The organism is Nocardia implantans (genome assembly GCF_035544775.1).
Lineage (GTDB): Bacteria > Actinomycetota > Actinomycetes > Mycobacteriales > Mycobacteriaceae > Nocardia > Nocardia implantans.
In genome coordinates, this window is sequence record NZ_JAYKYQ010000007.1 from 285,882 (window position 1) to 342,132 (window position 56,251).

At 68.7% G+C, this 56,251-nt stretch carries 55 protein-coding genes and 1 pseudogene (2 of these 56 only partly in view); 24 read left to right on the forward strand and 32 right to left on the reverse strand.

Annotation, left to right across the window (positions count from 1 at the left end; genetic code table 11):
• The 3 genes in view from U3653_RS18820 to U3653_RS18830 are tightly spaced (at most 5 nt apart) and all read right to left on the reverse strand, a layout consistent with a single transcriptional unit that may run on beyond the window.
• Window positions 1-351 carry the 5' portion of a helix-turn-helix domain-containing protein gene (locus U3653_RS18820; protein ID WP_323124272.1) on the reverse strand. The gene continues 477 nt to the left of window position 1, outside the view, so only the first 351 of its 828 coding nucleotides appear in the window; the start codon lies at window positions 349-351; its stop codon lies off the left edge, out of view.
• A 5-nt stretch (window positions 352-356) separates the two neighbouring features.
• A complete protein-coding gene (locus U3653_RS18825; RefSeq protein WP_195081169.1) occupies window positions 357-905 on the reverse strand; it encodes a DUF6879 family protein in 549 nt (182 codons plus the stop codon).
• On the reverse strand, window positions 905-1,138 hold the full coding sequence (locus U3653_RS18830) for a hypothetical protein (protein WP_051020738.1): 234 nt from the start codon (window positions 1,136-1,138) through the stop codon (window positions 905-907). The genes U3653_RS18825 and U3653_RS18830 overlap by 1 nt, the downstream gene beginning before the upstream one ends.
• A 251-nt stretch (window positions 1,139-1,389) precedes the next feature.
• Between U3653_RS18830 and U3653_RS18835 the strand changes: the two genes are divergently transcribed.
• Window positions 1,390-1,632 carry a MarR family transcriptional regulator gene (locus tag U3653_RS18835; protein ID WP_159929549.1) on the forward strand — a complete coding sequence of 81 codons (243 nt, stop codon included), beginning with the start codon at window positions 1,390-1,392 and terminating at the stop codon, window positions 1,630-1,632.
• Window positions 1,633-1,656: 24 nt separating this feature from the next.
• On the opposite strand, the gene U3653_RS18840 is transcribed toward U3653_RS18835, so the two are convergent.
• On the reverse strand, window positions 1,657-2,487 hold the full coding sequence (locus U3653_RS18840; RefSeq protein ID WP_195081167.1) for an alpha/beta fold hydrolase: 831 nt from the start codon (window positions 2,485-2,487) through the stop codon (window positions 1,657-1,659).
• 140 nt (window positions 2,488-2,627) lie between these two features.
• Between U3653_RS18840 and U3653_RS18845 the strand changes: the two genes are divergently transcribed.
• Both U3653_RS18845 and U3653_RS18850 read left to right on the forward strand, forming a co-directional pair.
• On the forward strand, window positions 2,628-3,215 hold the full coding sequence (locus U3653_RS18845) for a TetR/AcrR family transcriptional regulator (RefSeq protein WP_323124273.1): 588 nt from the start codon (window positions 2,628-2,630) through the stop codon (window positions 3,213-3,215).
• On the forward strand, window positions 3,212-4,048 hold the full coding sequence (locus U3653_RS18850) for an alpha/beta fold hydrolase (protein WP_195081166.1): 837 nt from the start codon (window positions 3,212-3,214) through the stop codon (window positions 4,046-4,048). The genes U3653_RS18845 and U3653_RS18850 overlap by 4 nt, the downstream gene beginning before the upstream one ends.
• A gap of 275 nt (window positions 4,049-4,323) precedes the next feature.
• Here U3653_RS18850 and U3653_RS18855 read toward each other — a convergent pair whose 3' ends face one another.
• The 4 genes from U3653_RS18855 to U3653_RS18870 all read right to left on the reverse strand — a co-directional run bounded on the left by U3653_RS18855 (window position 4,324) and on the right by U3653_RS18870 (window position 8,051).
• Window positions 4,324-5,754, reverse strand: coding sequence for a S8 family peptidase (locus tag U3653_RS18855; RefSeq protein ID WP_195081165.1), 1,431 nt, complete (start codon window positions 5,752-5,754; stop codon window positions 4,324-4,326).
• A gap of 54 nt (window positions 5,755-5,808) precedes the next feature.
• On the reverse strand, window positions 5,809-6,405 hold the full coding sequence (locus U3653_RS18860; RefSeq protein WP_195081164.1) for an HdeD family acid-resistance protein: 597 nt from the start codon (window positions 6,403-6,405) through the stop codon (window positions 5,809-5,811).
• Between the two features lie 93 nt (window positions 6,406-6,498).
• On the reverse strand, window positions 6,499-7,140 hold the full coding sequence (locus U3653_RS18865; RefSeq protein WP_195081418.1) for a maltokinase N-terminal cap-like domain-containing protein: 642 nt from the start codon (window positions 7,138-7,140) through the stop codon (window positions 6,499-6,501).
• Window positions 7,098-8,051, reverse strand: a complete 954-nt coding sequence (locus U3653_RS18870) for a coiled-coil domain-containing protein (RefSeq protein WP_195081163.1) — start codon at window positions 8,049-8,051, stop codon at window positions 7,098-7,100. Before U3653_RS18870 ends, U3653_RS18865 begins: the two co-directional genes overlap by 43 nt.
• A gap of 1,004 nt (window positions 8,052-9,055) precedes the next feature.
• On the opposite strand from U3653_RS18870, the gene U3653_RS18875 reads away from it, so the two are divergent.
• Window positions 9,056-10,261, forward strand: coding sequence for a site-specific integrase (locus U3653_RS18875; protein ID WP_195081162.1), 1,206 nt, complete (start codon window positions 9,056-9,058; stop codon window positions 10,259-10,261).
• 523 nt (window positions 10,262-10,784) lie between these two features.
• Entirely contained in the window at window positions 10,785-12,233 is a 1,449-nt protein-coding gene (locus tag U3653_RS18880; protein WP_195081161.1) for an amidase, read from the forward strand.
• Between the two features lie 54 nt (window positions 12,234-12,287).
• Here U3653_RS18880 and U3653_RS18885 read toward each other — a convergent pair whose 3' ends face one another.
• Window positions 12,288-12,671 (reverse strand): GFA family protein, encoded by a 384-nt coding sequence (locus U3653_RS18885; RefSeq protein WP_195081160.1) that lies wholly within the window; start codon window positions 12,669-12,671, stop codon window positions 12,288-12,290.
• Window positions 12,672-12,913: 242 nt separating this feature from the next.
• On the opposite strand from U3653_RS18885, the gene U3653_RS18890 reads away from it, so the two are divergent.
• The 3 genes from U3653_RS18890 to ligD all read left to right on the forward strand — a co-directional run bounded on the left by U3653_RS18890 (window position 12,914) and on the right by ligD (window position 15,155).
• A complete protein-coding gene (locus U3653_RS18890; protein WP_195081159.1) occupies window positions 12,914-13,390 on the forward strand; it encodes a DUF1772 domain-containing protein in 477 nt (158 codons plus the stop codon).
• Between the two features lie 167 nt (window positions 13,391-13,557).
• Window positions 13,558-13,956 carry a PPOX class F420-dependent oxidoreductase gene (locus U3653_RS18895; RefSeq protein ID WP_195081158.1) on the forward strand — a complete coding sequence of 133 codons (399 nt, stop codon included), beginning with the start codon at window positions 13,558-13,560 and terminating at the stop codon, window positions 13,954-13,956.
• Window positions 13,957-14,213: 257 nt separating this feature from the next.
• Window positions 14,214-15,155 (forward strand): non-homologous end-joining DNA ligase, encoded by a 942-nt coding sequence (ligD, locus tag U3653_RS18900; protein WP_195081417.1) that lies wholly within the window; start codon window positions 14,214-14,216, stop codon window positions 15,153-15,155.
• A gap of 91 nt (window positions 15,156-15,246) precedes the next feature.
• Here ligD and U3653_RS18905 read toward each other — a convergent pair whose 3' ends face one another.
• From U3653_RS18905 to U3653_RS18920, 5 genes are all read right to left on the reverse strand, one after another.
• Window positions 15,247-15,825 (reverse strand): histidine phosphatase family protein, encoded by a 579-nt coding sequence (locus U3653_RS18905; RefSeq protein WP_323124275.1) that lies wholly within the window; start codon window positions 15,823-15,825, stop codon window positions 15,247-15,249.
• A gap of 9 nt (window positions 15,826-15,834) precedes the next feature.
• Window positions 15,835-16,044 (reverse strand): formyltransferase family protein, encoded by a 210-nt coding sequence (locus U3653_RS33265; RefSeq protein WP_195081157.1) that lies wholly within the window; start codon window positions 16,042-16,044, stop codon window positions 15,835-15,837.
• Window positions 16,045-16,395: 351 nt separating this feature from the next.
• A complete protein-coding gene (locus tag U3653_RS18910; RefSeq protein ID WP_195081156.1) occupies window positions 16,396-18,102 on the reverse strand; it encodes a tetratricopeptide repeat protein in 1,707 nt (568 codons plus the stop codon).
• 31 nt (window positions 18,103-18,133) lie between these two features.
• Window positions 18,134-19,945, reverse strand: coding sequence for a hypothetical protein (locus U3653_RS18915; protein ID WP_195081155.1), 1,812 nt, complete (start codon window positions 19,943-19,945; stop codon window positions 18,134-18,136).
• Window positions 19,942-21,234, reverse strand: coding sequence for an ABC transporter substrate-binding protein (locus U3653_RS18920; RefSeq protein ID WP_323124276.1), 1,293 nt, complete (start codon window positions 21,232-21,234; stop codon window positions 19,942-19,944). Before U3653_RS18920 ends, U3653_RS18915 begins: the two co-directional genes overlap by 4 nt.
• A gap of 248 nt (window positions 21,235-21,482) precedes the next feature.
• On the opposite strand from U3653_RS18920, the pseudogene thrS reads away from it, so the two are divergent.
• The 3 genes and pseudogenes from thrS to U3653_RS18935 form a co-directional block, all read left to right on the forward strand.
• A pseudogene (thrS, locus tag U3653_RS18925) lies at window positions 21,483-22,706 on the forward strand (threonine--tRNA ligase); the annotation flags it as partial.
• Window positions 22,707-22,791: 85 nt separating this feature from the next.
• Window positions 22,792-24,132, forward strand: a complete 1,341-nt coding sequence (locus U3653_RS18930; protein WP_195081153.1) for a cytochrome P450 — start codon at window positions 22,792-22,794, stop codon at window positions 24,130-24,132.
• Between the two features lie 301 nt (window positions 24,133-24,433).
• Complete coding sequence (locus U3653_RS18935; protein ID WP_323124277.1) at window positions 24,434-25,051, forward strand: TetR/AcrR family transcriptional regulator; 618 nt, start codon at window positions 24,434-24,436, stop codon at window positions 25,049-25,051.
• Window positions 25,052-25,193: 142 nt separating this feature from the next.
• Here the strand turns inward: U3653_RS18935 and U3653_RS18940 are convergent, their stop codons facing one another.
• From U3653_RS18940 to U3653_RS18985, 10 genes are all read right to left on the reverse strand, one after another.
• A complete protein-coding gene (locus U3653_RS18940; RefSeq protein ID WP_195081152.1) occupies window positions 25,194-26,195 on the reverse strand; it encodes an ABC transporter substrate-binding protein in 1,002 nt (333 codons plus the stop codon).
• A gap of 16 nt (window positions 26,196-26,211) precedes the next feature.
• A complete protein-coding gene (locus U3653_RS18945; RefSeq protein ID WP_195081151.1) occupies window positions 26,212-26,553 on the reverse strand; it encodes a 4Fe-4S dicluster domain-containing protein in 342 nt (113 codons plus the stop codon).
• The gene (locus U3653_RS18950; protein ID WP_195081150.1) at window positions 26,553-28,142 is read right to left on the reverse strand and encodes an FAD-dependent oxidoreductase; all 1,590 of its coding nucleotides are present in this window, start codon (window positions 28,140-28,142) and stop codon (window positions 26,553-26,555) included. The genes U3653_RS18945 and U3653_RS18950 overlap by 1 nt, the downstream gene beginning before the upstream one ends.
• Complete coding sequence (locus U3653_RS18955) at window positions 28,139-28,867, reverse strand: ABC transporter ATP-binding protein (protein WP_195081149.1); 729 nt, start codon at window positions 28,865-28,867, stop codon at window positions 28,139-28,141. The genes U3653_RS18950 and U3653_RS18955 overlap by 4 nt, the downstream gene beginning before the upstream one ends.
• Window positions 28,868-29,710 carry an ABC transporter permease gene (locus tag U3653_RS18960; protein WP_195081148.1) on the reverse strand — a complete coding sequence of 281 codons (843 nt, stop codon included), beginning with the start codon at window positions 29,708-29,710 and terminating at the stop codon, window positions 28,868-28,870.
• Between the two features lie 156 nt (window positions 29,711-29,866).
• Window positions 29,867-30,070, reverse strand: coding sequence for a hypothetical protein (locus tag U3653_RS18965; protein WP_195081147.1), 204 nt, complete (start codon window positions 30,068-30,070; stop codon window positions 29,867-29,869).
• A gap of 167 nt (window positions 30,071-30,237) precedes the next feature.
• Window positions 30,238-31,125, reverse strand: coding sequence for a Sir2 family NAD-dependent protein deacetylase (locus U3653_RS18970; protein WP_195081146.1), 888 nt, complete (start codon window positions 31,123-31,125; stop codon window positions 30,238-30,240).
• Between the two features lie 59 nt (window positions 31,126-31,184).
• Window positions 31,185-31,844, reverse strand: coding sequence for a transcriptional repressor LexA (gene lexA / locus U3653_RS18975; RefSeq protein ID WP_195081145.1), 660 nt, complete (start codon window positions 31,842-31,844; stop codon window positions 31,185-31,187).
• A 93-nt stretch (window positions 31,845-31,937) separates the two neighbouring features.
• Entirely contained in the window at window positions 31,938-34,232 is a 2,295-nt protein-coding gene (locus U3653_RS18980; protein ID WP_195081144.1) for a molybdopterin guanine dinucleotide-containing S/N-oxide reductase, read from the reverse strand.
• Between the two features lie 54 nt (window positions 34,233-34,286).
• The gene (locus U3653_RS18985; RefSeq protein WP_195081143.1) at window positions 34,287-34,769 is read right to left on the reverse strand and encodes a nitroreductase family deazaflavin-dependent oxidoreductase; all 483 of its coding nucleotides are present in this window, start codon (window positions 34,767-34,769) and stop codon (window positions 34,287-34,289) included.
• 369 nt (window positions 34,770-35,138) lie between these two features.
• Here U3653_RS18985 and U3653_RS18990 point away from each other — a divergent pair, with 369 nt between their 5' ends.
• Both U3653_RS18990 and U3653_RS18995 read left to right on the forward strand, forming a co-directional pair.
• Window positions 35,139-36,458: a family 1 glycosylhydrolase gene (locus U3653_RS18990; protein ID WP_195081142.1), complete on the forward strand. Its 1,320-nt coding sequence runs from the start codon at window positions 35,139-35,141 to the stop codon at window positions 36,456-36,458.
• Between the two features lie 34 nt (window positions 36,459-36,492).
• A complete protein-coding gene (locus tag U3653_RS18995) occupies window positions 36,493-36,687 on the forward strand; it encodes a hypothetical protein (protein ID WP_195081141.1) in 195 nt (64 codons plus the stop codon).
• 5 nt (window positions 36,688-36,692) lie between these two features.
• Here U3653_RS18995 and U3653_RS19000 read toward each other — a convergent pair whose 3' ends face one another.
• Window positions 36,693-37,601, reverse strand: a complete 909-nt coding sequence (locus U3653_RS19000) for an NAD(P)H-dependent flavin oxidoreductase (protein WP_323124278.1) — start codon at window positions 37,599-37,601, stop codon at window positions 36,693-36,695.
• Window positions 37,602-37,720: 119 nt separating this feature from the next.
• Window positions 37,721-38,419 (reverse strand): TetR/AcrR family transcriptional regulator, encoded by a 699-nt coding sequence (locus U3653_RS19005; protein WP_195081139.1) that lies wholly within the window; start codon window positions 38,417-38,419, stop codon window positions 37,721-37,723.
• 187 nt (window positions 38,420-38,606) lie between these two features.
• Between U3653_RS19005 and U3653_RS19010 the strand changes: the two genes are divergently transcribed.
• The 3 genes from U3653_RS19010 (at window position 38,607) to U3653_RS19020 (ending at window position 42,644) form a co-directional block, all read left to right on the forward strand.
• A complete protein-coding gene (locus U3653_RS19010) occupies window positions 38,607-40,328 on the forward strand; it encodes a GMC oxidoreductase (protein WP_195081138.1) in 1,722 nt (573 codons plus the stop codon).
• A gap of 184 nt (window positions 40,329-40,512) precedes the next feature.
• Window positions 40,513-42,072 carry a serine hydrolase gene (locus U3653_RS19015; RefSeq protein WP_195081413.1) on the forward strand — a complete coding sequence of 520 codons (1,560 nt, stop codon included), beginning with the start codon at window positions 40,513-40,515 and terminating at the stop codon, window positions 42,070-42,072.
• Window positions 42,073-42,209: 137 nt separating this feature from the next.
• Entirely contained in the window at window positions 42,210-42,644 is a 435-nt protein-coding gene (locus U3653_RS19020; RefSeq protein ID WP_195081137.1) for a hypothetical protein, read from the forward strand.
• Window positions 42,645-42,756: 112 nt separating this feature from the next.
• Here U3653_RS19020 and U3653_RS19025 read toward each other — a convergent pair whose 3' ends face one another.
• From U3653_RS19025 to U3653_RS19040, 4 genes are all read right to left on the reverse strand, one after another.
• Window positions 42,757-43,140, reverse strand: a complete 384-nt coding sequence (locus U3653_RS19025; RefSeq protein WP_195081136.1) for a VOC family protein — start codon at window positions 43,138-43,140, stop codon at window positions 42,757-42,759.
• 298 nt (window positions 43,141-43,438) lie between these two features.
• Window positions 43,439-44,554, reverse strand: coding sequence for a DUF4231 domain-containing protein (locus U3653_RS19030; RefSeq protein WP_195081135.1), 1,116 nt, complete (start codon window positions 44,552-44,554; stop codon window positions 43,439-43,441).
• 88 nt (window positions 44,555-44,642) lie between these two features.
• Window positions 44,643-45,914: a cytochrome P450 family protein gene (locus U3653_RS19035; RefSeq protein ID WP_195081412.1), complete on the reverse strand. Its 1,272-nt coding sequence runs from the start codon at window positions 45,912-45,914 to the stop codon at window positions 44,643-44,645.
• Between the two features lie 356 nt (window positions 45,915-46,270).
• The gene (locus U3653_RS19040) at window positions 46,271-47,383 is read right to left on the reverse strand and encodes a hypothetical protein (RefSeq protein WP_195081134.1); all 1,113 of its coding nucleotides are present in this window, start codon (window positions 47,381-47,383) and stop codon (window positions 46,271-46,273) included.
• 914 nt (window positions 47,384-48,297) lie between these two features.
• On the opposite strand from U3653_RS19040, the gene U3653_RS19045 reads away from it, so the two are divergent.
• Both U3653_RS19045 and U3653_RS19050 read left to right on the forward strand, forming a co-directional pair.
• Complete coding sequence (locus tag U3653_RS19045) at window positions 48,298-49,059, forward strand: bestrophin-like domain (protein ID WP_195081133.1); 762 nt, start codon at window positions 48,298-48,300, stop codon at window positions 49,057-49,059.
• A gap of 98 nt (window positions 49,060-49,157) precedes the next feature.
• Window positions 49,158-50,048, forward strand: a complete 891-nt coding sequence (locus U3653_RS19050; RefSeq protein WP_195081132.1) for a hypothetical protein — start codon at window positions 49,158-49,160, stop codon at window positions 50,046-50,048.
• 163 nt (window positions 50,049-50,211) lie between these two features.
• Here U3653_RS19050 and U3653_RS19055 read toward each other — a convergent pair whose 3' ends face one another.
• A complete protein-coding gene (locus tag U3653_RS19055; protein WP_195081131.1) occupies window positions 50,212-50,973 on the reverse strand; it encodes a 3-hydroxyacyl-CoA dehydrogenase in 762 nt (253 codons plus the stop codon).
• 238 nt (window positions 50,974-51,211) lie between these two features.
• On the opposite strand from U3653_RS19055, the gene U3653_RS19060 reads away from it, so the two are divergent.
• Window positions 51,212-52,063, forward strand: coding sequence for a crotonase/enoyl-CoA hydratase family protein (locus U3653_RS19060; RefSeq protein ID WP_195081130.1), 852 nt, complete (start codon window positions 51,212-51,214; stop codon window positions 52,061-52,063).
• A 40-nt stretch (window positions 52,064-52,103) separates the two neighbouring features.
• Here U3653_RS19060 and U3653_RS19065 read toward each other — a convergent pair whose 3' ends face one another.
• Entirely contained in the window at window positions 52,104-52,766 is a 663-nt protein-coding gene (locus U3653_RS19065) for a cyclase family protein (protein WP_195081129.1), read from the reverse strand.
• 142 nt (window positions 52,767-52,908) lie between these two features.
• Here U3653_RS19065 and U3653_RS19070 point away from each other — a divergent pair, with 142 nt between their 5' ends.
• From U3653_RS19070 to U3653_RS19090, 5 genes are all read left to right on the forward strand, one after another.
• On the forward strand, window positions 52,909-53,115 hold the full coding sequence (locus U3653_RS19070) for a hypothetical protein (RefSeq protein ID WP_195081128.1): 207 nt from the start codon (window positions 52,909-52,911) through the stop codon (window positions 53,113-53,115).
• Window positions 53,116-53,568: 453 nt separating this feature from the next.
• Complete coding sequence (locus U3653_RS19075) at window positions 53,569-54,282, forward strand: ABC transporter permease (protein ID WP_195081411.1); 714 nt, start codon at window positions 53,569-53,571, stop codon at window positions 54,280-54,282.
• Window positions 54,282-55,166, forward strand: a complete 885-nt coding sequence (locus U3653_RS19080) for an ABC transporter permease (protein WP_195081127.1) — start codon at window positions 54,282-54,284, stop codon at window positions 55,164-55,166. The genes U3653_RS19075 and U3653_RS19080 overlap by 1 nt, the downstream gene beginning before the upstream one ends.
• Window positions 55,167-55,173: 7 nt before the next feature.
• Entirely contained in the window at window positions 55,174-56,199 is a 1,026-nt protein-coding gene (locus tag U3653_RS19085) for an MlaD family protein (RefSeq protein ID WP_195081126.1), read from the forward strand.
• A protein-coding gene (locus U3653_RS19090; protein ID WP_195081125.1) for an MlaD family protein crosses the window boundary here: on the forward strand, window positions 56,196-56,251 show its 5' portion. Its footprint extends 958 nt past the window's final position; 56 of the gene's 1,014 nt are visible here — the first part of the coding sequence; the start codon lies at window positions 56,196-56,198; the stop codon falls past the right edge of the window. The genes U3653_RS19085 and U3653_RS19090 overlap by 4 nt, the downstream gene beginning before the upstream one ends.

The following is a 56,251-nucleotide window of genomic DNA, read 5'->3' on the forward strand; positions in this document are numbered from 1 at the left end:
CCCCGGCAACGTATCCGGCGCGTACCAGCGGATCTGTGTGGTCTGCGCTTCCAAGTCGATCGACTGCCGCTGCCTGCGCGCGTGCCCGGAGGCGACGGTGCGCTGCCATTCCAGGTACATCGATTGCAGATTGCGTGCGTTGGCGACGAGATCGTCCAGCACGGCGATATTCCCGCACGCTTCGCACCAGGCGGCGAGATCGGCTTCCGAGGGCGTCTGCTTGCCGCCCTCGATCCGGGAGACCTTGCTCGAATGCCACCCGCACCTCGCGGCCAGCTCCAGGCCGGTGAGGTGGGCGGCGCGACGAAGTTCACGCAGGCGGGCGCCCAGCACCTCACGTGCGTCCGACACACCGTTCACTCGTGTACGTGCTCACTCTCGTAATATCGTTGGTGCTCGATTCCCATGGGCCACAGCCGTTCCCGCACACCCAGGTACCTGCTGACCAGCGCCGGATCGGTGGTGATCGACAGGCCGGTGAACGACCCGTTCTCGGCGAAGGTGTTGAAGGCCACGGTGTGGGTGTCGAACAGCCAGTGGTCGTCGTGCGGCAGATCGGCGGGGTCGACCAGATGCCGCGGCAGCCAGCGCACCGCCTCACCGGTGGCGATGTTGTCGTCGGTGGCCGACAACAGCCACCGGGTGTAGCCGGTGTGCGGGACCGTCACGACACGTAGTCGTTCGAGGGCGACTCCGCGGGCGGCCGACTCGACCATCAGGGCATCCCAGGATTTCCATGACTCGGGCTGTTCCTCTCGCTCGTACGCTACTCCGGCATCGAAGCGGCGCAATGCTTCCTGCTCGTCCTCCATGACGTAGTGATCTCGAACCTCCAGGTGAAAGGCGCGGAATCGAGCCGCCCGGAACAGCGGCTCGAAACAGCGATCGCCTGCGACGTGCAGCATCAGCGCACCACCACGGCGGTTTCGTGACAGTCGAGGGTCAATTGGGCGAGCAGTTCGGGGTCGGTGACCGGTTCACCGGCCACCAGCACCGAACCGCAGGTTCCGCTGGCCTCCACCCGTAGCCACATGCCCGGCTCCAGCCAGTCCAGCAGTTGGTGCGGTACGCGGACGGTGCCCGTGCGGTCGGTGGCATCGCCCTGCACCACGAGCACGCCGGTGTCGGTCGCATACACGGCGGGGCAAGCTCCATGGTCGGATCCGGATCCGAGAAGTCGCAGGTTCATAGCTGATCCTTTGCGAGAGCGGGCGGACGATGTCGTGCAATCGTCCCCACCGGACCCGATGCCGGTCAACGCACTTCGCAAAGTCGCGCAAAATGTGGGCGGCGGTATCGGTGTGGCTTCTACCGTCGATTCGGCAACTCGGGCCGCCGCGCCGATGTCGATCCCGGGCTGCGTTCTCCGCGAGGGAAAGGGCTGCGAACATGATGAGACGACCCAGGACTGCCGCCGATTTCGCGGTGCTGGGTGTGCTGGCGCCGGGTGGATTGCTCACCGTCGAGCAACTGGCGCAGCAGGCGCGATTGACCGCCTGGTCCGTGCGCAGCGCATTGCTGCGCCTGCAGTCGCGCGGTTTGATCATGGACTGCCAGCACCGCGGCCGCTGGGCCATCACGCCGCGCGGTCGTGGTGAGTGGGCGGCGAAGGGACGCAGATTCACGTTGTGAGCCGAGACCTCGGTGGTTCCCGGCTCAGGACACGCTGACGACCTCGCGTAGCCGGTCGGCGAAAGCGCCAGGGTCGTCGACGAATCCGGTATGTCCGCCCGGGAACAGCGCCGGTGCCGAACCGAGTGCCGCGGCGAGTGCGCGCGAGGTGCGATCGCAGAATTGTCCGGCGGATTCGGCGCCGATCCCGATGACGAGACGGGTGGGCGCGTGGCGCAGAGCGCGGAGGTCGGGCTCCCACGTGGTGGTGCCGCGGATCTCGTGGGCGAACCAGTAACGTTCACCAGCCAGTTGCCGCGGGTCGCGATCCGGACCGAACATCTGCTCGAGCACCGGCTCGGGCATCGCGATGTTCGCGGCGGCGAAGAATTTCCGCCAGGCGCCGGGTATGTCACCCCTGGCGTAGGTCGCGACGATGTCTTCGGTCGCGGCACGGTGGGCGTCCCGGTCGGCGATCAGTGCGTTGATCGGCGGTTCGTGCGCGATGACCGTGGTGACCAGCTCGGGACGAGACTGGGCCAAGGCGAGCGCGGTCACCGCGCCGCCGCTGGAACCGAGGACCACGGCGGGTCCGGCGTCGACGTGCGCGATCAGCCGGGCGAGGTCGTCGGCGCGCAGTTCCGGCGTCGAGTCCTGTTCGGCGTCGTCGAGCGTGGAGTTCTGATGCCCGCGCGGGTCGGTGGTCAGCACGGTGTGGTCGGCGGCGAGCAGATCGGCCAGTGGCGCGAACGCGGCGGCGTCCATCGGCGCGCCCACCAGCACGACCAGCGGTCCCGCGCCACGCAATTCGTAGTACAGGTGGGCGCCGGGAACGTCGAGGGTCCGCGCGCTGACCGCGGACGGCAGTGGGGTCATGAGTTCTCCTCGTGCAGTCGGTTCTCGTATCCGCAATGGAGACGATGCGCACGACCGGGATTCATCGCGAGCAGCCGCGATTGCGAAACCTAGGGTAGTTAGGATACTAACTAATGGTCCGAGTTTATGGAGGTGTGCGCATGATGGCCCGAGCGGGACTGACCGCGGAGCGGATCACGCGAGTCGCCGCCGATCTCGCCGACGAGATCGGATTGGAGCACGTCACCATGTCGGCGGTGGCCAAGAAGTTCGGCGTCCAGGACGCGAGCCTGTACTCGCACGTGAAGAATCTGCGCGACCTGCGGGCCCGGATATCCGTTCTGGCGGCCACGGAGAAGACCGAACTGATCGCGGCCGCCGTGGCCGGTCGCGCCGGACGCGACGCGCTCGCCGCCTACGCCCACGCCTGGCGGGACTACGCACTGCGCTACCCCGGCCGCTACGCCGCGACCCAGCTGCCGTTCGATCCGGAAGGGGCGCGCACCGCGACCGGCGCCCTGCGCGCCATCGATCTGACCTATGGCGTACTGCGCGCCTACGGTCTGGCCGAACCCGACCTTACCGACGCGGTCCGGTTGCTGCGCAGCACCTTTCACGGTTACAGCGTTCTGGAGGCGACCGGCGGCTTCGGGCACGCGCGCTCCACCGCCGAGTCCTGGGAACGCATCATCGATGCCCTGCACGTAGCCCTCGAGCAGTGGCCGACCGACAACGAGGAGAAACCATGAGATCCGGCACGCTGCCAGTTCCGGGAGCCACGCTGTACTACGAGGTGAGCGGCGCCGGGCCGGTGCTGCTGTTGCTGCCGGGCAGCGGAGGCGACGCGGCGGTGTTCGACCCCATCCTCGACCCGCTCGCCCAGCACTTCACCGTGGTCACCATCGACCCGCGCGGATACTCGCGCAGCGTGCTCGACCCTGGACCACCGGCCGACATCGAGGTCGAGGTGCAAAGCGAGGACGCCCACTCACTCCTGCGACATCTCACCCCTGCGGGCGAGGATGCCTACGTCTTCGGCGGCAGCGGCGGCGCGGTGGTGGCACTCGACCTGCTCGCCCGGCACCCGGACCGGTTGCGGTTGGTGATCGCGCACGAGCCGCCGTCTTTCGCAGTGCTGCCCGATGCCGCCGAGCACAAAGCGTTCGTCGACGAGGTGTACGAACTGTTCGTCACCGAGGGCCTCGCCGCTGCGGGCGCCCGCTTCCTCGAAGGGATCGGTGGAGGCGTGCGCATGCCCGATCCCGCCGGACTCTCCCCGCGCGCCGCGGCGATGATCGAACGCCTGCACGCCAACGCGCCGCGCAATATGGCGCACGAACTGCGCACGATCACCTCGCATCTGCCCGACGTCGCGGCGCTGGCGGCGGTCGCCGACCGCCTCGTGCTCGGCGCGGGCCGCGAGACCAAGGGCAAGCTCCCCCACCGTCCCGCCGAGGAGCTCGCCCGCCGGATCGGTATCCCGCTCATCGAGTTCCCCGGCGGACACAGCGGATTCACCGACGCGCCTGCCGAATTCGCCCAGCTGCTGCTGGAGTTGCTGCTCGCGGCACGCGTGGAGTGATCCGCGCGCCAGGAGCAGGCAACTCAGGTCGGTTCCCCGACAGCGTTTCCGCGCAGGAGGAGAAGTGCGCACTCGCCGCCCCGTCCCAATAAGACGGCCGATAGCACCTCACGTCCGCGGAATTTCCGACTGCGGCCACGGACGGCTGGAACTCCTTCGCGTGGATTCCACCTGAAGCAACTATGCGATGAGTAGATTCCACTGATCGCAATCGGGCGGATAATCGGGTGTCATGCCGAATTCCCGGAGTTCGGAGTATGACCGCCTTCGGCGTCCTACCGAGGCAGAATCATCGATTTCAGATCCGGTAGGTTGCCGATGCGCTGAGATGCGGGCCGGTCCGGGGCATCGGTTTGCGGCGTGCCGGTTTCCCGTAGCCGGGCGCGCACTTCCGCGGGAGTCTTGCGTCCGGCCGCGGCCGCGCTCATGCCCTGATAGCTCGTGACCGCGCCGACCACGATCGGGGACGCGCTCGAAGTTCCGCTGAACACGTCGGTGTACCAGAGGTCCTCGTCGGGACCGCCTTGCAGGTCACCGTATCCGGTGGTGGTGACCTCCAGGCCCCAGCCTTGCACGTCGATCCGCTCTCCGTAATTGGAGAACGGCAAGCGTGAGCGGGCCGGACCGTTGTCGCGGCCGTGGAAGCCGGGTGGGGGTGCGCCGGCGCCGACGATGATGGCCCCGGAGTCGGCGTCGCCACCGCGGAACGGATTGCGCCATATGCTCGGGAACTCCGCGGGGCGGGCGTCGTAGAGCGCGGCGTCGAGGTCTTCGCCGCCGTTGCCTCCCGCTTCCACGACGACGATGCCTCTGCCGACCGCGTACCGGATCGCCGCGAAGTCATCGGGCCACCATTCGACCGCGATATAGCCGCGCTGATCGGGCCGGTTGGCGTAGTCGAAACGCGGTCCGGGACGGTGCAGTTCCAGCAACATCACATCGCCGGGCCCGAGCGCGTCCGCCGCCGAGCGGATAGCGCTCGCCGATCCGGACCCGAAGATCGACACCGCGCGGATGTGGGCTTCGGGCACGATGCCGGTGATGCCGTAGGCGTTCACGTCGCCGCTGATCACCCCGGCGACCGCCGTGCCGTGGTCGCGCCAACCCTGTTGCGGCGAGGGGCTGCCCCCGATCACCCCGCCTTGGTTGACCTGCAAATCCTCGTGGGTGAACCGCCATGCGCCCTCGACATCCACCACTCGCACGCCGGTCCCGCGGCCTCCGCGGACCGTCCAGGCCCACCGGGCGTCGATCCCCTGCGGAGCGGCATCCAGATATCCCTGCCGCACCGTGAAATCCGGCGTGACCGGCGGCGCCTCGGCGGCGGAGCGGCCTGTGATCGCTCGCGCGCCCTCCGGCGCGATCGGCGGTTCCGCGGGCGGTTTCACATATGCCGCCGCCACGTCCTCGGCGGTACGCAACCGCGCGGCCAGCTCGTCGAGTCGGCCGGTGACACCGCGGACGTAGAAGTAGCGCAGGTATTCCGCTCCGGTCTCCCGATATGGGGTGGCGGTGAGCCTGCGCTCCAAACGGTTGGCCGGCCCGAAGATGCGCACGAGTTCGCCCCCGGCCGGAAGCAGTTCCGTCAGACGTGCTTGCGCGCTGCGACTGTCGCTCAGCGCGATCGGCGTGATCGCGGTGCCGGTGCCGTGGGTGACCACGACGAGTTCGGCCGGCGACCGGAGTTCGGATTGCTGGGATGCCATGGCGCCCAGTCAACCGGGATGCCATCCGGCTCGCCACCGGATGCGTCGTCGCGCTCAGCCATCCAGGCGCAGGGTCGCCACCATGCCCGGCAGCGCGACCGCGTCGCGCCGGGAGCCCACGGCGAACAGGGCTTCCAGCGTTCCTATCGCGATCAGGCACGAGCCGGCCACCCAACCGAGCGTGTCGGGTGACTCGAACGGCACCGAACCCACCAGCACACCGAGTGCCAGCGTGACCAGTCCGAACAGCTCCTGCCGTCCGCGCCCGGCCAGGTCGTCGACCCAGACCGCCACGGTGGCGTGACAGATCCCTCGGATCGCCCACGCCAACCCGATCCAGAACGACAGCAGCGGAGCCGAATTCCCGCCCGCGAAGCACAGCACCGCCAGTAGCGCCGACAGCGCCCCGCTGACCAGCACCAGCACTCGCAACGGGGTCACGAAGCGCGCGCCGAACGCCACCACCAGTTGTAGGACGCCGTTGAGCAGCAGGTAGCCGCCGGACAGCAGTTCCGCTGTCGGCAGCGACTTGTGCGGCCACACCGCTAGGGCCACACCCATGATCATCGAGCAGGCACCGGCCACCAGTACCGTCTGCCGGGCTGCGCCGGCCAGTGGTTCCGTACGCCCTTCGACCTCGGTTTCGGGCATAGCTACATGATATGACCAGAGGCGCCGTTAGCGATTCGTTTGCCCGATCACAGTCATCGTCGTGCGCGTGGCGCCGCCGCCGCCGCTCTCGAATTATGCAGCCACGCTGATCAATACACCCGTGCCGATGACGTCGGCGCCCAGCCGCCACGGGGCGCTGACGCGGCCGGCTACCGCCGGCTCCGCGGGCGAGATCGGCGCTTGCAGAAGGCGATGAATACGTATGATCCGACTGCCCACCGTGATGTCGGTGGAGGACGACCCGTCTCGCACCGGACCGAATCCTACTGCGGCAGACAGCGTGTCCGTACTGTGCACCGTGACCGAGGGGTCCGGTGTGTCGCTTGCGCTCTGGGCTTGGGGCCGCGCGTGTCCGGTGAGCAATGCGACGATCTGGGCCATCGCCACCGGGTCCCGGGTGGCGTCGTATACCCATCGGGTGCCGAGCACACCGTGTTCGGAAGTGCCCACGAGTGCTTCGGCGGCGTCGGGTAGCGGCGAGCCACGGTAGGTCAGCGGCACGTGGTAGGTGTGCGGCTGCGTGCCGGAGTGCTCGGTGACCACCATGAATTCGATCCCGACTTCCCCGTCCGGGTCGTCGAGCCGGAAACCACCGGCCTTCTGCGGATCCGGTACCTTCCCACCGCGATACCAGGCGCGGCCGGGCAGCCAGGAGGCCAGCAGTTGCCTCTCTAGATGTCGTCGCGCCGACCGGGCTCCTGGATAGCGGGTGATTTGCGAGGTTCGGCGAGAAGGGCGTCGAGCTGGGCTTCGGCGCGTTCGGCGCGTGCGAGGGTCTGCAGGCGAGCTTCATCGAGCGCTTCCAGTCGCGAATCCGCTTCCGCGCGCGCTTTCTCGACAGCCGCGGCGGCTTCGGCACGGACGGAGGCCAGTTCCGCTGCCGCGGCGCGACGGGTCTCGGCGAGTTCGGCGCGGGTGGTGTCGAGTTCGGCACGTACTCGGCGCCATTCGGCACGCGCTTCGTCGGCGGCTTCGGCGCGCTCCGCGGCGGCGCGCTCCGCTCGTTCGGCCGCGCGTTCGGCGTCCGCCGCGCGTTGCACGGCGAGATCGCGCTCGGAATGCGCGGCCGCGACCAGTGCTTCGGCCTCACGCCGAGCGTGCGCGATATCGGTGTCCGCGCGGCGCTCGGCCCGCTCGACCTGTTCGGCTGCTTGCTGTTCGATGCGTTCGATCTGCTCGGCGGTCTCGCGGCGCACCGCGCGGACTTCGGATTCCGCGGCGCTGCGGGCGGCGAACACGTCGTCGGCCGCCTGCTTGGTGACGCGTTCGACCTCCCGCAGCGCGTCGTCGCGCGCGGAATTCGCCTCGGCGATCAGCGCTTCGGCCTGTTCGGCGGCGCCGGCCGCGTCGTCGGCGACGGACTCGGCGAGTGCCCGTGCCTCCTGCGCTTCCCGCCGCGCCTGCTCGGCCGCCACCGCCGCGCCCTCCGCCTCGGCGATCCGCCGGGCCGCGTCCACCTGTACCGCCTGCACTTGGGCTTCCGCGACCGCCGGATCGGCCAGTGTGGACAACTCCGCGACCGCCGCGTTCAGTGTGGTGTTCAACTGCTCGGCGAGTCCCCGGAACTGGGTGAGCAGTTCATCGGCCCGCAATCGCGCGGCCGTCACCGGGCCCGGTTGCGTCACAGTGACGGCAGCGGTCGCGGCCTCTGATTCCTGTTGTTGCCGTTGCCGCTCGCGCCACGCACGCCAGCGCGTGTGATCGGGCCGGTCACAGTACTCCGAGGGACGACCGGGACCCGCCCCGCTCGTGATCGGACGGGAACAGCCCGGATAGTTGCACACCTTCGACACGGCCAGATCGTAGCGTTCGATCCGTTCCGGAGGGGTGACCGCTGAGCGAGGGGTCAGCGCGCCCGGCGGGCAGCGCTTCCGCCCCACCGTCCATCACGACGAACTACCAGGCACTGCGCCGAATGTCCTGGACCCGGAGAGGCGATCTCGACCGCGTCAAGGTTTCGGGACGGGGCAACCCTCTTTTCTTCCGCGGGTCCGGGTGCCCCGAGCGGCGAACCGTTGACGCTCGGTTCTCGGAGACCGGCCGTAGCCGACAGGGTTGCACTCCCCTTCGAAACGAGAGAACCGTAGCGTTTGTTTCGTTGGCCTGCGATGTATCCAGACGAAATAACCTCCATTCCGCCCCATGGCCGCTGGACACAACCTCCTTCTCCTGACCGCCGATAAGTGAACCTTATCGGCGGTCAGATGTGCGGGCTCCAACACCCTGTGGTGTGTGCGTTTAGTTTCGTTTCGTCATTGGTGACGAAACGAAACTGCTACGCAACTAGTGGAAAACTGGGCACCCCCTCGCCGACTACTGGGCCCTAGACCCATGAGCGTCTCGAGGACGAGGCACGGTTCGACGGCAGCCGGAGGAAGTCGCCGAACGGAGGTGGCCGAAGAGCAGACGCGAAGAGTTCGTCACTGACTGCGAGTTGGCCCACCTCCCCGACTGCCTTGCGCACCGTCACTGTGACGCTCCATGACTGGTGGCCGACGGGCATCCGTGCGGGGCGGTCCGCCACCCGACAGACCCCGCGAGGATGCCGTCTCGGTGAAGTAGGCTGACTGCCTGCGCCGAAGGCCATGGCGCTGAACAGTTCCGTCACCGAAACGCGGGAGCCCGAGTCATGGACGATCGATCCGGCGTGGTCGCGGTTCCGGAGTCGGTGCGCACCGAGCTGCGCCGCGGGGTGGGCAGCGTGCTGGTCGACGCGGCGGCACTGCGGCTGGTGCGTGACCGTTTCGACGACGGTCAAGCCGGTTCGCTGCGCCGGTATCTCGAAGCGTCGCAATCGGCGAACACGCTGCGCGCCTATCGGTCCGATTGGGTGGCGTGGTCGGCATGGTGCGCCGCCGAAGGCCGTCAGGCATTGCCCGCCGACGCGCTGGACGTCGCCGTCTATCTCGCCGCGGCCGCCGACGCGCGCCGCGAAGGCGGCGCATGGGCGTTCAGTCCCGCGACGTTGGAACGCAAGTCGGCCGCCATCGCCGCGGTGCACGCGGCCAACGGTCTGCCGTCCCCCACTCGATCCGATGTGGTGCGCCTGACCCTGCGCGGCATCCGCCGCACCCGGCGGGCACAACCCCGCCGCAAACGCCCGGTCCTGCTGCACACCCTCGATCAACTACTGGGCGAGTTGCCCGCACCGGGCTGGCCCACCGAACCAGCCCGCCGCCGGGATGCGCTGGCACTGCTCATCGGTTTCGCGGGCGCCCTGCGTCGCAGTGAACTGGCCGGTTTGCGCATCGGGGACGTCGAGGTGGGCGTCGACCACACGACCGGCGAACCGATCCTGCTGATCCGGTTGCCCATGACGAAGACCGACCCCACCGGCGCGGCCGAACAGCGCGTGGCTCTGCCCCGCGGCCGCCGCCCCGCGACCTGCCCGGTCTGCGCCTTCGCCGACTGGCTACGCCTGCGGGAAACTTATGCCAGCGCAGGAACCTCCGGTGTCCGGGCCTGGCTGGCCGAGCTTCCCGCGAAATCGGCCGACATCCACCGTTGCCACGGCTTCACCGGCACCACGCTCACCGACGCGGACCTGCCGCTTTTCCCGACCGTCAATCGGCACGGCGGAATCGGCGACCGCGCGATGTCCGGCCGGGCGATCGCCGAACTGGTCAAGCGTTATGCCGCCCGCGCCGGGCTCGACCCCGACCTGTTCTCCGGTCATTCGCTACGCGCCGGATTCGCCACCCAGGCCGCGCTCGGCGGCGCCAGCGACCGCGAGATCATGCGTCAGGGCCGCTGGAGCAACCCGCGCACCGTCCACGGCTACATCCGCACCGCCAACCCGTTGGAAGACAACGCGGTCACCAAACTCGGACTGTGAGCCCCAGAACTGGATTTGCGTTGTCTACAAAGCTGAGCACTTCCAAATGAAAGCTGCGACGCAGGCCGAGAGTGATGGCTGTCCTCGTTCTACAAGTAACCACAGCCCGGCGAAGCTCCCCATCACGAATGCCTTTCGAACGACAATTCGAGCAAGGATGCGATACCGCTACTTCACCGATTTCCGGAAATGAATCGCACATTCGGGCGCGCCCGGGGCACGCCTGCCTCGCAGGCACATCTCAATGCATTTCCCGGTAGCCCATCTCGCCGCAAACCGCCCTGACCGGCCGGTAGAACCCTCTGCGGTCGGATCGGGAACACGGCAGCCATGGTGACATGTATCCCGTTGATCGAAACTGCGTTTCATGGCCTGTGCCAATCGCTCTGGTTGTGCCGACAGCGTGACCTGGGACAGGAGAGAACGAGTGCGTTGATTCGCACCGGAGGTCACCCGTCGGAGTTTCCCGTTTGCGCGAACCGGCATTTTATGTCCGTCACGGCAGGCCGATACCGTCCGATTCATGGAGTGGAATTTTCGGTCGGCCGAAGAGCTCGCGGCCGCATTGCGTGCCGGTGAGGTGACCTCGGTGGAATTGACCGGCGAAGCGATCACCCGTATCGAGCGGGAAGACAAGTCGATCAACGCGATCTGCGTGCGGACCTTCGACCGTGCGCGGGCCGCCGCGCACCGTGCCGACCAGGCGCGCGCCCGCGGCGAGGACCGACTACTGCTCGGCATACCGGTGACGGTCAAAGAGTGCTACAACATCACCGGGCTGCCCACGACCTGGGGCATGCCGGAGCACCGGAACTATCTGCCGGCCGAGGACGCGCTACAGGTGTCGCGGCTCGAGGCCGCGGGCGCCGTTGTGCTCGGTAAGACCAATGTGCCGCTCGGTCTGCAGGATATACAGAGCTTCAACGAGATCTACGGCACCACCAACAACCCGTGGGATCACGGTCGCACGTCGGGTGGTTCCTCCGGCGGGTCGGCGGCGGCGCTGGTGTCTGGATTCGGCGCGCTGTCCATCGGCTCCGACCTGGCCGGTTCGCTGCGCACCCCCGCGCATTTCTGCGGGGTCTACGCGCACAAGCCGACACTCGGGCTGGCGGCGCCGCGCGGGATGGTCCCGCCGTCCGCGCCGGCCTTGCCGGTCGATCTCGACATGGCCGTCGTCGGTCCGATGGCGCGCACCGCCCGCGACCTCACGCTGCTGCTCGACGTCATGGCCGGACCGGACCCCCTGACACGCGGCGTGGCGTTCGATCTGGCTCTGCCGCCGGCTCGTCACGAACGGCTCCGCGACTTCCGGGTTCTGGTCCTCGAGGAGCATCCGCTCATCCCGACCGGATCCGCGGTGCGGGCGGGGGTGAACCGGGTGGCCGACGCGCTCACCGACGGCGGCGCCCGCGTCGAACGACACAGTCCACTGCTACCCGATATGACCGAAGCCGCGGCGCTCTACATGCAGCTGCTGTTTTCGGGCTCCGTGGCATACTTCCCCGTCGACGAGTACGAGCAACTGCGCAGCCGCGCAGCCGAACTGAGCGCGAACGATCAGAGTTTGGACGCGGCCCGGCTGCGCGCGATGGTGTTCGATCACCGCGACTGGCTGGCGGTGAACAATCGTCGCGAGCTACACCGCCACGGCTGGCGGCAACTGTTCGCCGAGTTCGATGCCGTGGTGTGTCCGATCACGCCGACTCCCGCGTTCCCGCACGACCACCACCCTGATCCACTGGCACGCCGGATCGACATCGACGGTGTCGCTTACCCGTACTTCGACCAGCTCGTCTGGGCCGGTGTGGCCACCATGCCCGGCTTGCCCGCCACCGCCATACCGGCGGGCCGCTGCCCCGATGGCCTGCCGGTGGGCGTGCAGCTCATCGGTCCGATGTTCGAGGACCGAACCCCGCTGCGGCTGGCCGAACTGCTCGAACAGAAGATCGGCGGCTTCCGGGCACCGTAGTGCGCGCACCGCGGCAGACCAGTGCGTCGGCGGCGGTGCTCCGGCCAACGCGCCTCATCGCAGCGGAGGCATCCACGGAACTGCGTTGTGGGCGAAACTCTGCTTGACCGGGACCAGGTCGGCATGATCGTCCAACGCCGTGATCGTGACCCCCACCGAGCCGGCTTCGTCACCCTTGGACGCGACCGAGGAACCGCACTTCGGACAGAACCCGCGGCAGATTTGCGGGAACGTTTCGTACCAGGTCGGCTCCCCGCCCGGACCGGTCCAGGTGAATCCTTGCGCGGGGAAGGACACCCACGACATCACCGGAGCGCCTGAAAGCCGTTGGCAGTGCTCGCACGAGCACAGGTGAGGGAAATCCGGGTCGCCGGTCGCGGAGAACCGGATATTGCCGCACAGGCAGCCGCCATTCACATTCGCTCCTTTGCTGGACACGTTTCATCTTGTGCCGCGCGTTGTCGATCAGCGACACCCGATCCTCGACAACGGCTTTGGCCGGCACGGCCGATCGAGCATGGCCACTCCAGCGCAGCCGACGATGAGTTCGCTAACAGTTTGCGTGATTCGGGTCGGACCCTGCGGTTGCGACTTGATCTAGCAAAGCTAGACAAGCTAGCGCCCCAGTGTTACCGTTGCTCCAGGTTCTAGCGATGCTAGATTTGCGGAAGGAAACGGAAATGCTGATCGTCGCCGGCCAGATCATGGCCGCCGTGGCCGTTGTGTCCAATGCCATCGTCTATGGCACCGATGTCTCGGTGGCGTTGATCACCCGGTCGGTGTATCGCAGGCTGGATGACGCGACAGTGACCATCAGTGCGGGGTGGGGTCACTACTACGGTGACAGGCGGATGCCGGTGGTCGGTGTGGTCGGTGTGGTGACCGCGGTGCTGACGGTGCTGATCGCGTTGGGGGCCGGGCGGATGGGGGCGGCTGTGTCGGCGGGGGTCACGGTGGTGGCGCTGGCGGCTTGGCTTGTTTTCTATGTCCGTGTCGCCAAGCCGATCAATTCCCGGCAGACCGCCGCGGCGCGCAGCGGCATCATCCCGGCGGATGCCCGTGCGCTGCAGGACAAGTGGGACAGCATTCTGAAATACCGGGTTGCTCTGCAGTTCGTTGCCATTGCCGGACTGTGCGCCGCGTTGATCCTGTTCTGATCACGCAGCGCGGGGGTGTGCCGTCCTGCGCGGTGTCGCGGTCCGGCTGAACCGCCGGCACAAGACGAGCGGCAGCGGCAGGCGAGGGCTTGCGCTCGCCGCGCTCGAGGACTTCCGGCTCATCGCCGGGGCTTATCTGATATCGAATTCACGAAGGAGTTGTCGACATGATTTTCACCATCAATGAGCGGAAGTTTCTCGCCGAGGCGGGAATCGGTCGGTTGGCCACGGTGTCGCCCGATGGGGTGGTGCAGAACAACCCGACCGGTTATCGGGTCAACGCCGACGGCAGTATCGACATCGGCGGTATGGGCATGCGCAACAGCCGTAAGTACCGCAATGTCCGGGCCGGTAGCCGGGTGTCGTTCGTGGTCGACGAGCAGGTCTCACTGGAGCCGTATGTGATTCGCGGTATCGAGGTGCGCGGCACGGCCGAGGCGCTCGAGGATCAGGAGCCGCCGTTCCCTTCTCAAGAACGCGCGGTCATCCGGATCCACCCCGAACGGGTCATCTCCTGGGGTATCGACGGCGGATCCTTCGACTTCACCAGCCGCCACGCCGAGTAGCTCAGCATCGTGGGCGACCCCTCGAACGCACGTGATCGCCATTTCACTACGTTCGACGGGGTCACCGCCCGTTGGTCGACCCGTCGGCCACCAGGGACGGCAGCCAGATCCGAGTCAGCTGAAGAATTGCCAGTGCTGATTTATGAGCGACCAATCTTCACGCCGGTATGGAATAGAGCCTGCTCAAGCTCGTGCGTAATGGGGGAGCGCCGAGAAGCTGAGGATATGCTGATCGTGTGCTGTCAGCGCCGGCGCCGATGCTGGCCGTCTCCGGACGGCCACCGCGGGAGCGTGGCCGGTGGGCGTTGGAGATGAAATGGGACGGCATCCGCGCCATCGCGCTTTGCCGGCCGGGGGAATGCCGGTTCTACAGTCGCAACAATCGGGATCTCAGCGGTTCGTTTCCCGAACTCACGGCGGTCCTGGCGGAACTGGCCGAGGCCGGTGAGCTGATTCTGGACGGGGAGATCGTGGCACCGGACCCGAAGACGGGGGCGCCGTCGTTCGGTCGCCTGCAGCGGCGGATGCATGTGGTCGCGCCCAGCGCGGAATTGCTGCGCGGATTCCCGGCGCAGTATCTCGCGTTCGATCTGCTGGCGGTCGGCGGCGCATCCATCATGACTCTGCCCTACACCGAGCGCAGGGAGCGTTTGGCCGAACTGGCGCTGGACCGGCCGCTCGTGCGGACGCCGCCGTTCTACCGCGACATCGACGCCGACACGCTGCTGCGCATCGCCGGCGAACACGGCCTGGAGGGCATCGTCGCCAAGCGGCTCGATTCGGCCTACTACCCCGGGCGTCGCTCTCCGTTGTGGATCAAGACGCCGCTGCGCAAGACGACCGAGGTCGTCGTCGCGGGCTGGCTGCCCGGTACGGGCCGTTTCTCGGCGACCTTCGGCTCGCTGGCGCTCGGCGCCTACGACGACGAAGACCAGCTGGTGCACGTGGGCAATGTCGGCACCGGCTGGACCATGCACGACCGCCGTTCGCTGCAAGTTCGCCTCAACGAGCTGTCCCGTCCTGACACGCCCTTCGACGTTCCGCCGCCGCGGGCGCTCGCCGCCTCCGCCCACTGGGTCGAGCCGGTCCTCGTCGGCGATATCGAGTATCGCGAGGTCACCTCCGAGGGTCTACGCCACCCCAGCTGGCGCGGCCTGCGCCCCGACAAGTCTCCGCATGACGCGAAGGTTCCTTCATAGGATCAGACGCACCGCGGATACGGCGGTGCCTCAGGGCCGGGCCCGCCCAACGCGAGGTGGACACCACTCGAAGTGACCCCGCCGCAACAACTCACGTTCGCAACCCGGGACCCGTGGCCTGGACGCGGTCGCCCTCGACATCCAGCCGGTAGACCGCGGGCATCGGCATCGCGTGGCTGAATGCCCAGTCGACCTCGCTGCGGCCGAACGCGACCAGAGCCCGGGAGACGAACGTCCCGTGGCTGCCGATGACGACGGTCCGGCCGCGGTGCCGGTGCGCCAGCGTCGTCAGGATCGCCGCGGCTCGGTCGGACACCTGCCGCAGACTCTCACCGCCGGGCCTGGCGAGCGAGGGGGCGGCCCAGCTCTCGCGGTAGTAGCGCGCATAGTCGGGTCTCGGGCCGATCCCGGACTGCCACTCGCGCAGGTCGGGGTGGGTTTCGATGCGCAGGCCGGTGCGGCGTGCGAGCGGTAGGACCGTTTGCACGGCGCGCAGGAACGGGCTGGAGAAGATCGCCGCGGGCTGCAGGGCGGCCAGTTCGGTGACCAGCCGCTCGGCTTGCTGTCCGCCCGCTGCGGTCAGGGACCGCTCGTAGTCACCCGGCCCACCGGCGCGAGGGATGAAGGGCTCGGCATGACGGACCAGAACGAGGGTGGATCGCACGGTCATCGGCGCCACTCAGCGGCCTGCCTTGCCGGAACACCCGAATTCGCGCCCGGCCCAGCACAAGAGCCCCGTACTCGGTGTGTACGGCAACGGTGGGGTGTCACCCGGCCGGACCGGTACCTCGACCTGGCCCATGACCTGCCCCGTGTCGCAATCGCCGGAGACGAAGTGGACGGATGCGCCGCTGACGGGATCTCCGGCGTCGAGGACGGCTCGGTGCACATGGCGGAGTGTTCGACGACTGCGGCGCGGATGGCTTCATCCGGGTCGTGGTGGGTGCGCCCGGCCAGGTGCCGGGCGGGAATCGCGTTGTCGCGGGCGTAGCGCAGCGCCCCGGAGTCGCTGTTGTTGCTGATGACGAGCACGATGCGGAAGCGTGCGTCCGCGAGGAGGGAAGCGCGGTGCAGCGCGCGCGGATCGGATCCGGCGTGGGAGGCGATCACCGCGACGCGAAGTTCCGGCACGGTGTCGCAGTGTCGCACAACGAACTTCGCGACAACGCGCGGGCTGCGCGGTCGGGTTCGGTACTTCCACTGCCGCGGTTGCGAACTCGAGCGGGCGGGCGGCGGGGTATCAGCGGGTGGGTTGCGGGCGGTGGGCGTGGTCTTCGACGGACGCGGGCCACTGATCTATGCGAGTCAGTGGGGTGCGGTGGCGGGGCGTGAGGAGATCACGCACGCCGCGATCGGCGCGGAGGTCCGCACGCGCTCGCGCCGCGTAGTGTCCGGCATGGCGAGCCGTTGGATGCCTGCGCCGGGCTTCTGCGAGCCATCCGCTGGCTTGGCGGAGGGCTTCGGTGCGGGTGAGGGGCGGGTCGGTGGGCAGCAGCAGCGTGGCGTGGCCTGGGTCGGCGACAACCGCGGAGCCGAGGTGCTGCAGGCAGCGGCCGATGCCGAGGTCGTCGTCGATGGCTCGGTAGGCGGTGAGGGCGAGTTGCCAGCAGCGCAGGGCTCGGCGGGGTTCGCCGCGAGCCCACCACATCGTGCCCATGGTCTCGTGGGTCTGCGCGCGTCCGTCGGGATCGAGGCCGGTGCGGGTGAGGGATTCGGCGAGTTCGAGACGGTCCTGCGCGGCGTCTGGTCGTCCTTGCCGGATGTGCACGACGGCGAGGTTGATCAGGGCGCACACCTCACCGGCGACGTCGTCACGCGGCAGCAGCCACCACGCGGCCTCCAGCTGGTCGGCCACCTCCTCCAGCGGCGGCGACGCGGCGTCCAGTTTCCGCAGCGCCGCCTGATGCTCCCAGCGGGCGGCCAGACTCGTCGACAACCGCCGTGGCCGGTAGCCGCGTGGCCGTTCGGTCAGCCGTCCTGCTCGCAGCCGCACCAGATCCCGGTTCAGTTCGTCGATTCCCGGAAGGGAGCACAGGTCGTCGGCCACACCGCGCTCGTTCTCCCCCAGCCCGATACGCGCGTACCACACGTCCAGGGCGTTGCCGAGGCGAATCAGGTATGCGACCGCCGCCGGGGGAAAATCCACGCCGGGATTCGCGCACGCGGCCACCAGAGCGCGCAGGTACGGTTCCTCGCTTTCGAACCACCGGCGAGCGCCCACGGCGAAGCGCCGTGACTCCAGCGCGATGGCCCAGCGGCGCGCACGGTCGGCGTAATGGTGCAACAGCGCGGTCAGCGCCGCCGCCCACTGCGGTCCGTCGGTCACCGTCGCTCGATCCGGCAGCCTCGGCACCTGCCGCACGCTCCACCGCTGGGCGCCGTCCTGGGCGACAATCCCGCGGCGCAGCAGACCTTCCAGCAGCTTCGCCGCGGTGCGCGCCGAGGGTTCCCGTGCCAGCGGCAACCGGCCCGGCGTGTCCCGGATGGCGTTGAGCACCGCCAGCAGCGCGACGGTTTCGTAGTCGTGCACCGGCAGGTCGCGCAGCACGGCGGCGATCAGATGCCCGTTCAGCTCCGCGACCGGCCGCGGTGGCGGCGCGGCTTGCCGCGGTCCGCGGTCGGCGAGCGCGGGGCCCGGCTCGATGAGTCCGGCGATGAGGTCCATTTCGCGGGCGGTGCGCACCTTGGTGCGGTACCCGCGCGCGAACCGGTACAGCGCGTAGGTCGCCGCCGCGGCGATGAACAGCACCGACAACCAGCGCAGCGGCCCGTTGAAGAACTGCACGACGGCGTTCTCGCCGAACGAGTTCACCACCAGGGTGCGCACCAACTCGAACAGCACCGTGTAGGCGACCAGCGACGCGGTGCCCAGGAACCCGATCCAGATCGAGGATCTGGGTGTGGCGGTCTGCCCCACCGGTTCGGTGTGGTCGGTCGATGTGCTCACCCGAGTCCTCTCTCGCGGCCACCGGCCCTGGTCATCGCAGCACTCCGCCGGTGAGGCCCGGCACCACCCAGCGCCGCCAGGTCACCAGCAGCAGCGCCACCGGCAACACGGCCGACAGCAGCGATCCCGCGGCCAGTTGCGCGCTGTTCTCGCCGAACTGCCTGGCTTCGCCCCACAGCAGCAGCGACCACGGGCTCGCTCCCGCTCCGCTGACCACCAGGCCGAGGAAGAAGTCGTTCCACACCTGGACGAATTCGAGCACCGCCACCGCACCCAGCGCGGGCCCGGAGGAGGCCAGCACGCGCTGGGCGATGGTGCCAGGACTGGCCAGACCGTGCAGGGCGTCCGCGGCGGCGCTGCCCGGCGGGGCGAGCATCGCGCCGCGCAGCACGAGGATGGCGATCGGCAGTCCGGCGGCCGCGTGCACCAGGATCAGGGGAATCCTGGTGCCCGACAGCTCATAGGCGTCGATGAGACCGTCGATCGGTCCGAGGTAGGTCTGCGCCGGGATCACCGCGAGCACCACCAGCGCGGCGACGGCCAGCCGGGCGGCGGTGCCGTTGGGCCGCAGCGCGGCCAACCGGTAGGCCACGGGAGCGGCGGCGGTCACCACGACCACGGTGACGATCCCCGCGACCCAGGCGGTGGTCTGCAGCGAACGCCACAGTCCGTCGTCGCCCCACACCAGCGCGAGCGCCGAGAAGCCGAAGCCGTCGTGCCCGCGCAATCCGGTGTAGGCCAGCACGCCGATCGGGTACAGCACCAGCACCGAGACCAGCACGATGCCCGCCGCCCGCACCGGACCGATGCGCCGTCGTCCCGCCACCGAGAACACCCGGACCGCGGACCAACTCGCGCGGTGGCGGCGTACGTCGACTTGCAGCAGCCAGGCGACCGCGCCGACCAGCACCGCCAACGGCAGCGCGTAGGCGGCCGCGACGCCGGGTTCGGCGTCGCCCGCCAGCCGCCACCAGTGCACGGTCGCGCTGTCGACCTGGTACTCGAGGGCGCCCGGCACTCCGATCAACACCACATCGAACACCCGCGCCGCCGCGACGCCGACGGCCAGTCCGGCGATCAACAGCACCGGCCGCAGCAACTCGTACAGCCGGATCGCCAGCGGCCTGCCGTCGTCGCGATACAGGTACCCGGCGCGCGCCGGATCGGCTTCGATCGCATGGATTCCCGCGCGGAACAGCGCCGTGAGGAAACCCAGCCAGGTCCACAGGAACGCCGACCCCAGCATCGCCGCCAGCCACCATCGGTAGAGCGTGACGTCCTCGATGTCCAGCCATCGCGCGCCGTTGCCGAAGATCACCCGGAACGCCACCCCTGACACGAACGCCGACACCCCGAACGGCACGATCAGCGGCAGCCACAGCCAGCGCGCCGCCCGCCCCCACCAGGCGATCGTCAGCGCCACCAGCAGCAGCCCGATCCCGAACGCCACCCACAGCAGCGTGCGCAGGTACGCACCGCGCCCGTCGGCGCTCATGGTGCCTGCCAGCAGCGACAGCCCGCCGATCGTGGCGCCGATCGACGCAGGCCACACCAGGATCCGGATCCACGGCACACCCAGCCGCCTGCGCAGCGCGGCGGGCAGCAATGCACCGGTCGCGGCGACCGCGCAGCCGAGCACCGACAACGGGCTGGCCCTGGTGGCGATCAGCACGGTCCACCCGGCCGGTAGCACCAGCAGCGCCACCGTCAGCAGAGTCGCAGGCAGTCCCGCCAGCCGGCCCAGCCAGCGTCGTGGCCTGCCGCCGGCGACCAGCGGCCCGCGCATGCGGCGGGTGGCCAACTCGATGCGCAGACCGTTGACGTCGAAATCCTGCCGCGTCATCGGCGCCGCCGGTCCGCGTCGTCCAGCGCGGCGATCGCGCGGTCGGTGGCCGCGGTCGTTCCCGCTTGCGCGCCGTCGCCGATCGCGATGAGGAATTCCGTCAGCACCCGCCACAATCCTTCCCGGCCGCCCACCGGCCCGATCCGGTCGGACAGATCGAAGGTGCTGCGGGCGGCCAGCTCCCGCGCCGAGGGCGCCAGCAACGGCGAGTAGTCCGCCTCGGTGCGCAGGTTCGGGGCGAGGAAACCGCCGTAGCGCTCGATCCACGGCAGAGGGGCGCGGGCGCCGGCCAGTTTCTCGACCAGGTCCTCGGCGCGCGGGTTCGCCTGTTTGGTCACCACGATCACGTCGCCGCCGACGATCTTCGGCGGCAGCGACGCGGCGTTCACCGGCGGGAAGGCCACCACCCCGACAGCGTCGTCGATCGCTCGCCCGGACGCGCGGACGGCGCTGCGCACGATCGGTTCGGCGAAGTCGGGCGCGACGACCGCCGCAGCACGGCGATGCTGGAACACCTCCCGGACGGCGTCGGAGAACTGCCTGGTCAACGCGACGCCGACCCCGCCGGGAAACGCGTGACGCTGCCCCCACAGCACGCCCAGATGCCCGAAGGCGGCCCGCACCGCCGGGTTGTCCCACTCCGGCTTGTCCTTGGAGGCCAGATCGTCGTAGATGCGCGGTGATTCGGCGAGCAGCACGTTCTCGAAGAAGTCGGTGAGCACCCAGCCGTCGGCCGCGGCCAGCGCCAGCAGGCGGATCGGCGTCTGCGCGAGCACCTCCATCCGGTCGACCCAGCCACCGAGCGTCCATGCCGCCGGTTCGCCCAAGCCGTGGGCGGCGAACTGCTGCCGGTCGAACCAGACCAGCGATTTGTCCGCCGCCTTGAACGGCACACCGTAGAGCCGACTCTCGTGGCGCAGCAACAGCTGCCAGGGTTGGGCGTAGCGGCTGCCGGATTCGTCGGCCCACACCGTCTCGTCGACGGGCCGCAGCTTGCCCGCTTCGGCGAGTTCCCGCACCCGCCCGGCCTGCGGAAGCAACACCACGTCCGGCGCGGACCGGCCACCTGCGGTGAACGCGGTGTCGGTGTTGTCGCCCAGCGGGATCACCTCGACCTCGAACTCGAGGTCGAGCCCGTCCAGAACGGCGTGGAAGGCCGCGAGTTCCTGCCCGCTCCAGGACACACCGACGCGCACCGCGTCCGAACTGCCCAGCAACAGCTCCGGCGCGCACGCGGCGGCCAGCGGGAGAACCATACCCGCTTGCAGCACCGCTCTGCGTGTCCCCATCGACCCCCGATGTCCTTGTGTTCCAGACGGACTCGATTATGCGCCGGAATCGTCACGCCGGGGGCGTCTTGGAAAACTCCGGTGCGCCGGCGCGGCTGCCCCTGCTACCGTCGCCGGCATGGAGCGCGCTGCTGTGACGACGACGCCGGAATTCGTCCCGGCGCGCTGATCCACGTTCATGCCAGCCCCGGGGCGAGTGCCCCGGGGCTTCTTCTCGTGGTCACTCGCCCACTCTCGACGAGGAGACCACCATGCCCGACCATCGCATCCTCGGCCGTGCGCTGAATCTGTTCGACACCGACCCGCTCATCGGCGCGGGACTGCCGTTCTGGCTACCCGACGGCGCGGCCGTGCGCCAAGCCCTGGAGGACTACCTGCGCACCGCCGAACGCCGCGCGGGCTACCAGCACGTGTATTCGCCGGTACTCGGCAAGCGTGAGCTCTACGAATTGTCCGGACACTGGCGGCATTACCGGGAGGAGATGTTTCCGCCGATGGATCTCGGCGGTGAGCAAGTGCTGCTGCGCCCGAGCCTGTGCCCGCACCACGCGCTGCTGTTCCGTTCGCGGGCGCGCAGTTATCGCGAACTGCCCCTGCGCATCGCGGAATTGGGCGGCATGTACCGCTCGGAACTGTCGGGCGTGCTGGGCGGGCTGACCCGGGTGCGCGCGATCCAACTCAACGACGCGCACATCTTCTGCACCCTCGAGCAAGCCGAAGCCGAAGTCGCCGGGGCGCTGGCGATGATCGCCGACGCCTACGCCGCGATGGGTATCCGCGCCGCCCGCTATCGGTTGTCGCTGCCCGGCACCGGCGGGAAATATGCCGCCGCCGCGCGCTTGTGGGAGCGCTCGATCACCTTGCTCACCACTGTCCTCGACGACTGCGGCCTTGATTACGACGCGGTGGAGGGCGAAGCCGCGTTCTACGGCCCGAAGATCGACGTGCAGGTGCGCGACAGCGCGGGACGCGAATCCACCTTGTCCACCGTGCAGGTCGATTTCCATCAACCCGAGCAGTTCGATCTGCGCTACACCGGCGCCGACGGCGCCGCGCACCGGCCGGTCATGGTGCACCGCAGCGTCATCGGCAGCTTGGAGCGGGCGGTGGCCCACCTGATCGAATGTCACGGCGGGCGGTTCCCGGCCTGGCTGGCGCCCACCCAGGTGGTTGTGCTGCCGGTGACCGACGCTCAGCATCCGGAGGCCGCGCGGTGGGAAAGCCGCTGCCGTGACCGCGGGCTACGGGTGGCGATCTCGCCGGCCGATCGCGGCAGCCTCGCCGCGCGTATCCGCGAACACCGGCTCGTGCCGTATCAGGCGGTCATCGGCGCGCAGGAGGTCGCCGCAGGTGAAGTGGCGTTGCGGCTGCGCGATGGCCGCCGCCCGGGCTCGCTGCCCGCCGCCGAAGCACTCGACCGCATCGCCGCCGCGCTCGCCGCCCCCAGTGCCCGGTTGTGGGACATCTCGTGACGACGTGTGTAATCCTTGCCACAGCGTGGTACGTACGCGTACCGTACGGGTGGTACATCGAAGTACCACACGAGGAGGTGGGCGCATGCCCGCTGTGCGACTTCCCGACGGGCCATCCACCCCGCCGATCGTGCAGAACCTACAGGTCCTGACCGGACGCACCCGGACATGGCGGCGCCTGCACGACCGTTACGGATCGGCCTTCACCATCCACATGCCCCGATTCGGACGCGCCGTCGTGCTCGCCGACCCCGCCGAGATCAAAGCCCTGTTCACCACGAGCGCCGACCTCGTCGACAACATCGACGTCAACCTCGGCCAGTTCCTCGGCCCCGGTTCACTGTTCGCCCTCAGCGGCGCCGAACACCGCAAGCAGCGCAAACTGCTCACCCCACCCTTCCACGGCCGCAGACTCACGGTGTACGAAGCGCTCATCGAAGACGAAGCGGTCCGTGAGATGTCCTCCTGGCCCTCGGGCCGGGAGTTCGCGACCATGGACTCGATGATGCGCATCACCCTCAACGTGATCCTGCGCGCGGTCTTCGGCGCCGAGGGAGCGGAGTTCGAGGAACTACGCCGACTACTGCCCGAACTGGTCCTGATCGCCTCCGCCCTCGCCGCCGTCCCGGTCCCCCAGCGGACGCTGGGCAGATTCGGCCCCTGGGCGCGCTTCGCGGCCCACCGCCGCCGCTACGACGAGATCGTCGGCCAGCTCATCGACCGCGCCGCAGCCGAGAACCGCATCGATGAGCGCGACGACGTGCTGGCGATGATGCTGCAAGCCCGCTACGACGACGGCTCGGCCATGTCGCGCGGTGAGATCGCCGACGAACTGCTGACCCTGCTCACCGCCGGGCACGAGACCACCGCCACGACGCTGGCGTGGACGATCGAGCGGCTGCGCAGGCACCCGGACGTGCTGCGCCGCTTGGTCGCCGAAGCCGACGCCGGGGGTTCGCAACTGCGCGAAGCCACGCTGCTGGAGGTGCAGCGAGTGCGGCCGGTGATCGACGCGACGTTCCGCCAGGTTCGGGCCGAAACCGTGCAGCTGGGCCGCTGGACCCTGCCGCGCGGGCAGAAGATCGTGGCCAACATCCGGCTGATGCACGACAACGAGGAACTCTTCCCCGACGCCCGCGCCTTCCACCCCGACCGGTTCGTCGGTGTCCGTCCCGGCACGTTCAGCTGGATCTCGTTCGGCGGCGGCAGCCGCCGCTGTATCGGCGCCGCCTTCGCCACCTTGGAGATGAACGTCGTCCTGCGCACGCTGCTGCGCGATTTCACACTCGAACCCACCACCGCCCGCGACGAGCGCACCCACTTCCGCGGCGTCGCACTGGTCCCGGCACAGAAGGGCCGCGCCGTGGTGCATCGCCGGACACCCAGCGGGCAAGCGCTCGAGCGCGCCGTCGAGGCCACGGCATGAGCGCACATCTCGACGTCCTGATCGTCGCCGCGCCCGCCTGCCAGCCGGTCGGCGGCTACGTACTGCGTGACATCGACCCGCCCCCAGGCGGCTGGGCACGAGCCACGCCCACGACGTGCACGCCCTGCGCTACGGTCGCACCGATGACGGCACCATCGCGTCCCCCGTGGCGGCGCTCTGCCCGACCACGGGAAAGGCCAAGACATCGCGACCCGGTGCTGGGCAATGCACGGCCCGACCACCGCCCTGCGACGCTCGGGCCGGACGCGGCGAACCGAAGGGAGTAACTACCCTGATTCTCGTGACCCGCGCCGCGCCCGTACCCCGCACCGCCGCCGACAACGGCCAGGATCCGGGGTTCCGCCGCCGCCTGCTCGACGCCATGGCCACCGCGGTGCGCGAGCGCGGCTACCAGGACTCCACCGTCGCCGACGTGGTCCGCTACGCCCGCACCTCGCGCCGCACCTTCTACGAGCACTTCACCAGCAAACAGGACTGCTTCATCGCCCTGCTCACCGAGCACAACAAGGACATGATCCAACGGATCGAGGCCGCCGTCGACCCGCACCTGCCCTGGCGCACCCAAGTACGCCAGGCCATCGAAGCCTGGATCCGCACCGCCCAACAAGAACCCTCCCTCACCCTCAGCTGGATCCGTGTCATCCCCGCTCTCGGGGACGACACGCGGCAGCTGCAGCGCGAGGTCGGCGCGGCATTCGTGACGCTCATCCAGAAACTCGCCGACACACCGGAATTCGCGGCCGCCGGACTGCGGCCGCCATCGCGCCAGGTGGCCACGATCCTCTTCGGCGGCTTCCGCGAACTCATCGCCACCACCGTGGAAGACGGCGACGACATCGCGAGCATCGTCGACGTGGCGGTCGAATCCGCGATCGGACTGATCGCACCCCACCGCTGACACCCACCGCTTCGGTGTCACCTGGCGGCATCGACGAACGCTCCGTCGGTCGAAACCGGCACCACCGCGCTGCTGTCGAGCTCGTTGGCCACCGCGACGCGACCCCGGTCGATACTTCCGAACGATGCCGGCCCGGATCGGCTCAGCCCTGTCCGGGCCGCTCCGGCCGGTAGAACCACTCCTCCACACCGAAATCCTCCCGGATCTTCTTCTGCTCCACGAGGAACTGCTTGGTACCCGTCAGCAACTGGACGCCCTGCGGCGCGAAGATCTCGTCGGGAATGTAGCTTTGCCGCGCGGTCGCACGCACCACCGCTTCCGGCGATTTCGACTGCGACACCTCGTAGTTCACGTATTCGTCCCAGTGCTGCTTGGCATACCGGTTGGCCTCGGCGATCACCGACTGCCACGCGGCACCGAACCGAGGATGACTGTCGAGAAAGTCCTGGCTGCTCACCGAAGAGCTGGTGCCGGCCAGATCGGGATGATTGTCGTGAATCGAGTCGACCTGGTGGAAACCCTTGGCCAAGAACGCGTGGAAGAACGACGACGGGTTCACATCCGGCAACGCGACCGCCGCGACGTCACCGCCGTTGAGTGGCGCCTCCGCGTCGGTGGCCAGCAGATGCACCAGCTGCGCCTGAATACCCTCTGCCTTCAGCGCACCCTGCAGATAGCGATCGATATACGAACCCGACTGCACACCGATCTTCCTGCCCGCCAGATCCTTCAGCGTACGGATCGCCGGATCCTTGGCCACCACACCGGCGTTGTAGTTCACCGCCGCGATGGCCAGCAACCGCGTCTTCAACCCGCTGCCGCGCGCCACCAGCGCAGGGGTGTCACCGTAGGTGGCGACATCGAGGCGCCCACCGACCAGAGCCTGGTTCAAGTCCGGCCCGTTGGGGAAGCTGTAGACCTCGACGGCGTCCACCCCCAGCGGCTTCAGCGCGGGCAGCACAGCGCCACGCTGATGAGCGAAGCCGACCGGCCCGGTCAGCACGTTGCCGGTGCCGATCGTGCCGATACGGAGGGTCTTGATCTCGGCGCGAGTCGCCGAACCCGCGTCGTCCGACCCACAGCCGGTGAGGACCAGCAGCAAGGCGGACACGACAGCAGGCACCATCAGCCGAAGTTTGCGCATGATTCGCTTTCGTAGTTCACAGTTCCGACAACCGCGGCGGCGCAGTGCCGTGCGGCAGACGCGGTCCCACCGCGACCAGACTGCCCGGTTTACGGCCGCGGCCCCAGCCGATCTCCTTGCGGTAGCGGCCGATGTGCTCGCCGCGCACGGCGTCGTGATCGGCCAGCGGCGTCGCCTCCGGATCGACGTACAGCGCGTCCGTCGGGCAGTAGGCCTCGCACATGAAACAGGTCTGGCAATCCGATTGCCGCGCGATGACCGGAATGCCGCTGTCGGTGCGGTCGAACACATTCGTCGGGCACACCTCCACGCACTTGTCGCAGGCGATGCAGTCACCCGCGCGCAGGATTTCGATCATCACGCCACCGCCAGGGTGGTGGCCGCCGCCGACGTCGCCGTCCACACCTCGTCGAGCCCGCCGGACAGGATGTGATGGTGCTGCTTGGGGTCCAGATCCGGGTGATCCGCGCGTTTGCTCATCCCCCGCGTCTCGGTGCGCGCCAGCGTCGACCGATACATCAGCCGCCCCACGGCGGTCATGGCCGCCGCCTGCCGAGCACGCACCCGCTCGTCTCCCGTACCGCCGCCCAAACCACGGCTGGCGTCGGCCCACACATCGTCCAGCCGCTCCACGGCGGGCCGGATCCGGTCACCATGGCGCAAGTAGTTCTTTTCGAACGGAATCACCTCTTGCTGCGCCGCCGCCACCACATCCGCGGCCGACACCGACTCCGCGTGCTCCGGCCGCAACCCGGTACGCCCCGCGCCCCGCACATCGGCACTCCCGACCCGGCCCGCCCCCAACGCGAACAACGCCGCGCCACGGCCCGCCCAACTACCCGACGACATCGCCCACGCCGAATTGTGGCTGCCCCCACCGGTGAAGCCACCGCAAATCCGTTCCCTGGTCGCCGCGTCACCCGCGGCGTACAGTCCCGGCACCGTGGTGGCGCAGTCGTCGTCGACGACATCGATGCCGCCGGTGCCGCGGACGGTGCCCTCGGCGAGCAGGTCCACCTCGAACCGATCGGTGAACGGATTGATCCCGCGCCGATCGAACTGCAGGAAGAAATTCGGCTGACCCAGCCGCATCTGCGCCTGCACCGCCGCATCGGCCCGATCCAGCTGCGCGAACACCCTCTCCCGCAACAGAGTCCGCGCGATCACCGAACGGCCCTTGGTCGAGCCCGCCCCCTCCAGCATCCTTCCGTCCTCGTGGAAGAACGTCGCATACCCGTAGTAGGCGGTCTTGGTGATCGTCGAGCCCTTCGGCACGATCGCATAAGCGTTGGAGAATTCCATCCCCGAGAACCGCGCACCCACCTCGGCCGCCATCAGCGCGCCGTCACCGGTATCGACATTGGTGCCCAGCGCACGGGACAGGAACGCGCAACCGCCGGTGGCCAGCACCACCGCACCGGCCACCACGCGGTAGTCCCGGTCGGCCTGACGCTGGTAGCCCGCGGCGCCGCGCACCACACCGTCGTCGTCCACCAGCAATTCCAGCGCGGGCGAGTGATCGAGGACGCGCACCCCGGCACGCTTCACCCACGCCCGCATCCGCCGCATGTACTCCGGCCCCTGCACACCGGTGCGGATCTGCTCACCCGTAGCGGGATCGACGGGGAACGGATACCGCCCCTCCACCGCGAGCCGATTCATGTTCGCGTACGTCTGATCGAGTACCCGGTCCATCCAATAGTGGTCGGCCAGATGCCCGCCCAACGCCTCCCGGCTGGCCTTCGCGTTCGCCCGCGCGGTCGCCTCCGGCGCCACATACCACACGCCGGTGCCGGAAGGGGCGGTGGCGCCGCTGGTCCCGCAGTAGCCCTTGTCCACCAACGTCACCTCGGCGCCGGCCTCGCGGGCATGGATCGCCGCCCAGCAGGCGGCGGGCCCGCCGCCGATCACCAAGACGTCGGTACTGATCTGCAACGGTTCACTCATGCGTCTGCTCCTGTCGGTGCCTCGGGGTTCACGCCGAGTGCGAGCAGCAACCGGCGGCGAAGGTCGGAGAATTCGGGGTCGACCACCGAACGCGGGCGGGCGACGGTGATAGCGAAGGATTCGGCGATGCGGCCCGCACGCAGCACGAGCGCACGATCCGCCAGCAGCAGCGCCTCTTCCACGTCATGAGTCACCAGCAGCACCGACTGCCGGTGCAGCGTCCACAGACGCGCCACCAGAGCCTGCACTTTCAACCGGGTCAGCGCGTCGAGAGCACCGAACGGCTCGTCGAGCAGCAGCAGCTCCGGATTGCGGACCAGCGCCCTGGCCAGTGCGACACGCTGCGCTTCCCCACCCGACAGCGTCGCGGGCCACGCATCCGCTTTCGCGGTGAGCCCCACTTCCTCCAGCGCCGTCAACGCCCGCGCCTTACCGGCCCCGTAGACGCCGAGAACGACGTTGCGCCACACGTTGATCCACGGAATCAGCCGATGCTCCTGGAACACGATCGCCTTCGAACCGGGCACCTCGAACAACCCGCTGAAGCCGCGGTCGAGACCACCGATTCCACGCAGCAGCGTGCTCTTGCCCGAGCCGCTGGCACCGAGCAGCGCGACGAATTCACCCGGCGCGATCTCCAGATCCACCCCGCGCAGTACCGTGCGCCCGCCGAAGGCACGCGCCGCCCCGCGGATGCGGACACCGGTTCCGATGGTGGCGGTCATCTACTTCCCCTCGTATCCGGTGCGCCACGCCAGGAACCGATGTTCCAGCACGCGCACGAACAGATCGGTGAGCAACCCCAGCACCGCGTAGATCACCAGGACCAGGAAGATCTGGTCGGTCCGCAGGAACTCCTTGGCATCGTTCATCAAGAACCCGAGACCGACCGGCGTCGTCTGCATCTCCGCGACCACCAAGGTCAGCCAGCCGATGCCGAGCGCCTGCCGCAAACCGACGAAGATCTGCGGCAACGCTCCGGGCAGGATGATCTTCGTGGTCAACTCGAACCTGTTGAGCCCCAGCGACTCCGCCGCCTCCACCAGCCGCCGGTCCACGCCCCGGATCCCCGCCAGCACGTTCAGATAGATCGGGAAGATCGGCGCGACGATGATCAGCGCGATCTTGAACGAATCGCCGATACCGAACCAGATGATGAACACCGGCACCAAAGCCAGCGTCGGCAACATCCGCAACGCCTGCAGCGGACCGTTAACCAGATCCTCGGCGACACGGAACAACCCCGCCGCCACCCCGCACACCAGACCGATGCCGATGCCGATGGCCAACCCGACCGCGACCCGGCGCCCGGAGGCCGCCAGATGCTGCCACAACTCCCCCGACCTGATCAGCTCCCACCCCGCCTCGAGCACCTCCGTCGGCGCGGGAGTGGTCGCCCCCAGCCAGGATCGAGCGCCCAGCTGCCAGATGATCACCGCCAAGACCAAACCGGAAGAAGCCCGCGCCAAGCCGATCAGCCTGCGAGCGAACGGGAACGAGCTCTCGGTCACCGCCTCGACGGAGGCGGAAGGCGGCGCGGAGGTGTCCGGATCCAACTGCAACGTCATCTGACACGGTCCTCACACGAGAAGTACTGTCCGGAACAGTAAGGTGTGCGGACGGTTCGCAGAATGATTGCGATCAGCGCGATCCTGAACCCGGGCGCGGGCGCTCTTCCCGCGCCGACCTGCCGCGATCAGGTACGACGCGGATCCGAAATCCAGTCACCCGTTTTCGGTCACGGTGGTGTCGGGGTGCCGACGGCTGGTATCGGGCTTGACGAAGTGCCCGGTGATCGCCGAGCGGTCACGCCGATTGTCCCCAGCGTGCGGCTCGTCCTCACCGAGCGTCGTCCTCGGGTTCTCCGCCGCGGTCTCCTCACTCACGTATTCACCGGTTTCGGCGGAGCGATAGCTCTTCTCGGCCACGGGATCCTCCTTCGATCGCCCCTCATCGGGGCACTGTGTCCACTCCTTCCCCGAATAGCACCACCACGCCACGGGAAACGTCCCCCTGGTCAATGACCGATGTCCATGCCGGAACGGGTCACACGCGCTGCACCGCGGTCCCGGCCGCAATGAGCACACGATCGGGACTACGCGCGCCCTGCGGGATCGGCCGTGGCCGGCACGCGCGTCCCGTCCAAACACTCGGTGAGCGCGGGCAACACCGTCGAACACCCGCCGTCCAACGTCAGCGCCGCCAGCTCGTCGCCGCGCGTGCGCCCCCGATTGACGATGACGACGCGACGACCGCGCTTTGCGGCGTGGCGCACGAAACGCAATCCCGACATCACGGTCAACGACGACCCGGCCACCAGCAGCACGTCCGCGGCCTCGACCAGTTCGTAGGCCGCGACAACCCGCTCCTTCGGCACGCTCTCCCCGAAATAGACGATGTCCGGCTTCAGCAGTCCGCCACAGCGCTCGCAGTCCACCATCCGGAAGCCCGTGGTGTCGGCGACCACCGCGTCGGCGTCCGGCGCCACCTCCAGCCCATCGGTGGTCACCGCCTCCGCGAAGCCCGGGTTCGCCGCCTCCAGCCGGTCGGCCAGCGACATCCGTGAGATCAGCGATCCGCAACCGAGGCAGCGCACCCGCGCGTAGGTGCCGTGCAGGTCGATCACCCGCCGATGCCCCGCCTTGGTGTGCAACAGATCCACATTCTGCGTGATCAACCCGCTGACCACGCCCATGCGCTCCAGCCGCGCCAGCGCCCGATGCCCCGGATTCGGCCACGATCCGTCCATCCGCCGCCAGCCGACGTGATTACGCGCCCAGTACCGCTGCCGGAACACCGGATCGCCCACGAACTGCTGGTAGGTCATCGGGTTGCGCGGCGGCGAGGACGGACCACGATAATCCGGGATCCCGCTGTCGGTCGAGATCCCGGCGCCGGTCAACGCGACCACCCGGCGCCCGTCCAGCAAGCCCACCAGCCGCTCGAACCCGGCGCCGGACGGCATCCGCACCAACTCCGACATGCCGTTCAGGGTACGACCGCCACGATCACCGCACCCGGCGCACCGCCGATTCGTCGAGGTCAGACCCGCCGCATCACCGACACGACCTTGCCGAGCACCACGGCTTCGTCGCCATCGATCACCTCGTAGGCGGGATTGCGCGGCTCCAAGAACACGTGACCGTTACGCCGCCGGTAGACCTTCACCGTCGCTTCCCCATCGATCATCGCCGCCACGATCTCCCCCGAATGCGCCTCGTGCTGCTGCCGCACCACCACGATGTCACCGTCGCAGATGGCCGCATCGACCATCGAATCACCACGCACCCGCAACCCGAACACCGTGCCGCGGCCGACGAGTTCACGCGGCAACGTCATCGTGTCGTCGGCATGCTCCTGGGCCAGGATCGGAGCGCCCGCCGCGATATCACCCACCACCGGCACCGCTACCGAATCCTCCGCCGTCTCCCGCGCCGAGGCCTGCAAGAACATCCGCACATCGATCGGACGCGACACCGTGCGGCCGCGCCGCAGAAAACCACGCTCCTCCAAGCTCCGCAGATGCTTGGACACCGACGACGCCGACCGCAGACCCACCGCAGCACCGATCTCGCGCGTATTCGGCGGATACCCGTAGCGCTGAACCCAGTCCCGAATCGTGGCGAGAATCCGCTGCTGGCGCGGCGGCAACGTCGAGGTGTCGAGATGCTCGAACGCATCGAGCGGGTCGTATCCGGTCACCCGGGGAATGGTAGAGGCACCGGCCGACACTGCCGACCGGCCATCACACCCGGCACGCCGAAACCCGATACCGCCATCGCCCGCACGGCGACCTCACAGTGCGTCCTCGCCCAGCCTGCCCGGCGGGCGCAGCACAGCCACGTCCGTGAGTGCTCCCGCATAGCGCTCGATCTGCACCATGGTGAGCTGCCCCGCGCACCCTTGGCTGAGCGTCGAGGACGGACGATCGGCGATGAGCACATTCGGATTGCCGTGGCGGCAGAACGCCGGATCCGCCGGATCGGGGTCGTACCACGCGCCCGTGGACAGCTGCGCGACACCGGGCCGCACCCCCTCGTCCACCACCAGGCCGGCCAGGCAACTACCCCGGTCGTTGAACACCCGCACGATGTCACCAGCACACAGGCCACGAGCGCCGGCGTCCGCGGGATGCATCCGGATCGGTTCGCGCCCCGAGATCTTCACCGACTGGCTGTAGGCGCCCACATCGAGCTGACTGTGCAACTTCGTGCGCGGCTGATTCGCCACCAACTGCACCGGAAACCGCTGCGCCACCCGACCACCGAGCCACTCCTCCGGCTCCAGCCACACCGGATGCGGCGGGCAATCGGCGTACCCGAAGCCATCGATGGTCGTCGAGAAGATCTCGATCTTCCCGCTGGGCGTGGCGAGCGGGTATCGGTCCGGATCGGCGCGAAAGTCCGCAGCCAGCACCTGCCGTGGGTCCGGCACCGGAAGCTCGATCGCCTCACCGGACCAGAACAGGTCGAAATCCGGGAAGTCGTGTCCCGCATCCGACCGCTCGGCACGCCACCGCTCGTACAGATGCCGCAGCCACTCCGCGACGGACCGTCCTTCGGTGAACTCCTTGCCGACCCCCAGCCGATCGGCCGTCTCGGCGAAGATCCGGAAATCGTCGCGCGCATCGGCGGGCGGACGGGTCAACGCGCGCATCGCGAACAACGACCGATCACCCTCTCCCGCACCGAAATCGTCCCGCTCGATCGACATCGTCGACGGCAGCACGATGTCCGCGTGCCGCGCGGTAGCCGTCCAGAACGCGTCGTGCACCACGACCGTGTCCGGGCGTCCGAACGCCGCCCGCAAACGGGCCAGGTCCTGGTGGTGATGAAACGGATTGCCACCACACCAATAGACCAACCGCACATCCGGATACACCAGTTCCCGACCGTTGTACCGATAGGGCGCACCCGGGTTCAGCAGCATGTCCGCGATCCGCGCGACCGGAATGAACGCGTCGACGCCGTTGCGCCCCTGCGGAAGACGAGGCACCGGCCCGCGCGCGGGCTCACCGACGCCCGCGGCCGATCCGTAACCATGCCCGAACCCGCCACCGGGAAGCCCGATCTGCCCCAGCATCGCCGCGAGCACCACACCGGCCCACACCGGCTGCTCACCATGACGCGCCCGCTGCAGCGACCAGCTCACCGTCACCAGAGTCCGGGCAGCGGCCATCTCGCGCGCCAGCATCCGGATGCGCTCGGCCCGCACGCCGGTGATCGCCTCGGCCCACTCCGGATTCTTGACGACTCCGTCCGCCGACCCACGAAGATACGCCGCGAATCGGTCGTAACCGACCGTGTACTCGCGTAGGAACTTCTGGTCGGCCAGGCCTTCCGCGTCCAGCACCTGAGCCAGCGCGAGCATCATCGCCACATCGGTGCCCGGCACCGGCGCGATCCACTCGGCTGCACTCTCCGGCGGGGTGTCGTCGCGCAACGGACTGATCGACACGAACCGGCAGCCCCGGTCTCGCGCCGCCGTGATCCAGCCCCGCATGTTGTGCCGGGAGACCCCGCCCGGTGACACGGCCGCGTTCTTCGGCGACAGACCACCGAAAGCCACCACGAGTTCGGAGTGCTCGGCCAGTACCGCCTTCGCCGTGGCCTGTTGCGTCACCCAGCCGATGTCACCGATGACGTACGGCAGCAGCACCGTCGAGGTGCCCAAGCTGTAGCTGTTCACGTGCCGGACGTAGCCGCCGAGGCAGTTGAGGAAGCGGTGCAATTGGCTCTGCGCGTGATGGAAGCGCCCCGCGCTGGCCCAGCCGTACGAACCGCCGAACACCGCCGCCGCACCGTACCGCCGGTACACCCGGCCGAGCTCGCCGGCCAGCAGGTCCAACGCCCGCTCCCAGGACACCGGAACGAAAGCCTCCGAACCGCGCGGGCCCGGCCCGGGCCCGTTCTCCAGCCAGCCCCGGCGCACATACGGCCGATCGATACGAGTGGGGTGATGCTGCGCCGAAGCGACATTGCCGATCAACGGCATCGGCTCCGGGTCACCACGCCACGGCCGCACCTCCGTGAGCCGTTCACCGTCGCTGTCCGCCTCGAAGGCCCCCCAGTGGGTCAGATGCGTGGTCACCGCCCCACCGTAACCGTCCGCACCCACCCCGCGCCTCTGACGATTCGCGTTGCCTCAGTGCGACTTCCGACGCAGCTCGAAGATCCGGAACAGCCGGCCGCCGGAGAGCTCGTACTCCATGGCGTAGCCGGGCCAGAACTCCACCGCCAGATCCCAGACGGACTTGCGCTCCGCGCCGTCTATCTCACGCACCGCGACCAGGAACTGCTCGCCCTTGTGGCGGACCGAGGCGGTATCCGCGGCGCGCAGATTCGCCGACCACGCCGGATGCCGGGGACTACCCCAATTCGAGCCGAGGACGATGAAGTCCGCACCACGTGGCACGTACAGCAACGACGTGGTGCGCGGGATCCCGGTCTTCCGGCCGGGCACGGTGACCTCGATGGAGGGCAGGCCCGCCACATCCAGAACGCCCCTTCGTCCGCCGGTGACGCGCCGGATCAAGCGCTCGAACCGAAGCACGACCGGCGCCGTCCGCATCACCCAGCGGCGCTGGGCGAGCCGTCGGGCTACTCGCGGCAACGGATTCGACACCATGGGCAAATCCTGACACGCCCCAGCTTCCGATCAGGTGACCCAGGCCGTGACCGAGGGACATCTCACAGCCGATTCGCCCCCCTCCGTCCTTGCTGTCTTTTAGGAATGTGGCGTTTGAGGGTCAGTAGAATAGATAGTTTGATGCGAATATCTACGTATCCATATGTAGACACTCATGTCCTGCGCCGGCATCGCGGTCGTTGCGGTTCTCCGCTCCGCAGGACCATTCAGCCCGGGCTCCCCGCCTTCCCCGAGTCCAAGAAAACGGTCAAGCGACCAGTTACCCTGTCCCCCATGCCGCCCTCCCCACCGCGGCCTCGTGCGCCGAGGTATCCACGAGGGCCCGCCACTTCTCGGAACAGGAGTTCGATGCGTTCACACCGCCGCCATCTGTCGGCTGCGCTGGCGGCCGTCGCCGCGGTACTGCTCGGAGGCGCCACTCCAGCGGCCGCCCGTCCCGCGCCGCCCGCCGCGGTGGCGCCTATGGGCCCGGATTTCCTCTGGGGCGTCGCCTCGTCGGGATACCAATCGGAAGGCCACGCACCGGACAGCAACTGGTCCCGCTATGTCGCGTCCGGGAAGACGACGGATCCCTACCTGGATTCGATCGACTTCTACTCGCGCTACCGCTCCGACATCGCCCTCGCGGCCGATCTGGGCGTGAAGGTGTATCGCATCGGCGTCGAGTGGGCTCGCCTGCAGCCCGAACCAGGCACCTGGGATCCCGCAGGGCTGAAGTTCTACGACGACGTCGTCGGCGCGATCACCGCGGCAGGCATGCGCCCCATGATCACCATCGACCACTGGGTCTACCCGGGCTGGGCGGTGGACCGCGGGGGTTGGAACAACCCGGGGATCATCGAGGACTGGCTGGCCAACGCACGCGCGGTCGTGGACCGCTACGCGCCGTACCAGCCGCTATGGGTCACGTTCAACGAGCCCGCCTTCTACCTGGTGAACGAACTGCGCAACGGCGGATTGCCGCCCGCGGCGGCGCCCGCGATGCAGGACCGGATCGCCAGGGCCCACGACGGCATCTACGACTACATCCACCGGGTTCAGCCGGGCGCCATGGTGACCAGCAATGTCGCCTACATCCCCGGCGGCGAGGACGTGGTGAACAAGCCGCTGATGGACAGGATCGCCGCGAAGCTCGACTACATCGGCATCGACTACTACTACGGCCTCTCCCCCGACAGCCTCACCGCTTCCGCTAGTTTCACCGAGTTGTGGAAGAACCCGCTGCAGCCGGAGGGGATCTACTACGCGCTGCAGCACTATGCGCGTCAGTTCCCCGGTAAGCCGCTCTACATCGTCGAGAACGGGATGCCCACCGAGAACGGCCTGCCACGCGCGGACGGATACGGCCGCGCCGACTCGCTGCGCGACACCGTCTACTGGCTCCAGCGCGCCAAGGCCGACGGCATGAACCTGATCGGCTACAACTACTGGAGTCTCACCGACAACTACGAGTGGGGTTCCTACACACCGCGTTTCGGTCTCTACACCGTCGATGTCCTGACCGATCCAACCCTGACGCGCAAGCCGACGGACGCGGTGGCCGCGTACACCGGCATCACCCGCAGTGGCGGCGTCGCGCCCGATTACCGGCCGACCCGTGCGCCGAAGGATTGCTCCCTTGTCGACGTGCCCGCCAGTTGCGCCGATCCGGTCACCGTGCCACGGTGACGCCGCTGGGTACACCATCGCGCGGAGGTGGACGATGACCGACGATCCCATCGAAGTGCTGCGGCGCTGGACCGATTCCGGCGGGATCTGGCGCGTCGCCGGACGTCGATCCGGTTCGGTCACCGTCGCCCTCTACCAGTGCACCGGTGGCGAGGAGGTCGACCGGCTGGTCTCTTCCGATCCCGAGCTGATCCGCTATCTCGGTGACCGAAGCAGCAGCGAGGACTGAAACGCTCAGCTCGCGACCGACCCGGCCGCACCCGCCCACAGCCGCTCCAGCACGCGCGCGACCGGTTCCACGGCGGTGACCAGGCCGACGCCCTCCCCCGCGTCGATGGGCGTGACGGCCGGGTCGGCGGCGGCGAGCGCCGCGGCGAGTGCGCGCTTGGCCGCCGCGTCCATGGCGAGTTCGTCTTCGCGTCCGGTCCACCGATCGGTGAATCCGGTGCGCAAGACTCGCGCGGGAAACCTTGTCGGCCAGGGCAATTCCATTCCCACGTCGTAGGCGCGGGTGAGCACCGTGTCGTCGCCGCGCGCGTCGATCATGGCGCGACGGGCCGCCTCCGGCAGCAGCGACTCCGAACACGCTGCCAGACAGGTGCCGAGCCAGGCGCCACCGGCTCCGGCTCGCAACACGGTGGCCAGGTCCCCCGGTGTGCCGATTCCGCCCGCCGCGAGTACGGGAACCGACGCCACCTCCAGCACCTCCTCCAGAAGCGGCAGCAGCGCGGAGTTCACGGCGCCGTGTCCGCCGCCCTCCACACCGCGGGCGACCAAGAGGCCGACACCGCCGTCTTGCGCACGCCGCGCATCCTGCTCGCTGTACACCTGGGTGGCCGGGACGATCCCCGCGTCCGCGACGCGTGCCGCCCAGTCCAGGTCTTCCCCGAAGCTCACCGAGATCAGTGCGGGACGGGCTGCGATCGCGACCTCCAGCAGACGCGGCTCCTTCGCGACCACCCAGTCGACCAGACCGATGCCGAAAGGGCCGTCGCTGCCGCGGACGTGCGGCAACTCCCGCTCCAGCGCCGCGACCGATCCGGCGCTGCCCATTCCGATCATGCCGAGTCCACCGGCGGCGGTCACCGCCGCGGCGAGCCGTCCGCCCGCCACACCCCCCATCGGCGCGTTGACCAGGGGCATGCGCGCACCCATCCGGTGCGCCCATGCGGTTGCTGCAGACTGTCGGCCGGGCGTCGTCACGCGTTCCATCGCAGCACATGCCGCCGCGACCGCTCACCGGCCCCCGGTCGGCCGGGAGCTCATCCGCGGTGACCGAGCAGGTCCAGCAGTCCGCCGAGCTGGAGTTCGAACAGCTCGTCGCGGTCGGCGAAGGTCTGGGCGCCGTACATGTCGAACACGTCCGCGCTCACCGCCCCGAACAGACCGACCCAGAACGTCACGCCGCGGACGATCAGCCAATCTGGTAGGTCGAGCCGGAACTCGTCCCGGATCAGCGCGAAGCTGCCCGCGAGCGGCGCGGATATCCGCGGCTGCTCGCCGGGTGCGGCGAGTCGGCCCGCGCGATGGGCGCGGGCGAACAGGGCGAGCAGCGCGGCGATCACCCTGGTGCCAGGAGCGATGGTCTCGGTGGCGGGCGCGTCGTAGCCGGGAACCGGTGTGCCGAACAGCAACCCGTAGCGGGCCGGCTCGGCCAGCGCCCAGCGCCGCACTGTGCGGCCGAGCACTCGTAGCCCCTCGATCGGATCGTCCCCGCTCTCGGCCAGCGCTTCGTCGACCGCGTCGCCGAGTGCGTTGTAGCCGTCCACGACGAGCAGGGTGAGCAGTTCGTCGCGACTGCGGACATACCGGTAGACGGCCGAGGAGACCACGCCGAGGTCACGTGCCACCGCGCGCAGCGACAGCGCGGCCGCACCCTCGGTCGCCAAGTGCTCGCGCCCGATCCGGACGATGTCGTTCATGGTCTGAGCCCTGGCGCGGGCGCGGGGTGTCGTCGGCATAGCAGAAACGATGCGCGTTTCAGAGAGCGTTGTCAACTATTGCGAGCATCGCTCTGGAATCGGGGCGGACAACTACTGGCAACGCCGAATACCGGAGCGATCCGCCGATTCCGGCCGACTTGCGAACCGTTACTTACCCGGGAGTAGTGTTAGCCGAGTCACTGGCGACACGATCGAGGAGTTCCACATGGACCAGCGGACGACGGATTTCGACGTGCTGATCGTCGGTTCGGGGTTCGGCGGCAGCGTCACCGCGCTTCGGCTGGTGGAGAAGGGGTACAAGGTCGGCGTACTGGAGGCGGGCAGACGCTTCGCCGACGACGAACTGCCCAAGACCAGCTGGGAGCTGAAGAAGTTCCTCTGGGCGCCCGCGCTCGGCTGCTACGGAATCCAGCGCATCCACCCGCTGCGCAACGTCCTCATCCTCGGCGGCGCCGGCGTCGGCGGCGGTTCGCTGAATTACGCGAACACCTTGTACGTGCCGCCGGAGCCGTTCTTCCGCGACCCGCAATGGCGTGACATCACCGACTGGCGCGACGAGCTCACCCCGTACTACGAGCAGGCGCAGCAAATGCTCGGCGTGGTGCGCAATCCGCACATGACGCCCGCCGACGAGGTCTTCAAGGCCGTCGCCGACGACATGGGCGTCGGTGACACCTTCGTGCAGACACCCGTCGGCGTGTTCTTCGGCGAACCGGGTAAGACCGTGCCGGACCCGTACTTCGGCGGCGTCGGCCCGGACCGCACCGGGTGCGTGGAATGCGGGGACTGCATGGTGGGCTGCAAGTACGGCGCGAAGAACACTCTCGTGAAGAACTACCTCTACCTGGCCGAGCAGGCCGGCGCCGAGGTCATCCCGATGACGACGGTCACCGAGCTGCGTCCGCACCCGGACGGCACCTGGGATGTGTCCACCGCGCGTACCGGCGCCTGGATTCGCAAGCAACCGCGCACGTTCACCGCCGCGCACGTCGTGCTCGCCGCGGGCACGCGCGGCACCCAGAAGCTGTTGTTCGCCATGCGGGACAAGGGCGTGCTGCCGGATCTGTCCGACCGGCTCGGCGTGCTCACACGCACCAACTCGGAGTCGATCGTCGGCGCCGCGACCAAGACGGTGCGCCCCGGCACCGACTTCACCAAGGGCGTCGCGATCACCTCGTCCATCCATCCCACCCCCGACACGCATATCGAGCCGGTCCGCTACGGCAAGGGCTCCAACTCCATGGGCCTGCTCCAGACGCTCATGGTGGACGGCGGCGGCCGGATCCCGCGCTGGCTGCGCTTCCTCGGCTTGGTGCTGCGCCACCCGATGAACCTGCTCAGCTTCCTGAGCACGAAGAACTGGAGCGAGCGGACCATCATCTCGCTGGTCATGCAGCACCTGGACAATTCGATCACCACCTACACCAAACGCGGACTGTTCGGCCGCAAGCTGACCAGCAAACAGGGCCACGGCGAACCCAATCCGACCTGGATCCCCGTGGGCAACGACGTCACCAGGCGGGTCGCGGAGAAGATCGGCGGCATCGCCGGCGGTAGCTGGGGCGAGATCTTCAACATCCCGCTGACCGCCCACTTCCTCGGCGGCGCGGTGATCGGGGCCGACGCCGAGCACGGCGTGATCGACGCCTACCACCGCGTGTACGGCTACCCCACGCTCAGCGTCGTCGACGGCGCGGCGGTCTCGGCGAACCTGGGCGTCAATCCCTCCTTGACGATCACCGCGCAGGCCGAGCGGGCGGCGGCGTACTGGCCGAACAAGGGCGAGGTGGACACCCGCCCGCCGGTGGGCACGGGATACCGGCGCATCGCTCCCATCGCACCGGTGCATCCGGCGGTGCCCGCGAGCTCACCCGCCGCGCTCGTGCTTCCGATCGTGGAGATCCGCGAGACGCCCGCCGCAGGATGATTCCGCCCGCCGGGTCCGGTCAGCCGCAATTCGACGGCGGCCGGGCCCGCCGCGGCGGCGAAAATCAGAACCGACCCCCACAGCAATCTCGACTCAACTAGCCTTTGTCTGGTCTTTTGTCGCTGCAACGGCCAGGAGGCGACCCGTGAGCACACTGCGGCGCGCGTTGCTCGGTCCCACGGCGATGGTGACGGCCGCCGTCCTCGCGCTGACCGGATGCGGCGGCGACCGAGCCGACACCACGCAAACGGGGGCACCGTCCCCTTCCGCGGCGCTGCCCAACCAGATCGCCGGGGTGCCGATACCGGACGGCCGGATCGATGATGCCGTGAACGAGCTGGACCGGCTCGCCGAAGACCTGTTCGCCTCCTCCGGCGTTCCCGGTATGGCGATCGCCGTGGTGCACGGCGGGAAGGTGGTGTACAGCAAGGGATTCGGGGTCCGCAATGTCGTGACCAAGGAGCGGGTCGACCCGGATACGGTTTTCCAACTGGCGTCGCTGTCGAAGCCGGTCGGGGCGACGGTGGTCGCCCGCCGGATCGCCGCCGGGGGCGTCGAATGGGACACTCCGGTCCACCGGCTGCTGCCGTCCTTCGCCTTGGCCGATCCCTACGTCACCGAGCACGTCACGATCGGCGACCTGTACGCGCACCGATCGGGTCTGCCCGATCATGCGGGCGACCTTCTGGAGGACCTCGGCTACGACCGCGACCAGATTCTGGACCGGCTGCGGCTGCTGCCATTGGGTCCCTTCCGGACTTCGTACGAATACACCAATTTCGGACTGACCGCTGCTGCCGTCGCCGTGGCCGCCGCCGCGGGCACCCAGTGGGAGACGTTGTCCCAGCAGACGATCTACGGCCCACTCGGCATGAAATCGACCAGTTCTCGCTACGCCGACTTCGCCTCCCGCGCGAACCGGGCCGAGGGGCACGTGCTGATCGACGGGAAATACGAGCCTGCGAACCCGCAGCGCCAACCGGACGCCCAATCCCCGGCGGGAGGGGTCAGCTCCTCGGTGTCCGACATGGCCGCATGGATGACGATGGTGCTGGCCGACGGTTCCGCAGGTGGCTCGGTCCTGGTGCCCCCGGAGGATCTCCTGCCCGCCATCTCCCCCCAAGCCGTGTCCGCGCCACCGAAAACGCCGGACGCGCGAGCCGGGTTCTACGGATTCGGTTTCAATGTGAGCGATTCCGCCTCCGGCCGCGTCGTGCTCGGTCACTCGGGGGCGTTCGGCCTCGGCGCGGCCACCGCGTTCACCCTGATCCCGTCCGCCGACGTCGGCATCGTCACGCTCACCAACGCGGCGCCGATCGGGGTGCCGGAGACACTGAACGCGGAGTTCGCCGATCTGGTCCAGTTCGGGAAGGTTCAGCAGGACTGGCGCGCTCTCTACCGCGAGGCGTTCCAGCCGCTGGGCGCACCGGCGGGGGCGCTGGCGGGCAAACAGCCGCCCGCCAAGCCCGCTCCCGCCCGGTCATCGGCGTCGTATGCGGGCACCTACGACAACGCCTACTACGGGCCCGCGACGATCAGCGCCACCGATCAATCGCTGACGCTCACCCTGGGTCCGAACAACATGACCTTCCCCTTGACGCACTGGGACGGCGACACTTTCGCCTTCACACCGCCCGGCGAGAACGCCAATCGCGGATCGCTCTCCCAGGCCACCTTCGACGGTGACCGGCTCACCCTCGAGTACTACGACACCGAACACCTCGGCGTGTTCACGCGACGCTGACCGTCGCGGCACGCCGACCGCGATCCGGGGCCGCCGAGCACGGCACCGCCGCCGATCGGGGATATCGCCCGTCCATTTCCCAGGGGTTTGCCGACCGCGGTTGCGGGAAGTCGCTGAATGCAGGAGAGGAGGCAGTGATGACCGAACCGAACGAGACATACGACCCGCCGCAGGACACCGGCGCGCCCGACTCGGTCGAAACCGATCCGGCGGCTCTCAACAGCGCCGAGGATCTGGACGAGGACCGGCTGCGTTCCGACCCGCTCGAGGCCGGAATGGACCCACCGGAGCACTGGAGCGGCGTCACGAAGTACGGCGTGACGCAGTGGGAGCAAGCTCATCCCCGATCGATCGGAGACCGGCTCGCCGAGGAAGAGCCCGACACCGATCCCGGTCGTGACCCGGAGCCGGAGGCCGCCGGAAGCGAGGACGACCGGCGGCTCCAGGACATCACCGACGAAAGCGAGCAAGTGCCCGCCGCACACCGCTACGAGGAGGAGATCGGCGTAGCGGCCGACATCGCGGGCGGCTCGGTGGGCGAGGACATCCGTCGCCCGGCGCCACCCGACTGACGGGCGCGGCCGATCGGTGGACGCTGCCGCGGCCCGGCCCGCCATCGGAGACGATCGCGCGATCGCTTCCGTGTGGCGGGCCGAGTCGCGTCCAGGTCCCCGGCTGCGGTTGTCACTCATCCGGAAGCCACACCAGGCAGAACGTGTGCCCCACCGGGTCGGCGTAAACGCGGAATGCTCCATCGGTTCGGCCCTGCACGAGAGTCGCGCCCAACGCGAGCGCCGCAGGCTCCGCTTGCTCGATGTCGTCCACCAGGACGTCGAAATGTACCTGCTGCGATCCCTCGGGATCGGGGAACCGCGGCGGCTGGTAGTCGGGCGCCGTTTGGAATGCGATGCGCCGGCCCGAAGTCTCTACGAGAACCACCCAATCGTCGTCATCGTCCTCGAGCAGGTCTCCGCCGAGCAGCTCTTGGTAGAACCTGGCGAGTTTGCGCGGTTCGGGACAATCCAGCACCACGCTGCGCAACTGCCCGACCCCGTTGTTCGATGCCATACTCCGACCTCCTGACCTATGCCATTCGTCGTTGCCTACCCGCGCCGCTCGGCGGCAAACGCCGCACGGCGCCCAGCGTCGCGCACGGATTCGGTGGAGACAGGCCGGAGCGAACGCAACGGCCCGCCCGGCGCATCGCGATACGCCGGACGGGCCGCTTCCCCGTTCGCCGTGCGACGCCGCCACGTCACACAGCCCGTTCATGGTAAGCGCCGATGCCCGGCATATCCGGCAGCCACGCCGGATCATCCGATGTCCGATCGCTGACGTCGCACCGGTCACCGTCCGTGCGCGAAGGTCATTCGCCGTGCGAGGCCCGCCACAGTGTGTGTTCACGGCTGATCGCTTCCTCGGCGTCGGATACCGCATCGGCCCAGTCGGCTTCGGTGTCGTGCTGTTCCAAGACTTCGGCCACGATGCTCAGTTCGTTCGAGGCGACGGCATAGGCGGCAGCGCCGGTGCTGTGCTGGCGAGCCGACGACCATGCGGCCAACCCCGCGACCGCGGACGCGAAAATGCCTGCCAGATCGAAGCTCACCGCGTTGAACGCCTTCACCAGCGCTCCGGCGACACCCGCTACCTCGAAAACCAGTGCCAGCGTGCCGAACAGCTGCGACCTGCGCTGATGGTATCCGGATTTGCTCGCGTACCACCGCTGTTGCTCCCGAATGCGGTCGTCCAGATAGACGCGTCGCCGTTCGTCGAACGGAGCGGAGCGCAGCTGCCGCATCCGAGCGGTGATGGCCGGGGCAGTGGTCGGCCGCAGCGCGAGCGCCGAGATGTCCTGACGCAGCAGCATGAGTCGCTCGATCAGCATCCGATCGGCGTCGGCGGCGGACAACGTGCCTGCGAACGGCGCGCCCTGCACCGCGTACTTCCAGGTCAAGGTTTTCACCGACTCGGCGAGCGCGCGACCTTCGTACCAGGACTTGCCCGGACGGCCGCGCAGGACGCCCACATCCACCGCGAGGATGCCCACGAAGGCCATCGCGGTGAGAATGGCCGCGATATCGGTCCGCGACGAGCCGACGCGGAAGGTGAATGCCGCACACGCCGCCGCCACCACAGCCAGCAAGAGCCGGGTTCCATAGGCGCGAAGAAAGAACTTCTGGCCGTACAGCGATGCGGTGTCCGCGGACTGGAACAGCCCCGGGTAGTCGTCAGCGTGCTGCACGGGACGCGGGACGCGTTCGAACCGACATGGCCGAAGTGTACCGGGTTCGGGGGTAGCACCGAATCTATTTGCACCGCACCCGAATCCGGTTGTGCCACGACGCGGTTTCCCGGGCCCGAACGCGGGCGTACAACTCGCCCCCATGCCGCTGACCATCGTCGACGAACCATCCCGCCCCCGCAGACGAATATCCACATCGGCGTGGCGCATTCGCCGCGTCGGTGATATCGCCGTGCCCATCAGCCGCTTTCACCGCCGAGCATCGGTATGGACCCGAACCGGTCGGGTCACACCCGTTCCACTTGCGCTGTGGCCCGGCGGCTCACGCCTACCCGAGGTGAACCGGCGCCGACTTGGGGAAGACGACCGGCAAGGCCATCAGCGCCCGGTGAAACGGTCCCGGTCGCCACTGCAGTTCGCTCTTCGGCTGGCCCAGTTGGATTTCCGGCAGGGCGTCGAACAGCTGATCGATGGCGTTCTGCACCGTCATGTAGGCGACGGATTTGGCCGGGCAGGCGTGCGGACCCGCACTCCACGCCAGATGGGACCGATTGCCGATACGGCTGCCACCGGGCTCGTCGGTACCGCGGATCTGGGGGTCGTTGTTGCACCCGGCGAGACTGATGACTACCGGCTGGTCGGCGGGCAGCCAGACACCGTCGACCATGATCGGCTGCCGCGGGTACGTCGTGCAGAAGTTCGCCATCGGCGGGTCGTTGAACAACACCTCGTCGAGCGCGTCGGTGGTGGACAGATTCCGTCCGAGGACGTCGCCGAAGCGGAACCGGTCGTCGGTGATCATCAGCAGGACCGCGTTCGTCAGCAGATTGCGCTGCGCCTCGAAACCGGCGCCGTAGAAGCTCATCAGCTGGGCGAAGATCTCGATATCGTCGAGTTCGGTGGAGTGGTGCGCCAGCCGTGAGGTGACGTCGTCGCCGGGCTGTTTGCGCTTGAGCCGGATCAGCTGCATCAGCGCGTCCTTGAGCATCTTCATGCCCTCGGGGCCCCGCACGGTGTCGAAGCGCGCGGCCATGCCGGTCGCCACCCGCTCCCCGATTTCGGCCGGGCAGCCGACCATCTGGTTGAGCACTTCCAGGACGAGCGGAAACGCGTACTGGGTGACCAGATCGGCGGATCCGGTCGCGCAGAAGGTGTTGATCAGCGGAACGGCGATCTGCTCCACCGTGGCGGGCACGTCGAACAGATCGATCCCGTCGATGGCGTCGACGGAAGCATGCCGGTAGCGATCATGGGCCAGTCCGGTGTTGTAGCGGGCGGCCGGATACCACTCCATCATCGGCCGCACGGGCGAGTCCTCGGGAATGGTCTTCTGCCAGGTGCGCGGATCAGCTGGGAAATGGTCGGGATCGCTGAGGATCCGCACCGCGGTCTGATAGCCGATCACCAGCGTGGCGGGCACGCCGGGCGCCAGTTCGATCGGAACCAGCGTGCCGTGTTCGCGGCGCATCTCGCGATACGCGCGGTGCGGGTCGGCGACGAACTCCTTCGTATACATCGGGACACGTGGGGCGTCCGCTTCCGTCACGGGGCCGTGCTGGACGGGGCACGCTCCGGCTCCAGTGGTGTGCGGCGCGGCCATCGGGGACTGTGGTGTGGTCAAGAACGTGACTCCAGGTTATGGAACAGCAATTCGACGAACGTGATCTGTGAGCGGGTACACGTGCCTTCCAAGACCTGTTGTCCAGAGCTCGGCGACCCGCTTACGCTAGCAACATAGCAACGCTCCGATCCCGCCGCTGACGTAGGCGGCGCCGATGGGCGCGAGAACCACATTCGGACAAGGCAATTCACCGGCCATCAGCCCGCAAGCACACCGTACGCGCTGGTCGGCAGCGCACGATCCGGTGCTCGCGCATCGGCGCCGGATCGTGCTGCGCGCGTGCGGACCGCTGGCGCCGCCCCACCATCACGCTCCGTCGGCTATCGCCCGGCAGATCACTGTCCGGGTTCCGCGCCGCCGGTCAGCGCGACCGTGGTGGCTACCGCCTGCCGAGCGGCGTCGACGGTGCATCGGCCGAGTCCGCAGGCGGTGGCGACACCGTAAGCCGAGCGCCCGGCGGCTTGTTCGAAGAGAGCGAGCGCACGAGCGCTGTCCTCGCCGGAGTCCGGAGAGACGACACCGGCGATCACTTTCCACTCGGGATCGAGCTTGCGCAACGGCGCGTAGAACCGCGGCTCCAGCGGCGCGGGCTCGGCGCCGTAGGCGCATGGGATATGCACCGGGGGTAACGGTGTGCCCTGTCGGCGCAGTAGCCGTGCGGTGCGGCCGAGCAGCTTGACCGCCGGAGCGAGAGTGCGCGGGGTGAGCAGGCTCTTGTGCTGATAGTCGCCGTAGCACAGGTGCACGATCGCTTCCGCGCCGATCTCGTGCATCCGCCCGAGGAAACCGGCGAGCTGCCGTGCGATCAACGGCGCGAGCGCCCACTGCGAACGCAGTTGCTCGGCCTTGACCATGCTCAGCAGCGCGATCGGCGACTCCACCTGCCAGACGACACGGTCGCCGTGCCGTTCGACGACCTCGGTCATCTCCCCCACCACCGCTTCGGTGAACACGGGAAGCTGCCGAAGCGCGCCGACCACGAGCCCGGAGCGCCGGACGGCAGGCCAGACGGGGAGCCCACCGGAGACCGCGGCGCCCGCGAAGACGAACATCGCCAGATCCAGCGGACTGGGCTGGCTGATCTGCACTTTCGTTCCGGCGAGCGCCGGCCGGTCGGCGCGCAGCGACTCGAACGTCTCCACGACCCGGCCGATCCGCTCGACCCGGTCCATCGACACATGCCGCGGCTCCAGTGTGCAACCGGATCTCAGCCCGTAGCTGGGGAAATCACCGTAGTCGGCGTAGTCGCCGGGGCGGACGATCTCGAAGACGTCGGCGTGCTGTTTGCGCGTACGCAGATAGTCGAGAATCCAGTCCGGATCGAGATCGCAGGGCACGGCGGTCACCGGCCGCCCCTCGCTGTGGTCGGCAAACCATTGCATGACGGCACGATCACCCGTCATCAGCTCGGCAGGCAGGCTGCCGACATAATGCGCGTATCTGGTCATCTGTGGCTCTTCTGTTGTCTGGACGCGCGATCCGCGACCCAGGATCTTCCCGTTACGCCGATCGGTAGCTGTGCAAGCGTACCTGGACGCGCTCCGATCCCGCATCTCCTGATGTTCTCACGCTATCGACGCGCGGAGGGGCGTTTCCGGATGCATTCCGCCGTCGTGGTGGGCCATCCAGGTATTCGCGCCTTCGATCTACCTCGGTATCAAATCCTCTGTGAGCCAAGGCAATAGATCGACGATGCGTCCGGGGGCGGGTCTGCTGCCGAAGTCGCGGCCGATGAGCACCACCGTCACGAGATTCCCCGCATCAGCGCACGTTCTGGCGACACAGGATGCTTGCCGGCAGTTCCCCGCGGCCGGTGACCCGGCGCGACCCCGGAGTCGTGGACACCCCGCACACGGCACACCCCCGTTCCGGGTGCGTGCGGCGGGACATTCCCAAATTTCGCCACAGGCAGGCGGTTTCGCGGTCTACTATCGGTGTGGTCCGAACCGGTCTGTCGGATCGGACGATCTCACGGCGCCTGATTCGCAACGGCGCCGCATCGTGTCACCGCTTTGCCGTGCATCACTGATCAGATCCGAACAGTCGCAGACTCTCGACGGCGTGATCGTCGATCGTCTCGGTATCCATCTCGGGGGTGAGGGCCACGCATGATCATCGAAATGCCTGTCCGCAGCGGTTCCGGCGCGCCGGATAGCCGAAAGCTGCCGAACGTCTCGCGGGATCTGGTCACGCCCGGTCGGCACTGACAGCTACCCAGCTCCAAGACGCTCCCGCAACCACGCCGTCGCGCCATCGCCGCGGCCGCGCGCTTCGGAGTGCGCGGAAATCGCGCACCACTCCAGTGCGACCGGCCCTGCGACGCCACGGTCGCGAGAACCACTCAGACAGAACGGAGTCCCGCATGGCCTTCGAGTTTCTGGTGCCTGCTCTCACCGCGCTCGTCGCGGTGGTCGTCTTCGTCGCCGGTGATCGCCTACATCCGAAGGCATGGCGGCACACCGACGACGACACCGTCGGCGCGCTGGTGCTCAACTTGATCAACACGATCTTCATGGCGGTGGTGGCATTCATCGTGGTCATCGCCTGGCAGCAGTACGACAACGCGCGCAATCACACCATCGCGGAAGCCAAGGCGCTCATCGATACCTATTGGGCCGCGCACGGGATGCCCGAACCCGACCACGCCCGCGTCCAAGGTCTGGTGCACGACTACACCCAGCAGGTTCTCACCGACGAATGGACCGTCATGGCCGACGACGGTTGTCTCAGTCAATCCACCCAGGACACCCTCGACACCCTCCGCGACGCGGTGGCCGCGGTGAATCCGGTCGATCCCGAGGTCGACGCCCTCCGGACCAGTGCGCTGACCAGCCTGGACGCGGTGGCGCAGGCACGCGCCGATCGCGCGCTCGACGCGGGCTACCGGGTACCCGCCTTCCTCTACCTGGCCATGTGGATCTGCACGGTGCTGCTGCTGTTCAGCGTGGTCCTCTCCGGCGTCCAGGTCACCAAGCGCACCGTCGTGACCACCGCGCTGCTCGGCGCCATCGTCGGCGTGGTGATCCGGGCGATCTACAACCTCGACGAGCCGTTCTCCGGCGGGAACGTGGTCCCGAAGGAGGCTTTCGAACTCGCGCTGTCGCGGTACCAGCACACGACATGAACTTCCGGCCGGTTTCGACTATGACTAGGCGACTGCACATGCGACCCAACCGAGACGCATCTCGAACACCCGGATTGGCAAAGGGGTTGGCCACTGCGATGTTGCCCCTGACCGTGGCGGCATTCGTGGCTCACCCGTCGGAAGCATCCGCCCAGGCGCCGCCGTGGCCGCCCTTCGGTGACCTCGCCACCGGGAGTTCGGGCACTGCTACCGGTTTCGACCCGGTGGGCGCCTTCCCGGGTGGTGGTTCGAGCGGCGGCCCCGCCGTGTCGTCCGGCAGCGCCGCCGAGGGCGATACTTCGGGCGGGTCCCTGAGCCTCGGTCCGATCAGGCTGCCCTCCGGCAGCGCCGGTCTCACGCCGAGCGGCAGCGGCGGTGCAAGCGGTCCTCTCGCCACCGGAGATGCGGAATCCGGCGTCACCCACCCGGTGGACACGACGCCACGCCCGGACGTCACGGCGGAGCATCCAACCGCGGCGCCGGGAGTCGACGCGGGCAGCGCCCAGCTGGCATGTACCGGCAGCGCCGTGACGGGAAGCGCGTTGCTGCTGCTCGGACTGGTGACCGGCAGCGGCTTCGGCTCGCTGGTGCCGGGTCTGATCGGCCCGGGGTCCAGCGGATCCGGTCTGGGCAGCGCGGCCGTCGGCAGCGCCGCTACCGGCAGCGCGGTGCTGACCTGCCTGCTGCTGCTTCCCACGACCCCGCCCGAGCCCATGAGCCCGCTGCAACTCGGCCCGCCCGCCCCCGTTCTCCCCATCGTCCCGGCACCTGCCGCCGTCCCCGTACCGGTCCTGCCGCGGGCCGACCGCCCCCTCCCCGAGTCGCCCCCTCGGCCGCAGAACCGGCAACGGGGAAGGGACATACAAGCCGTCGAACCGGCCCACGACCCGGACGCCTGGAGTCTCATGAAGCTGATGACGGTATTGGTGGTCACCGTCATCACCGTGGTCGGGATCCGTCTGTCGCCCGGCTCCAAGCGACCACGCTAGATCTCGATCGACGCCGGTCGGCTCGATCGACCGGGCAGCCTACGTGGTGCTGTCGGGCTTCCTGACCAGCAGCGGGAGGTCCTGAGACGAAAAGGGCGGTGCGGATGCGGCTTACGCCGACACCCGCACCACCGCTGCCTTCGGAGCCCCGATGGGCACTACCTCAGCGCGGCGCCATCCGGATGGCGCCGTCCAGGCGGATGGTCTCGCCGTTGAGCATCGGGTTCTCCACGATGTGGCGCGCGAGCGCGGCGTACTCGGCGGGATCGCCCAGGCGCGACGGGTGCGGCACCTGCGCGCCCAGGGAGGCGATGGCCTCATCCGGCAGCGTGGCGAACAGCGGCGTGTGGAACAGTCCCGGCGCGATGGTCACGACCCGGATCTTGATCGCCGCGAGGTCGCGCGCCACCGGCAGGGTCAGGCCGACGATTCCGCCCTTGGACGCCGAGTACGCGGCTTGTCCGATCTGGCCGTCGAAGGCCGCCACCGACGCGGTGTTGATGATGACACCACGCTCCTCGCCCACCGGATCGGTCTTCGCGATCCGCTCGGCGGCCAGCCGGATCACGTTGAAGGTGCCGATCAGGTTGACGTTCACGACCTTGGTGAAGTCCGCCAGCGGGAACGCCCCGTTCTTGCCGACGGTCTTGATCGCGTTGCCGATACCCGCGCAGTTCACCGCGATCCGCAGGTCGCCCAGCTCCTGCGCGGCGTCGAGCGCCGCCGTGACCTGCTCCTCGTTCGTGACGTCCGCCGCGGCGAAGACCACGCCGTCGCCGAGTTCTTTGGCCACGGCCTCGCCGGAGGACGACGGCAGGTCGATGATCACGACCTTCGCTCCCTTGCCGTGCAGTTCCCGCACGGTCGCCAAGCCGAGTCCCGACGCACCACCGGTCACCGCAGCGACCGCGTTGCTGATCTCCATCCCACTCCTCTTCTCCGGGTTGTCCAACGACGACGCGAAACGCCGGCCGATCGGTCCGCGCCGCCACCCCGGTGCGGGGCGCCAGGTGCCGTGACCGATCGGGACACGGCGACAGGCTAACCGCCCAGGGAGCATTAAGTAAACAGTCATTCTCGTTCGATTCGATCCGAGGGTGCGACGATGTCCCGCGAACCCCCTGCAAGAGCGCACATGTCGGCGTGATGGCACAGTGTTCGTTATGGCCGATATTCGCCTGGACGTCTCCGACGCCATCGCCACCGTCACCCTCGACCGCCCGCGGCAGCTCAACGCGTTCACCACCGCGATGGGCGCAGAGCTGATCGAAGCCTTCGACACCTGCGACCGCGACGATTCCATCCGCGCGGTGATCATCACGGGCGCTGGTCGCGCCTTCTGCGCCGGCGCGGACCTGTCGGCGGGGGCGGAGACCTTCGCCGCGGGCGACAACGACGCCGCGGAGTCCTTCCGCGACAGCGGCGGCGAGCTGGTCCTGCGCATGTACGAATCCCGCAAGCCCATCATCGCCGCCGTCAACGGCCCCGCCGTCGGCGTCGGCATCACCATGACGCTCGCGGCGGACTTCCGCATCGCCGTCGACAACGCCCGTATCGGGTTCGTCTTCAATCGGCGCGGCATCGTGCCCGAGTCCTGTTCCAGTTGGTTCCTGCCCCGCTTGGTGCCGATGCAGACCGCACTGGATTGGGTGTACTCGGGCCGACTCGTCGAGGCGGCCGAAGCGCTCGAGGCGGGACTGTTCTCCGCGCTGTATCCGGCGGACACCCTGCTCGACGAGGCGCATGCGCTCGCGCGCCGCGTCACCGAGCATTCCGCGCCGGTCTCGGTGGCCCTGTCCCGGCAGATGCTGTGGCGCAACTTGGGAGCCGATCATCCGATGATCGCGCACCGCATCGAATCCCGCGGCATCTACCACCGGGGCGCGAGCGCCGATGCCAGGGAAGGGGTCACCGCCTTCCTGGAGAAGCGGCCCGCGCGCTTCCCCGACAGCGTCGACCGCGACCTCCCGGACATCTTCGGCGACGATCTCGCGGTGCCGCCGTTCCGGCCGTGAATTCTCGGCGAGACAGTAGATTCGGCGGACGAGGGGCCGTTCAATACCGGTGGTCGACCCACGCCACGACACGCAGGGGGAACGACCCCATCCCGTGCACCGGTGCAGGTAGCGCGACCAGCCTGGCGCCTGTGCCGGGAAGCGCGTCCAGGTTGGTCATCTGCTCGATGATCGGGATTCCCGCTCCCAGCAGCGTGTGATGGCACGGACGCGTCGGCAACGACGTGTCGTCGACGTCGAGCGAGTCGATTCCCACCAGCGCGACGTTGGCGGCGACCAGCGCCTCGGCGACCTCACCGACCAGGAACGGATGTGCGGGGTCCCGGTACGCGGCCGAACCCCACCTGGCCGACCACCCGGTGTGCACCAGCACCGCCTTGCCCCACAGCAGCGCCGGATCGCCGAGCACGTCCGGACCCACCGCGCGCAGTCCCGACGCGCGGATCACCACGATCGGCACATCGAGCAACCGTTCCAACGGCAGCTCGGCGATGTCCGCGCCCTCCGCGTGGAAAAGGCGAGGCGCGTCGATGTAGGTCCCGGTGTGGCCGACCATGTCCACCCGTGCGATGTCGAATGTCATGTCGATCAGCGGTGATCTGTCCGGCGCCACTTCGGTGGTGATGCGCGGGGCAGGCTGGCCCGGATAGGTGAGCATGCCGTCCGAGACCGGATGCGACAACTCCACGATCGCTCGGCTCATACCCCGGACGCTACCGGCCGATCCCGTGCTCGTATACGGAGTCGCCGCGTGCTCGCACCCCGGCAGAACCACGAGCCGCAGGCTCGAATCGGCCCGTGCGCTTCGCCGCGCGGAAGCGCAGAATGGATACCGGAAGGTCGTCATGCGAGCGTTACAGGGCCTGCTCGGCGTCGTGCTGGGGATCCTCACCGCCGTGCTCGGCACGGTACTGGGGCTGGTGGCGGCCGTGCTGTGGCTCGTCGGCGCGGTGCTGTGCGTGACGGTCGTTCTCCTTCCCCTCGGCCTCCCGGTCGTGAAACTCGCCCGCCGCCTGCTCACCCTCTCCCGGCGGCTCATGCGTCTGCCCTGATCGGGCGTCGCCGCGCGCCGGCGGGTATGGCCGAACCGCGGGCGACGGTCGCCGCGTCACGCACGAGGCCGACGACCTCCAACCGTCCGGCTCCAGCGGAAACCCGACTCGCCTCCGGCAGCACGGAACGGATGTGCTCGAGTCCAGACCGGATAGCCTTCGATCGTTTTCGTGAATCTCAACCCATCCGATCCGCCGAATTGATAGCCTTATCGCGGTTGAACTATCAACGGCTCAGCACTCCGCGCACGGAGCGATAGACGACCTCTCTTCGGGCGACGGGTTGGATTGTTGCGCGAGGAGTGGGACGTGTCCGAGCATGCGGCGTCCGCCGAGTGGCCCTCCGGCGGGGAACAGGGCGCGGTTCCGCTCGCGGTCGCGCTGGCGAGCCGGACCGCTTCGAGCGCAAGGACTTTCGGTCGCACGGTGCGACTCGGCGCACGCTCCACCGCCATGCTCGCCATCGATCTGGTGCTGCGCCGGTTCCCGGTGCGGGAGGCGCTGGTGCAGGCGTGGTTCTTCGCCTCGGTGTCCCTGCTGCCCGCGATACTGATCTCGCTGCCGATGGGCGTGGTGATCGCCGTCCAGGTCGGCAGCATCACCGAGAACGTCGGCGCCGGTTCGATGGCGGGCGCGGTCGGCGGCATGGGCGTGATGCAGCAGATCGCGCCGATGGCGGCGGCCCTGCTCGTCGGCGGCGCGGGCGCGTCGGCGATCGCCTCCGATCTGGGAGCGCGCACGATCCGCGAAGAGATCGATGCGCTGCGCACCATGGGCATCGACCCGCACCGCAGGCTCGTCGCGCCCCGTCTGCTGGCGATGACCGTGGTGGCGCCGATGCTGGCGGTGCTGGTCATCCTGATGAGCATCCTGGCCAGTTTTCTCGTCGCCTCGGTCGGCCAAGGCGTCGCGCCGGGTTCGTACTGGCTGTCGTTCGGCAGCTTCGCCACCGTCACCGATCTGGTGATCTGCATCGGCAAAGCAGCGGTTTTCGGCTATCTGGTCGCGGTGATCGCCTGCCAGCGCGGGCTGGAGGCGCGGGGCGGGCCGAAAGGCGTGGCCGATTGCGTCAACGCTGCGGTCGTGCTCGGACTGCTGGCCTGCTTGATCGTCAATCTCGTCATCACCCAGGTGGTGCTGTTGTTCGTGCCGTTGGGATTCCTGTGATGGCCCTGCGAAGCGGGCCGCGAACCGCGCGGCCGTCGGAGTACCGGCCCCGTGGCCTGCGCTGGACACGACACCTGACTCGGTTGTGGGAGCCGCTGGAGGAGTTGGGGTTTCAGCTGCGCTTCGCGACCGCGGCGTGTCTTGGCGCCGGTTACGCGCTACGCCGCTACCGCAAGCAGGTGGTCGCGGTCTTCACCGACCTGGCCTGGGGCGGAGGACGATCGGTCATCGTCGGCGGCGGGGTGGTGCCCGTGCTGGTCATCATGGGCGTGGTGGCCGGGGCGATGATCGGCATCGTCGGCTTCACCGCGCTGGACATGCTGGGTATGGGCCCGTTGGCGGGCGCGATGTCGGCGCTGGCGAACCCGAGGGAACTGGCCCCGCTCATCGCCGCCGTCGGCTTCGCCGCGCAGGCGGGATGCCGGATGACCGCCGAGATCGGCGCCATGCGGATCTCCGAGGAGATCGATGCGCTCGAAGCGCAGGCGATCGACCCCATCCCGTACGTGGTGTCCACGCGGTTGGTCGCCGCTGTGATCACCGTGATACCCACCTATCTGATCGCGCTCGCGCTCGGATTCCTGACGACCCGGCTCACCGTGACCGCGGTGCACGGCCAGGCGTCGGGCGCCTTCGCGCACTACTTCCACATGTTCGTCGCGCCCACCGACTTGGTCTACTCGCTGATCAAAGTGGTGGTCTTCGTGCTCGTGATCACCGGCGTGCACGCCTACCAGGGCTTCTACGCCACCGGCGGCCCCGAAGGGGTTGGCATCGCCTCGGGCCGGGCGATCCGGGCGAGCCTGGTGCTCATCGCATCGACCGACATGGTGCTGACGATCGCCATGTGGGGCTTCGACACCGACATCAGTTTCGCGGGGTGAGCAAGTCATGAGTCGTGCGGCGCAGTTCTCGGTTCGCGGTCCCGGCCCCGCCGGTCTGCGCTTGCGCGGGCTGGCGCTGCTCGCGGCACTGGCCGTGCTGGCCGTGGCCGTCTGGCGCACCTCCGAGCCCGCCCGTGCGGACCTGGCCGGTTTCGACCTCGTGATGACCGGCATCGGCGACGGCGTCGGCACGCACACGCCGGTCCGGCTGCGCGGCATGACGATCGGCTCGGTCGAGGCGATCGAGCCGATCGGCCCCGACCGGCAGCGGGTGCGAGTCGGCGTCGAAGCGCCGCGGCTGACCGAGCTGTCGACGACCATGCACACCCGTTTCGTCTCCGCCAACGTCTTCGGATCGACCGCGCTGGAACTGGTCCCGATGCCGGGCGGCGACCCGATCGCCGCGGGCGCGACGCTCGATATCGGCGATCGAGTCGACAACTTCACCGTGACACGGATCCTGCGCGACTCCGGCCGCGCCGTGGCCGACGTGCTGACCTCCCGCATGACGACGTCGCTGGAGAACGCGGCGAGCCTGACCGATGCGGTGGCTCCGATGCTCACCTCGGCCCTGCTGCTCGCGCGCACCTGGCAGCGCGCCCGGCCCGGCCCGCTCGCCGACCTGCTGCGCGAGTCGGCGGATGTCGCCGAAGGCGTCGGTGCGTTCACCCCGTCGGCGCTGAGCATCCTCACGGCCCTGGCGTCGGTCACCGAACTCGACGACGACCTGCGCACCCGCCAGGCCTCCGACACCATCTCCGAGGTCTCCAACCTCGTGTTCGCCTTCGCCGGACAACTGGTCGGCGCGCTCGGCCCCACCTCGCAGGCGGTGGACATGCTGCTGGACCTGGTGATCCCGCTCGATCGGGCGATGCGGGGAGTCACGCCGCGACAGCTGCACGATCTGGCCGCCGGCATCGACGGGGCGCTGCACCGCCGCGACGACCGGGTGGTGCTCGACGTCGAGGTGCTGATCGCGGCGGTGCCGGCGTTCCGCTTCCCGGTCCAGGCCACGGGCGGTGCGCCGCGATGAGGACACCACGAGCCGCCGCCGTGCGCCTGCTGCTGTTGCTGCTGGTCGTGAT

What these genes read in the sequence shown, in the direction of transcription:
- ligD (WP_195081417.1), top strand. Translation starts at nt 14,214, where the DNA reads ATGCTGGCCGTCTCCGGACGGCCACCGCGGGAGCGTGGCCGGTGGGCG.
- U3653_RS18915 (WP_195081155.1), bottom strand. Translation starts at nt 19,945, where the DNA reads ATGACGCGGCAGGATTTCGACGTCAACGGTCTGCGCATCGAGTTGGCC.
- U3653_RS18920 (WP_323124276.1), bottom strand. Translation starts at nt 21,234, where the DNA reads ATGGGGACACGCAGAGCGGTGCTGCAAGCGGGTATGGTTCTCCCGCTG.
- U3653_RS18985 (WP_195081143.1), bottom strand. Translation starts at nt 34,769, where the DNA reads ATGGTGTCGAATCCGTTGCCGCGAGTAGCCCGACGGCTCGCCCAGCGC.
- U3653_RS18950 (WP_195081150.1), bottom strand. Translation starts at nt 28,142, where the DNA reads ATGAGTGAACCGTTGCAGATCAGTACCGACGTCTTGGTGATCGGCGGC.
- U3653_RS19015 (WP_195081413.1), top strand. Translation starts at nt 40,513, where the DNA reads ATGGTGACGGCCGCCGTCCTCGCGCTGACCGGATGCGGCGGCGACCGA.
- U3653_RS19055 (WP_195081131.1), bottom strand. Translation starts at nt 50,973, where the DNA reads ATGGAGATCAGCAACGCGGTCGCTGCGGTGACCGGTGGTGCGTCGGGA.
- U3653_RS18955 (WP_195081149.1), bottom strand. Translation starts at nt 28,867, where the DNA reads ATGACCGCCACCATCGGAACCGGTGTCCGCATCCGCGGGGCGGCGCGT.
- U3653_RS19060 (WP_195081130.1), top strand. Translation starts at nt 51,212, where the DNA reads ATGGCCGATATTCGCCTGGACGTCTCCGACGCCATCGCCACCGTCACC.
- U3653_RS19075 (WP_195081411.1), top strand. Translation starts at nt 53,569, where the DNA reads ATGCTCGCCATCGATCTGGTGCTGCGCCGGTTCCCGGTGCGGGAGGCG.
- U3653_RS18855 (WP_195081165.1), bottom strand. Translation starts at nt 5,754, where the DNA reads ATGGCATCCCAGCAATCCGAACTCCGGTCGCCGGCCGAACTCGTCGTG.
- U3653_RS19080 (WP_195081127.1), top strand. Translation starts at nt 54,282, where the DNA reads ATGGCCCTGCGAAGCGGGCCGCGAACCGCGCGGCCGTCGGAGTACCGG.
- U3653_RS19070 (WP_195081128.1), top strand. Translation starts at nt 52,909, where the DNA reads ATGCGAGCGTTACAGGGCCTGCTCGGCGTCGTGCTGGGGATCCTCACC.
- U3653_RS18970 (WP_195081146.1), bottom strand. Translation starts at nt 31,125, where the DNA reads ATGTCGGAGTTGGTGCGGATGCCGTCCGGCGCCGGGTTCGAGCGGCTG.
- U3653_RS18895 (WP_195081158.1), top strand. Translation starts at nt 13,558, where the DNA reads ATGATTTTCACCATCAATGAGCGGAAGTTTCTCGCCGAGGCGGGAATC.
- U3653_RS19020 (WP_195081137.1), top strand. Translation starts at nt 42,210, where the DNA reads ATGACCGAACCGAACGAGACATACGACCCGCCGCAGGACACCGGCGCG.
- U3653_RS18835 (WP_159929549.1), top strand. Translation starts at nt 1,390, where the DNA reads ATGATGAGACGACCCAGGACTGCCGCCGATTTCGCGGTGCTGGGTGTG.
- U3653_RS19000 (WP_323124278.1), bottom strand. Translation starts at nt 37,601, where the DNA reads ATGCCCCTGGTCAACGCGCCGATGGGGGGTGTGGCGGGCGGACGGCTC.
- U3653_RS19065 (WP_195081129.1), bottom strand. Translation starts at nt 52,766, where the DNA reads ATGAGCCGAGCGATCGTGGAGTTGTCGCATCCGGTCTCGGACGGCATG.
- U3653_RS19045 (WP_195081133.1), top strand. Translation starts at nt 48,298, where the DNA reads ATGGCCTTCGAGTTTCTGGTGCCTGCTCTCACCGCGCTCGTCGCGGTG.
- U3653_RS19030 (WP_195081135.1), bottom strand. Translation starts at nt 44,554, where the DNA reads ATGGGCACGGCGATATCACCGACGCGGCGAATGCGCCACGCCGATGTG.
- U3653_RS18990 (WP_195081142.1), top strand. Translation starts at nt 35,139, where the DNA reads ATGCGTTCACACCGCCGCCATCTGTCGGCTGCGCTGGCGGCCGTCGCC.
- U3653_RS19040 (WP_195081134.1), bottom strand. Translation starts at nt 47,383, where the DNA reads ATGACCAGATACGCGCATTATGTCGGCAGCCTGCCTGCCGAGCTGATG.
- U3653_RS18930 (WP_195081153.1), top strand. Translation starts at nt 22,792, where the DNA reads ATGCCCGCTGTGCGACTTCCCGACGGGCCATCCACCCCGCCGATCGTG.
- U3653_RS18825 (WP_195081169.1), bottom strand. Translation starts at nt 905, where the DNA reads ATGCTGCACGTCGCAGGCGATCGCTGTTTCGAGCCGCTGTTCCGGGCG.
- U3653_RS19005 (WP_195081139.1), bottom strand. Translation starts at nt 38,419, where the DNA reads ATGCCGACGACACCCCGCGCCCGCGCCAGGGCTCAGACCATGAACGAC.
- U3653_RS18840 (WP_195081167.1), bottom strand. Translation starts at nt 2,487, where the DNA reads ATGACCCCACTGCCGTCCGCGGTCAGCGCGCGGACCCTCGACGTTCCC.
- U3653_RS18940 (WP_195081152.1), bottom strand. Translation starts at nt 26,195, where the DNA reads ATGCGCAAACTTCGGCTGATGGTGCCTGCTGTCGTGTCCGCCTTGCTG.
- U3653_RS18875 (WP_195081162.1), top strand. Translation starts at nt 9,056, where the DNA reads ATGGACGATCGATCCGGCGTGGTCGCGGTTCCGGAGTCGGTGCGCACC.
- U3653_RS18850 (WP_195081166.1), top strand. Translation starts at nt 3,212, where the DNA reads ATGAGATCCGGCACGCTGCCAGTTCCGGGAGCCACGCTGTACTACGAG.
- U3653_RS18960 (WP_195081148.1), bottom strand. Translation starts at nt 29,710, where the DNA reads ATGACGTTGCAGTTGGATCCGGACACCTCCGCGCCGCCTTCCGCCTCC.
- U3653_RS18845 (WP_323124273.1), top strand. Translation starts at nt 2,628, where the DNA reads ATGATGGCCCGAGCGGGACTGACCGCGGAGCGGATCACGCGAGTCGCC.
- U3653_RS18945 (WP_195081151.1), bottom strand. Translation starts at nt 26,553, where the DNA reads ATGATCGAAATCCTGCGCGCGGGTGACTGCATCGCCTGCGACAAGTGC.
- U3653_RS18880 (WP_195081161.1), top strand. Translation starts at nt 10,785, where the DNA reads ATGGAGTGGAATTTTCGGTCGGCCGAAGAGCTCGCGGCCGCATTGCGT.
- U3653_RS18890 (WP_195081159.1), top strand. Translation starts at nt 12,914, where the DNA reads ATGCTGATCGTCGCCGGCCAGATCATGGCCGCCGTGGCCGTTGTGTCC.
- U3653_RS19050 (WP_195081132.1), top strand. Translation starts at nt 49,158, where the DNA reads ATGTTGCCCCTGACCGTGGCGGCATTCGTGGCTCACCCGTCGGAAGCA.
- U3653_RS19085 (WP_195081126.1), top strand. Translation starts at nt 55,174, where the DNA reads ATGAGTCGTGCGGCGCAGTTCTCGGTTCGCGGTCCCGGCCCCGCCGGT.
- U3653_RS18995 (WP_195081141.1), top strand. Translation starts at nt 36,493, where the DNA reads ATGACCGACGATCCCATCGAAGTGCTGCGGCGCTGGACCGATTCCGGC.
- U3653_RS18905 (WP_323124275.1), bottom strand. Translation starts at nt 15,825, where the DNA reads ATGACCGTGCGATCCACCCTCGTTCTGGTCCGTCATGCCGAGCCCTTC.
- U3653_RS19035 (WP_195081412.1), bottom strand. Translation starts at nt 45,914, where the DNA reads ATGGCCGCGCCGCACACCACTGGAGCCGGAGCGTGCCCCGTCCAGCAC.
- U3653_RS18860 (WP_195081164.1), bottom strand. Translation starts at nt 6,405, where the DNA reads ATGCCCGAAACCGAGGTCGAAGGGCGTACGGAACCACTGGCCGGCGCA.
- U3653_RS19025 (WP_195081136.1), bottom strand. Translation starts at nt 43,140, where the DNA reads ATGGCATCGAACAACGGGGTCGGGCAGTTGCGCAGCGTGGTGCTGGAT.
- U3653_RS19010 (WP_195081138.1), top strand. Translation starts at nt 38,607, where the DNA reads ATGGACCAGCGGACGACGGATTTCGACGTGCTGATCGTCGGTTCGGGG.